Genomic DNA, 55,910 nt, shown 5'->3' on the forward strand with positions numbered 1-55,910 from the left:
ATCCACGGCTCAAATGCGGTAACAGCGTCCTGAACAGTGACGATGTGGTCCATGGGTCGTGTTCTCCCTAGCAGGTGGCAACGGCCCGAACAGCACCCCCGGAGTGACAGCTCCGGGGGTGCGCGCCGTTAGGAGGAAGCCGCTCACAGAGCGGCGGCGCGGTCAGCGAGTGCGACCGCAGTGCCCCGGCAGGGAGTCGAACCCTGCCTTGCGACCATCGGGGCGGTAGAGCAGTCAGTCAGAAGCGCTTGACGCCATCGGGAACGACCGCGGGGTCGACGGTGACCTTGGCGTCGCAGCTGCCGCTGTCGCACGTGTAGTGGTCGCCGTGGTCAGTCATCTGCTGGATGTGGTGGTGAGGCGTGCCCATCAGCTCCTCTGTGTAGGCGGCGTACTTGGCTTCCTCGGCTGTCATTCCGCTGTAGAGGCGCGTACCCATGGCGATCTCCTCTGGGGGATTTGATGGTTGGAGGCGGGCAGCCGTCAGCGCTGTACGACGGCCTTGCTCAGGTCCCGGTGGGAGACGGTCACGGAGTGCCCTGCTGCCGTGAGCTGCGCGGCCAGGGCGCGGGCGAAGGTGGGGGCCCGGTGGCGTCCGCCCGCGCATCCGTCGGCGACGGTGACGGTTCCGGCGCTGGGGCCGGAGGCGAACGCGGCGACCGCCCTGGCGGTGGCCGTCACCAGGTCGGTGATGCCGGGGGTGCCCAGCACGGCGGTACGGACCGGCTCGTCATCGGCCGTCATGTACCGCAGCTCCGGCGAGACGTGCGGGTCGCGGAAGTGCTGGCGCAGGTCGATGGTCAGGTGTGCGGCGGGCGGGGCCTCGTGCAGGTAGCCGAACGAAACGATCTCAACAGCACTCATAAAGGACTCCCAGGAAACGAAGGCGTGTGGTGTTCCGGCTCCCCTCAGCGCCGCTCGTACGAGACGAGCAGCGGAGGCAACCGGCCGCAGCCGTAGGCCGCGAAGCAGTTGGGATGCGCCATTCCACGCACGGGACGGGACCCGTACGCGCCCGCCCACTTGTGGCGAGGTGGGGCGGGTCTCCCTCAAGCACGCTGTTCAGTTCTCAAGGCGCCGCAGGGCGCTGCAGTCGCATGCGATGAGCGTGGTAATCCCCTGGCCGGGGCTCCCGCCTTCACGGGACTCATCGAGCGCGTTCAGTCCAGCCATAGCTCTGTACGGGCCCCCTCTTCCGACTTGTCTGGAGGAGTGGGCCGTGGCAAGAGTTTGCACACCCTGGCCTTGGAAGGTCAAGCCTTCTCGTCTAACTTGTATGGAGGAGTTCGGCCACGGAGAGGAACGCAGGGATGCGACGAGGACTGACGAAGTCTCAAGAAGTAGCTGCTGACCTGCGAGAACAGATCAGTTCCGGAGAGCTCGGGGGAGGCCAGGCGCTTCCGAGTGAATCGAAGATGATGTCCGCCTACGGATACAGCCGAGAGACCATCCGGGCGGGCGTGCGCTTGCTCATCGATGAGGGGCTGGTGGTCACAGGGCAGGGGTCCGGCAAGTACGTGCGGGAGGACTACCCGCCCGTGATCTGGAACTGGTCGACCCTGGAAAGCCGCAGTCGCCACGCCAACGCTGTAGAGGGAAAGACCTCCGGCGACCAATGGGCGACTGCCGTGACTGAGGACGGGAAGACCCCTCGGCAGGACATCAGCGTGAGCATCGTGGAAGCGCCGGAGCACGTTCACGAGGCGCTCGAACTTGCTGACGGCGCGCTGGCCGTCTGTCGGCAGCGCGTGCGCTACATCGACAACCGGCCGTATGCCTTGGCCGACTCGTACTTCCCGCAGGAGCTCGTCACTGGCACACCGCTGATGGAGCCCCGCGACGTGGCGGCGCCCGGCGGGGTACTAGCTTCCGTGGGCCTGATCCAGTCCCGGTACCGCGATGAGATCGCGGTACGTATGCCCACTCGGAAGGAGGCAGAGCTCCTCGCTCTCCCAGCTGCAACACCCGTCGCTGAGCACACCCGGACCGGCTACGACGCGGACGGCAAGCCGCTTCGCTGCATGGTCACCATCCTCCCCGGAGACAGGCACAAGATCCTTTATGAAGTCGACAGTGACTGAGGTACTTCGCCCCGCCGGCCCCGCGGATGTGGACGCGCTAATGGCGCTCCGCACGGAGGCTGAGGCGTGGCTCAAGGACAAGGACACCGACCAGTGGAACGACGCTGAGACGGGTACCCGAGCCATCGCAAAATGGCGGGCGACCATCGACGACGGGCGCACATGGGTGGTCGTGGACACAGGGACGGGCGAGACCCTCGCAACGGTGAGCCGTGGCCCGGCAGACCGTGACTTCTGGACCGACGCTGACGTACTGGAGTCTGGGCTCCACCTGTACAAACTCATCGTGGCCCGGAGCGCTTCCGGACGTCAGCTGGGCGCCCGGGTGGTCGACTGGATGTCACGACTCGCAGCGTTGGAGGGGCGAGATTGGTTGCGCATCGACACTTGGCGAACCAACACAGGACTGCACAGGTACTACGAGCAGCTCGGGTTCAAGCACGTGCGCACTGAGGCTCCCGCGCACCGGCTCTCTGGTTGGATGGCTCAGCGTCCCGCAGGAGAACTTACGTATCCGGAGGCCCTACTGGCGGTCTCCGGAGCTGGTTCGGGGGGCGTTGGTCGCTGACGTACGCCTACGCACAGGTGCCACCCATGGGGCGTCCCCTGGTTCCTCCAGTAATCTCGCGACGGGCGTTCTGCAGGCGGCTACCAACGCCGGGGGCCGGGGTGCTGGCAACCTGGCTAGCGCGGGGGCAGGGCTACTAGCTTGGGCTCAGCGTAGGCCGCTTAAAACCTGCGGTATATGCCGCACATCGGCGCACACAACATCGAAGCCGGTTACTTCTCTTCAAATCCCACTGGGCGCGTCGGGCAGTGAGGGCCGCACTCGTACACCTCGATGGACAAGTCGTGTGCCTCGGCGTGCCCTTCGGCGCGACCGGCCGATCTGGCTCCTTTCCCGAGAAGCTCGCCGCACCAGCAGCAGTGCCAGCCGAGGTACTGCCAGGCGTTGAGTTCCTGGGCGGGTGGCGGCTTCGGCCGCCAGGCCTCAGTCATGGCCGGTCAGCGAAGGGGACCAGGTCGTACTTCACGCGGCAGGGGTCGCAGGCGAACTGCACGCCGCCCGGTCCGGAGCCCTGTTCCTGCACGTTGATGACGCGGGTGTCGGCGCTGTAGCCGAGGTGCCAAGAGCAGTAGCCGTAGCTGACTGGCGCCATCGTGGCCGTGTTCGGGCTGTTGGGGGCGTTCTGGTCCTGCGTACCCTCGTTCACGTCGACTCCATCTCAGTCGTCCACGCCCCTGGGTCGTTCGTGCGATCGCAGGGGTGCTGTGTGTTCACGCAGCGTAATACTAGCTAGCTAGGGTAGCTAGGCCAGTCAGGCAATCTCGTCTCGCCGAGCAGGCTCGCACTGCCTAGCTTCGGATCATGGATTGGAAGCCGGACATCCCGCGGTGGAAGCAGGTGTACGCGCTCTTTGAGCAGCGGATTGCCGATGGTGAGTACCCGCCGGGGAGTCAGTTGCCGGGCGTACTTGCGATCCAGGATGAGTTCGGCATCGCGCAGATGACGGCCCGTCGCGTCCTCACCGAGCTACGGGATGCTGGACTTGCGCAGATGCAACCGGGCATCGGGACCTTCGTTACCGAGCTGCCCAAGCCATAGCGACAGTCACGACCTGAGGTCGATGTTGTGGTGGTGTTTCACCTTGACCAAAAAATCGAACATACGATCTAGTGAATCCATGAACCCCTCGATTCCCGAAGATCTAGTACGCGTGCAACGGGAGTGGAGCGCGACCTACGAACAGCTCGCCCAGCATCCGGGCCGCACTGCACTGCGCCGCCGATTGCTAACGCTCTCCGTGGCTTTGGCACGGCATCCGCTGAGCCCCGCCGAGCGGGCCGCGCTACGGCGGCGTGCTCGCTCGGACGGCGCCGGACAGTGAGTCTCACTGAGCGCCAGGAGCAGATCCTGCGCTGCATCAGGGAGGCGATAGCCGAGACGGGGGAGTGCCCCACCCTCGCAGAGATCGGGGCCAAGGTAGGGCTTACGACTAAGTCAGCCGTGCATTACCAGCTGAAGCGCCTCGAAGCGCTCGGGGTCATCACTCGTGCGGGCCAAGGCGCCCGGAAGTACCGGCTCACCTGAGTCCCGACGCCGTGAGCGTCGCCCGCCTGAAGGGCGTTCCTTCTTGGTCGTCCCCCGGAAAGTCCAAGGCGCAAGCGGGTAGCCCAATCACTTGTTCGTGATCCTTGCATGTCAATGGGTGAACTAGTACGGCCAATTCCGGTTAAGGGCTCCTCAAAGAGAGGAGAGTAGGGACGGGATCCCTCTGGGTTCTGGTGCCCTTCGGAAGGTGTCCCGATGAACGCGTCGTCGCCTGAGCAGGCTGCGGTGATCGAGGAGATCATCGATGCAGTCCGTGCGGTGAGCTACTGGCGGGCTGGCGTCTTGATGGAAATCTTCGTGCGAGATGCAGATCTAGCCGGTCTTATCGCTCTACGCACATCCCTCTCCGAGGAGGCCGCAGCGGTCGGCTGGCCGTCGAAATAGGAACTCCCGCTCGCCACTGTCTCTCACCTTCGCCAGGGGACCCACAACCCTTGGCAAGGTGCTAGGTGAGGTGGCAGGCGGTGAGTGCGGCCACCGCCGTTTGTCGGCGATCGACGGCGGCCGCAGGCGTGGAGACATTGCGGCTCCCCTTCCACAGGTGTCTCCACGCCATTTCGTCCTCCCTGTTGGAGCGAGCGGGAGTCGCCCCAAGGGTGGTTGGGAGGACGGTGTGCCGGGGCCCTTGTGTCCGCTGCAGGGCTCCGGCCGCCTGCCCTGTGCGCGACCCAAGGTCTGGAGGCCGGGAACACAGGAACCATGCGAGTGTCGACACGGGCACCAACATTTGCTTCAGACGGTATCCAGCCCAAGCACGCGTAACCACAGGGCACGTCCTCGGACTGAAGCACGTCCGGCGCACCGACTCACGCCCAGGCGCATGCCACCCAACCGCGTCTCGGCAGCCACAGGAGCAAGATCTAGGGGCGAGCTGCGCGGGGCTCGTAAGGCCGCTGGTCCCGAGCCGGGCCCTGTCGATTCTTCCTGCATCAGGGACGCGATAGCCGAGGACGAGCCGCCGTGCACTTTCAGTTGAAGCGCCTCGAAGCCCCTTGGGGTTCATTGCTCGCGCTGGCAGCGGTGCTCGGGTATATCGGCTCGTCTGAGCCCTGACTCCATGCCGCGTGGCGGCCTGTGTGGGCTCAGTTGTGGTCTCGCTTGGCCCGATATCCGCAGGGGTCCAGCTTCGTCCGACGGTGTCCAATCAGCCGGTTGACCTCGGCTTTCGCGGGCCTGGCGGACGGCTCCGGATGGCTCCGGATCAAGATCGGACAACTCGTAATGCGTAGGTCTCGGGTTCGAATCCCGAAGGCGGCTCTGTGGAAGCCCCAGGACTCACTCGCCGTGACCTGGGGCTTTTGCTTTTGTTCTTGTTTTTGCGGGTGCGGGTGCGGGTGCGGGTGCGGGTGCGGGTGCCGGTTCGGATGTGGGGGAACTCGCCCTGTGCGCCGCGCTGATGTAAGGGAGTCCGCGGCGTCAGGTTCGCGTGTTCATCCCTATCTTCGTGGCTGCGGTGAGCTTCGGGTTCCTGGCGGGGAACTTGGCTTTTCCTCCTGGGAAGAGCAGGAGGCCGTCCGGGGTTTCGGCCACCACGTCCGCATGCCCGTCGCCGTTGATGTCCAGTGGGGGCAGGGTGGCGCTGATCGATTCCTGGCCGTAGGTCGTCGCGTCGAAGGCGGTGGCCCGGGACGGTTCGGGGCCGGAGCCGTCGGGTGCGCCGGGCAGCAGCGTGAAGCGGCCCGCCTTGTCCTCGCCCGGGGTGTTGACCACCAGGTCCGGATGCCCGTCGTCGTTCACGTCGCCGGTGCCGGAGACGGCGCCGAACATGTCCTTGCCCTGCGAATCGCCGGGGATGCCCGGGGTCTCCTGGTCGAAGATCGTGTTGCGACGGCCCGTGCCGGGGCCGCCCGTAGCGCCGTGGACGATGGTGAGCTGTCCCGGGTCGAGGCCCTCGGCCGGCGACGAAACGCCCCCTCCTCCGACGAGGAGGTCGGTGACGCCGTCGCCGTCCACGTCACCGGCCAGCGGTGTCAGGACTCCGTCCTCGGTGCTGTTGTCCAAACCCTCGGGCAGGGTGGCCGGGACAGGCCCGTCAGAGCTGCCGCGGAAGTAGGCGGCTGCCGGGGTCGGGTCCGAGCTCGGCTCCTCGTCGTCCGCATACGGCGGGCTGCCGGTGAAGAGCAGGTCGTCGAAGCCGTCGTCGTCGAAGTCGCCGGCGGTGGCCCCGCCTCCGGCGGCCTGCCAGTCCTGCTCCACCAGCCGGGCCGGGGTGCCGTTCCGGTCGAACGGGCCGTACGCGATCCGCCCTGGTATCCGGGACGGGTCCTTCTCCTGCGCCCCCTTGCCGCGGTCGATCAGGTCGAGGGCGCCGTCACCGTTGACATCAGCCACGGCCATCGCGAGGAACTGGCGCTTGGCGGCCACGGTCACCGGTTTGCCGAGGCCGTTCATGCCGCCGAACATGACCACCGCCCGGTAGGTGGCGCCCGGCTCGGCCTTCCGGCCCGGTCGCGTGGGTTCACGGGTGGCGACCAGATCCGTGAAGCCGTCGCCGTCGAGGTCGCCGCGGAGCAGTGGGCCGCTGTAGACGTCGCTGTATCGAGTGGCGCGGGCCGCGTCCAGTCCGCTCTTCGAGCCCGGGACGACGACTACGTGCCAGGCCCGTGACCCGCCGGAGGCGCGGTTCTCTTCGACGGTGACGAAGTCGTCGTAGCCGTCCTTGTCGAAGTCGCCGGTGCGGGACTCGCTGCGACCGTCGCGATCACGCGGGGCCGGACGGCTCTCCTCCGTACCGCCCGTACCGCCGGCTGTTCCGTCCCGGCTTCCGCCGTTGCCTGCGCAACCCGTGAGCAGGAGGGCTGTGCAGCCCAGCAGGGCGAGTACGGACCGGGGTGCGACCACGAGAGCTCCTGACGCAGGGAGTGTTGTCGGAGCAGTCTGACCTGCCACTTGTCACAGCAGAGCCAAGATCCGGAACCGCGTACGCGCCCGCGAGCTCCCCCACCGCCACCCCTGACGACCAGCACCCCGTGCCACTCAAACTTCGATGGCCCAAACCTAGTGAGCGGCGACCTTCGATGGCAATGATCAGGGCGTGGCGGTCCGTGCGCTCCCCCCGGGCGCACGGACCCGCGGCCAGTTTGGACCATGGAGTCGGGGGATTGGAAGATCTTTCTAGAAGTTAGTTCTGTTTTGGTTGGTGGGTTCCGGGGTCTCAGCGGGCGTAGGAGCCCAGGCCTATCAGGCAGTACACGTACTCGTTGATGGTCGAGCCGTTGAGGGTGTAGCGGTACGAGAAGGCGTACTGCGTTCTGGGGTTGTCGTTGCAGCGGCTCATCTCCGACGTCATGGGGATCGTCTGGATCACCTCGTAGTGAGCGTCGGATGCCGAGCACGACACCTCCTCCACGTCGTTGACCTCCTGTGCCGTCGTGGAATCCGGCAGCGTGCCGTTGAGGCAGGTCCCCGATCTGAAGGGGGTGGGGGCCTGGCTCGTGGGGGCGGTCGTGGGGGTGGGGTCGGTGGGGTTAGTCGTGGCCTCGGGGGTCGGGGCGCTTGTGTACGAAGGCGTGCTTGTGGGTGGGGTGTACGGGGTCTGGCTTGTCGAGGGGGAGGAGGCTGCGCTGTCGGTGCTGTCGTCCTCCCCCTGGTTCAGCAGCAGGATGACGATGAGTACGGCACCGACGGCGCCCAGCGCCGTCAGGCAGCCGCGGGCGGTGGAGCCGGGGCCGGAGTTGCGTGCGGGGCCTGGTCGTGGCGCTGGCGTTGTGGGTTCGGGCACCGGGTCAGTATGGGTCCCCGGGAGCGCCTTGGTGGAGTAGTTTTCTAGAAATGTGTTCTAGAAGTGGTAAGGGCGGGCTCGGGGGGTGGGTGCTCTAGGCTGGGGGCACCATGAGCCCCAAGCAACAACGTGGCGAAGAGACCGCCGACCGACTCCTGGATGCCGCGCTCCGGGTGTATGCCGACTCCGGAGAGCAAGGCGTGACCGTCGGTGCGCTCACCAAGGCCAGTGGTGTCAGCCTCGGGAGTCTCTACCACCACTTCGGCAGCGTCGACGGGCTCATGAGCGCCCTGCTGCAGCGCTGGCTCGGTCGGCTGCTCGTCGAGATGGCCGCTTCCGTGGAGCGGTCCCGTACGGCCAAAACCGGTATCCGGGCCCTCGTGCGCGCCTACATGAAGTTCATCCAGGAGAACCCTGACGCCGCCCGGCTCCTGCACTCCTCGTACGCCGACCGGCTCGGGATGGCTCAGGCCCGGCAGCTTCGTGACGCCCAGGAGGCCAGGCTGTCGCCGTTGACCGCCTGGATGCAGCAGCACGTCGACTCGGGTGAGGTCGCCCCGCTTCCCATGTCCCTGGTCGAGGGGCTGGTCCTGGGGCCCGTCGTCGCCACCGCCCGCCGTTGGCTCGCCGGTTTCGACGACGTGGATCTGGACCAGGCCGCGCGTGTCCTGCCGGAGAGGATCTGGCGCTCGATCGTTCCTTGAGGGAATCAGTGGCGCAGGGCCTTGCTGATTTCCGCCTTGGGGGTGCCGGAGAGGGAGCGGTTGCTGCGGGCCGTGCCTGACTTCGACTTGCCGGGCTCCACGTCGGTGATGTTGAGGACGGCCGTATCCAGGAGATTGCCGTCGCTGCCGCGGAAGTTGACGGAAATGGTGTAGTCCGCCTTCTTGTCCTTGGGGTTGGTGGCCGTGATCTCGGCCGTGGCCCGGTCGCCCTCGGTCTTGGTGGGACCGTCGACCTTTACGTCGCCCTTCGAGTCCACCCCGTCCTTCACCTCGGCCATCTTGGACGCGGCGGCTTCCGTCGCGGACGAGACGGCTTCGCCTGCCTTGGCCGTGGCGGAGGCTGCCCTGTCCTTGGCCTTGTCCACGTCGCTCTCCGAGCAGGCGGTGGTGGAGAGGGCGAGGAGGGCGGTGATGGCTGCGGCGGTGGCGATGCGGGTGGTAGTGGGGCTGGGGGTCTTGGGGCGGTTGTTCTGGGTGCGGTTCATGCGGACCACCTTCGGGGTGGTGGGGGATGGGCGCGAGGTGGGGCGGGCCGTATGGGTGCGGGGGGCGTTTGGTCCCTGCGGTCCACGAGCCGCCCAAGCTCACGTGGCAAAAAGATCCCGCCACCGGCAGGCAATCGGGCAGGGGAGTGGGAAAAGTTCGTCGGGTGGGGCAGTTGTGGGGCGAGCGACGGGGTGGCGGGGCGACCCGGCGGGCGGGCGGGTGGCGGGTGTGTGGTGAGGAAGTTCGTGCTTGCGCTCGCGTCGGGGAGTGCGAGGATGCCGCGATGAGTGATGACGCTGAGTCCTACGTTCGGTTTCAGTCGCCCGCACGACACCAGCGGGGGCATTTCACCGGGGTGTTCGGGCTGGTCAACGGCCTTGCCAAAGCTGGGCAGTTGAGTGCCGATCAGGAGCTGTTTCGGCGTACCAACAATGATTGGTACGACAGTGCCTATCCGGATCCCTCGACCGTTGATCCCACCGTTTACGACCATGAAGTGAACCCTGGCGCCGTCGCCTGGTTCAAGGTCACCGCCACCCATCTCATCGAGCGCGTACCCGGCTATCTGGAGATTCTGGACGCGCACGGCGTCGAGTGCCGGGTGGTGCGGTCTTCGGATCCTGGGCGGGTCGTGTACGAGGATGAGTTCCAGGTCGTGGTCGTGCCTCACGAGGCGTAGGCGGCCCGGCGGGAGTTATGTGGATCCTGTCAGGCCGCTGGCCGATTCCGGTTGGGTCCGTGCGGCCCCGCTTATGCTCGACGCCATGTGCGCTTTTGTCCTGGTCGCGGAGGATGACGAGAAACAGGCCGAGTTGGTCCGCCGCTATCTGGAGCGCGAGGGCCACACGGTCGCCGTCGTCCACGACGGGCGCGCCGCGATCGACGAGGTGCGGCGCAGGCCGCCGGATCTGCTCGTGCTCGACGTGATGATGCCGCGCGTCGACGGGCTCGGCGTCACCCGCGTCCTGCGGGGCGGGACCGGGGCCGGGGGCGGAGCCGGCTTCGGAAACGGGCAGGGAGGCGGAGCCGCCCCAGCCCCCGGGATTCCGATTCTGATGCTGACCGCCCGGTCCACCGAGGACGATCTGCTGCTCGGCCTCGATCTCGGCGCCGACGACTATCTGACGAAGCCGTACAGCCCCCGCGAGTTGATGGCCCGCGTCCGTACGCTGCTCAGGCGCTCCCAGGGCACGCACCATCCCGTCGTCGAGGGCGGTGAATCCGTGCCGCGTGTGCTGCGCGTCGGCGGGCTCACCGTCGATCCGGTGCGGCACGAGGTGACCGTCGACGGGCGGCTCGTCGAGTGCACTCCGGGGGAGTTCGAGCTGCTCGCGGCGCTGGCGGCGGAGCCGGAGCGGGTCTTCACACGGCCCCAGTTGCTCGATCGCATCCATGGGTCGTCCGGATACATATCGGTGCGCACCGTCGACGTACACGTACTGAATCTGCGCAAGAAGATCGAGGTCGATCCGCGCAGGCCGCGCCATCTCGTGACGGTCTTCGGCGTCGGCTACAAGCTCACGGGTGCGGCCTTCGGCGCGGCGCCCGGGGCGCTTCTCGGGGCGGCGGCGCGTCGTGGCGCGTGACATACCGTTCCGCAAGAGCCTGTTGCCTCGGCTGCTCGCCGTATCCGTGCTCGTTTCCGTCGTGTCGATCGCCGCCACCGCCTGGCTCGCCGCGCAGACCACGTCCGGCGCCATCCGGCAGGAGCAGGGGCAGGTGCTCGCCGACGACGCACGTGTCTACGACGAGTTGCTCGGCCTCGCGGCGACGGCGCCCGGGTGGCAGGGCGCCGAGAAGGCCGTGCGGGAGCTGGCCCAGCAGACCGGGCGGCGTATCACCCTGACCACGCAGGACCGTGTCGTCATCGCCGACTCGCGGGGCATGGACGGCAGAGGTGGCGGCGGCGATAGAGATGGCGGAGGCGGCCGCGATCGCGGAGACGGTCGAGGCGCCGGTGCCGGTGCCGAGCTGCCTTCCAAGGCTTCCGCCGTCGTCGATCCGCTCGCCGTCGACGGTGCGCTGACCGCGGGTGCGGGTGCGGGCGCGGGGAGCGGTGAAGACGCGGGTGGGGGAGGCGAGGACGCCGCTGGGGTCGACCGCATCGATCCGCGTGCGGTCGGTCCCTTCCGGCTGTCGGGGCGGGAGCGGGACGAGCTGGCCAAGGTGGCTGCTGACGTCGTCGCCTGCATGCACGACTTCGGGGTCGTGGCCCGGTCCGTCCAGGGGCCCGGAGGGCGTCCGCGTATCGAGGCCGCCAACGACCCGAACCGTTTCCTGGACTTCACCTGCAACGACACACGGCTCGTCGCCCCGACCCGCACGGAGAGCAAGGCCCTCAAGAGGCTCAACGAGCTCACCAACGCGTGTCTGCGTCGCGGGTCGCAGCCGCCGATCGCGGTCGAGCTCGATCTCACCTGGCGGCGGTCGGGCGGAGGGGCGAGTCCCGTCCCGGGAGTGGTGGGCCCGCCGGTTGAATCAGGCATGCGTGCGGAGCCGAAGCCGGAGGCGGAGCCGGAACCGGAGTCGGATCCGAAGCAGAAGCCGGAGCCGGAGTCGGATCCGAAGCAGAAGCCGGAGCCGGAGCCGGAGTCGGATCCGAAGCAGAAGCCGGAGCCGGAGCTTCGTGTAGAGGGGCGCGCCACCCCCGCCCCCACACCCACCCGGACGCCCACGGACAGCTACTCACCCGCCCCCAAGTCCACACCCACCGAGCCGGACCCCCGCAACGCCGCCCGCCGCACCCCCACCGGACCGGCCGCCCCCGCCGACCCCATGGACGGCACCCGGGTGGCCGACGCCAAGGCCGCCGCTTGCCTGGGCAGCGCCCGCCGCGAGCAGCTCGGCCCGTACGTGTCCGCGCCCGCGCTTCTCTTCGTGACGGCCTCCGACGGTTCGCGCACGGCGGCCGCCCGCGCGGGCGAGACCTCGGGGTTCAGCCTCTCCCGGGCCAACACCACCCGGCTCGCGGGCCTCTCCGCGGGCATCCTCGCCGTGACCGTCGCCGTGACCGCCTTCGCCGCGAGCCGCCTGACCCGCCCGCTGCGGGCGCTCACCACCGCGACGCAGCGGATGAAAACCGGCGAGGCGGCCGAGCCCGTCAACGCGCGCTCGGCGGGGTCTGCGGGAGAGATCCGTCAACTCGCCGACGCCTTCAACGACATGGCCGCCCACCGCAAGGCCCTCGAGGACCACCGCAAGGCCCTGGAGGACCAGCGTCAGGCCATGGTGAGCGACGTCGCACATGAGCTGCGTACGCCGTTGTCCAACATCCGCGGCTGGCTGGAGGCGGCCGAGGACGGCGTGGTCGCCACCGACCCGGAGCTGGTCTCCTCGCTCTTGGAAGAGGCCGTGCTGCTCCAGCACATCGTCAACGACCTGCAGGATCTCGCCGCCGCCGACGCCGGTACCCTCCGGCTGCACCGCGAGCCCGTACACGCCTCCGACGTCGTGGACCAGGTCGCGGCGGCGCACCAGGCGGGTGCCGAGGCGGCGGGCGTACGCCTGAGCGCGACGACGGTCGGCGATCCCTGGTTCATCGCAGATCCGCTCCGGCTGCGGCAGGCCATCGGCAACCTGGTCTCCAACGCGATCCGGCACACCCCGGAGGGCGGCAGCGTCACGATCGACTGCCGCGCCACGCTCGACGCGGTGGTGGTGGAGGTCGCCGACACCGGTACCGGCATCGATCCCGACGACCTGCCGTACGTCTTCGACCGCTTCTGGCGCGCGGACAAGTCCCGTACGCGGTCCACGGGCGGCAGCGGGCTCGGCCTGGCGATCGTCCGGCAGCTGGTGGAGGGGCACGGCGGGACGGTGACGGTGCGCAGTACGCCGGGGGATGGGGCGGTGTTCACGGTACGGGTGCCGTCGGAGCCATTGGAGCCATTGGAGCCATTGGAGTCCTCGGAGCCGTTGGAGCCGTCGGAGTGATGGACGGCGCGGCGGCAGGTGGAGGAGGCTGCCCAACGACCCACGTGAGCGAATGCTGCTGAGGGCCCACGTGAGCGAATGGTGGGTGATCCGTGAGCAACTGGTGCCGGAATCCGGCGGCCGGAGCATGAGGCCGAGGTCTGTGCGTCCGTGCTTCCCGCGTGGGTACGGCGGCGCGCCTGCGCCCGCTCCCGTTCCGCGAGCACCTCAACTTCCCCACTCCGTCAGGAAGTTAAGAGTGCCTCGCAGAAACTGAGCGGGCCCGGCCGCAACGGTGACACTCCCCCGAGTTACGCGTTGAGCGCGAGTACCGGCGGGGCCGGGCCCGATGTTCTGATCCCATCAGGGCCCGCCAACCGATCGCTAACATGTGGCCAACGGTTGGCGGGAGATGGCGTGGACGTGCGGTGCGACGGGTTGCGGTTCGGGCTCCTGGGCGCGCCTGCCGTGTACGACGCCAAGGGGGAGCCGCAGCCCGTGCAGAGCGCCAAGGGCCGCGCCCTGCTGGCCGCGCTGCTCCTCGAACCGGGCCGGGTGGTGTCCGTCGACGCCCTCAAGGACGCGCTGTGGGGCGGCGCCCCGCCCGCGTCCGCGCACGCCTCGCTGCAGAACCATGTGACGCGGTTGCGCCGGCTCCTCGACGACCCGGACCGGCTGCGATCGGTGCCCCCGGGCTACCGGTTGCGGGTGGCCGAAGGGGAGTTGGACGTACGGGTCTTCGAGCAGCTGGTCGCACGGGCCCGGGTCGCGCACGCGGAACGCGACTGGGAAGGGTGCGTGGACGCCGCGTCCGGTGCGCTGGGGCTGTGGCGGGGTACTCCGCTGGGCGGGGTGCCCGCGGATGCGGCGGGGCATGCGCTCGTACCGCGGCTTGAGGAGGCGCGGCTCCATGCCCTCGAACTGCGGTACGACGCGGAGCTCGCGTCCGGGGGCGGTGGCGGAGGGCTCGTGCCGGAGCTCGCGGAACTGGTCGCCGAGCATCCACTGCGGGAGGCCTTCCACCGGCAGCTGATGCTGGTGCTGCACCGCACGGGCCGCCAGGCGGAAGCCCTCGCCGTCCACCGCGAGCTGCGGCGCAGGCTGGTGGAGGAACTGGGCGTGGAGCCTGGCGCCTCGGTACGGGCCGCGCACCGCGAGGTACTGCGGGAGTCTGCGTGTGCGGCCGGTGCCGTTGGCGTCACTGGTGCTGTTGCAGGAGTTGCGGGTGCGGCGGGTGTTGGGGGCGGCGCGGGTGCGCCTGGTGCCGTGAGCGTCACTGTTGCAGCGGACGCCGTGGGCGTCTCGCGCGTCGCGGGTGCAGCGAGTGCCACGGGCGTCGCGGGCCCTGCGATCTCTTCGGGTGCCTCGGACGCCCCGGCTGCGGCCGCGCCCGTCTCCGTACCCGCGTCCCACGCTGCCTCCGCCGATGCCAACGCGCCCCAAGCCACCTCCGCCGACGCCCTTCCCGCCACCCCCACCTTTACCTCTACCCCCACTCCCACCCCCGCGTCCCCCTCCGCCCCACGCCCCGCCCCCCACACGCCCCCCGCTCAACTCCCGCTAGCCCCACCGCACTTCACCGGCCGCGAGGAAGTCGTACGTTCCCTGGCGCAGCTCCTCGCAGGACCGGACGGCGGCGACGGCTCCGGCAGCGGCAGCAGCGACGGCGACAGGGGTTCCGATGGCGGCCCCCGCCGACGAAGGCCCGCCGTCACACCAACCGCCGCCCCCACCCCACCCGTAGCCGTCCTCTCCGGCATGGCCGGTGTGGGGAAAAGCGCCCTCGCCCTGCACGTGGCGCACCGGCTGCGTGCGCGCTTTCCCGATGGGCAGCTCTACATCAACCTGCGCGGGGCCACCCCCGGCATGACGCCCCTCACGCCGAGCCAGGCCCTCGCCGCCCTGCTCCGGGACCTCGGGGTCGATGCGAGTCACAGCCCCGAACACCCGGACGCGGCAGCCGCGTTGCTCCGTTCGCTGCTCGCCCCCACCCGCACCCTGGTGGTCCTCGACGACGCGGCGACCGCCGCGCAGGTGCGGCCGCTGCTGCCCGCGGGACCCGGCTGCGCGGTCATCGTCACCAGCCGTTCGCCGCTCACCGCGCTCGACGGAGCGGGGCGTTTCCCGCTGGATCCGCTCTCCGAGGGGGACAGCATCGCCCTGCTGCGCGCGGTCTCCGGGCGTGCGGGGCTCGACGAGGGGCACCACCTGGTCGAACTGGCGGGCCGGTTGCCGCTCGCCCTGCGGATCATCGCGGCCCGGCTCGCCGCCCGCCGCGCGCTCACCCCCGACGCCCTCGCCGAACTCCTCACCGTCAGCGGCGGCCGGCTGCACCACCTGGAGCACGACGACCTGAGCGTCCGGCGCTCGCTTGCCGTGGCCCTGGACGCGCTGCGTACATCGGAGCGCGAGTCCGACCGGGACGCGGCCGCCGCCCTCGCCGCGATCGGCGCGCTCGACCTCCCGGCGTACGGAGTCCCGCTCGTGGCACGCCTGTTGGGTCTGGAGGAGTGGCGCGCGGGGGCCGCACTCGACCGGCTCGTCGACGTCGCGCTCCTCGACGAGACGGCCTATGGCCGCTATGCCCCGCACGACCTCGTACGCGACTTCGCGCGGGAGGCCGCCCACCAGGACGAGGCCGGGTCCGCGGACGTCGTGGACCTGGCCCTGCGGTGGTACGCGGAGTCGGCGCGGCAGACCCTGCTCGCGATCATGCCGGAGGGGCTCGACCGCGACGACCGGCTCGGGGAGCTCCCCGACCGGCTGCTGCCCCGGCACACCGCCGACGGCCGGCCGGTACCGGCCGTGCCGCCGATGTCCACCGACGACGCCTTCGCCTGGGGCGACACCGAGCTCGCCAACGTCATCGCGCTCGCCGACCGTCACGGCCGCGCGTCCGCCCTCCTGCCCGTACTCGTCCGCTGCTTCTTCTCGTACCTCAAACGCCGTGGCCGCCTCGCCGAGGCCGATCTCCTGAACCGCCTCTCGGTGACCGCGGCCCGGCGCGGACAGGACACGGCCGCCGAGGCCCAGGCCCTCACCGACCTCGCGGGGCTCAGCTACGTGTCGGGCCGCAGCGGCACGGCGCTCGACCTGATCGACGAGGCCCTCGACCTGTGGCGGTCGCTCGACCGCATGTCGTGCGTCCACCGCGGCGTCATCAACCGCGGCCTCCTCCTCGAAGCCCTGGGCCGCTACGACGAGTCGGCCGAAGCGCTGCGCCACAGCCTGGAGCTCGCCCAGGCCGTGGACGACCCGCTGAGCGAGGCGTTCGCCCTCAGCACCCTGGGCAACGTCTACGAGCACACCGACGCGCGCGCCGCGATCTCCTACTACGAGCGGAGCCTGGCGATCGGCGAGACTCTCCGGCACGTGGGCCTGCGCCAGGAGCTCCACTGCGACATGGGCAAGGCGCATCTCGTCCTCGGCGAACCGGACGTGGCGCTCGGGCACTTCGAAGAGAGCCTGCGCCTGCACGGGGAGGCCGAGGACTGGCACAACGAGTCCAAGGTGCGCCTCGGCATGGTGCGCGCCCTGCGCGAGATGTCCCGCACGCGGGACGCGGCGCGCGAGTGCGCCGACCTCGTGGAGCGCGCGGAGCAGCGGGCCGACGCCCACATGGCGGGTCTTGCCCGCCATCAGCGGGGGCTGCTGCTGTACGCGGAAGGGTGTGCGGAAGAGGCGTACGCGCAGTGGGAGTCGGCGCTCGCGGCGCTGGACGGCACGGACAGCAGCGAGGTGGTCGGGGATCTGAAGCGGCTGCTGGCGGGCCGTCCGGTGGCCTGAAGCTGCTGGTGGGTCTACCTGGGCTCACCAGGGCTGCTGGGGGCCTTCTCGCTACTGCAGTGCACTGCACGTCACCTCACTTCGCGTCCGCGTAGCACTCCACCACCGCGACGGTGAACGGGAAACGCACCGGCGTCTCGCCGAACGTGATGCGCCCCGCCAGGTCCCCGGCCGCGCGGATCGCCGCCGTGACCGCCTCGGCCTCCTCCTGCGGGCAGTGCACGATGACCTCGTCGTGCTGGAAGAAGACCAGCTCGGCACGGAGGCCGGCCGCGGCGATGGACTGACGCAGCGCGGCCAGCATCAGCAGGGCCCAGTCGGCCGCGCTGCCCTGGACGACGAAGTTACGGGTGAAGCGGCCGCGGGCGCGGGTGTTGCTCGAGGCGTACCCGGGGGTGAACTCGCCGTCCTGGGAAGGGGATTCGGCGGGGGCGTCCTGCGGGATGCCCGCCTCGTCGAAGTCTTCCGCACCGGCCGCCGGCGGGCTCGTGCGTCCCAGCCAGGTCCGTACGAGCCGGCCCTCCTCGCCCGCCTTCGCCGCGTCGTCGACGTACGCGACCGCGGCGGGGAATCTGCGGCGCAGTGCCGCCAGGTTCTTCAGGCCGTCGCCCGACGTCTGTCCGTACACGGCGCCCAGGAGCGCGATCTTGGCGTGGTCGCGGTCGCCGGAGAACGCGCGGTCGGACAGCCGTGTGTAGAGGTCCTCGTGGCTTCCGGCCACTTCCATCAGGCCCCGGTCGCGGGAGATCGCGGCGAGGACACGCGGTTCCATCTGGTCGGCGTCGGCGACGACCAGCCGCCAGCCGGGGTCGGCGACGACCGCGCGACGGATGATCTTGGGGATCTGCAGCGCGCCGCCGCCGTTCGTGGTCCAGCGGCCGCTGACGGTGCCGCCCGGGGTGTACTCGGGCCGGAAGCGGCCGTCGCGCACCCAGTCCTGGAGCCAGCTCCAGCCGTGGGCCGTCCAGATCCGATACAGCTTCTTGTACTCGATGAGGGGCCGCACCGCCGGGTGGTCGACCTCCTCCAGCGCCCAGCGGCGGGTGGACGTGATCCTGATCCCGGCCTGCGCGAAGGCCTTGATGACGTCGTTCGGCAGATCGGGGCGGACGCGTCGGCCGAAGGCGGCGGAGATCTCGTCGGCCAGCTCGGCGAGGCGGCGCGGTTCGGCCGCGCCCGCGTTCCTGCCGCCGCCCGCGTAGCGCTCGCCGAGGAGCTCGGTGAGCAGGGCGTGGTGGACGTCGGCGCGCCAGGGCAGCCCCGCCACGTTCATCTCGGCGGCCACCAGCATGCCGGCCGACTCGGCCGCCGTGAGCAGCCGCATCCTGCCGGGGTGCTCGGCGGCCTCGTGTCTTCGCTGCTGGGCGGCATACACCTCCAGGAGGGCGTCGAAGGGGAGTGGAGTGCTGACGGGGGACGGCTCGAAGAGGGAGTCCTGGGCGCCGGGGGAGGCCGCTCTGGGGGGAGGGTCGGCCGGCACCGGGGCGTTGTGCAGGCGGGCCCAGGCGGCCGCGGCCGAGCGGGGCTCGCCGAGGCGGCCCTCGTGGCCGAGGAGGAGGAGCTCGGCGTCCTCGATGTCGTAACACCGGTCCACCCGGACGCCTGCCGCGAGCAGTGCGGGATAGATCTCGGCGGTGGAGCGCCAGACCCAGCGACTCACGTCGGGTCGGGCGCGGACGGCCGAGGCGAGGTCCCGCTCCTGCCGCACCGGCCCCGCGGGCAGGCCGTCGTCCCCGAGGGGGGCAAGGGTGGCGCCGCCGGCCTCGGTGGCGGCGAGGGCCCACCTTTCGGTCATGCGGCCGAGTGTGTCAGCAGGCACTGACAATGCGGGGGAGGGCGGCGGGGCTGGTGGGGGCAGGTAGGGCAGGTGGGGCTCTCCCGTGGGGGGACGGGTAGCTCTGGGGGACGAGTGGCTCTGGGGTGCGGGGTTCGGGGTTCGGGTGGGGCTCGTTTGCGGGGTTCGGGGGAGGTTCGTCTACGGGGCTCGGTCGCTTGGGGGGCCAGGCCCCGGGCCGGGGGCGCTTCCGTGTCCCGACGCCCCGGCACCCGGCGCCCCCGGCCCAAGTGCCCCACGCCCACCCGGCCCCGCGACCTGCGCGGAACCCGCCCCGCGACCTGCGCGAACCCGCGCCCCCCAAAGGAGGCCCTCACCCCCGTCCTCATGCCCCTCATGCCCCTCGTGCCCCCCGAGCCCCCAGCACCCCAGCCCCCACCCCCACCACCGCGCAGACCCCCGCGGCCACCCCCACCATCTCCCACGGCACCGACATCCCCGCCGGTGCCGACAGGCGCGTGAGGCCCGTGCTCAGCGTGCTCAGGTTGAGCATGGTCACCGCCAGGCCCAGGGTCGCGCCCACCGCCACGGCCAGCAGGGACTCCCCGGCGACGACCAGCCGTACCTGCGTCCGCGTGGCCCCCGCCATCCGCAGCGAGCGCAGTTCAGGGCCCCTTGCCGAAGTCGCCATGAGCAGGGTTCCCGCCAGGGAGATCGCTGTGTAGACCAAGGCGATACCCAGCAGCATCAGCAGCCCGAGACGTGTCTGCGGCTTCGTCGCCGGATGCGTGTCCGCCAGCCATTGGTCCGCCGTGCGGACCCGGAACTCGTCCCCGCCCCGCTCCCGCAACGCCCCCGCCACCGCAGCCGGGTCAGCCCCGTCCCGTAGCCCCACGTCGACGCGGTCCACCGCCGCGCCGGCTCCCGCGTTCGCCGACGTGACGTACGCCCCGTTGTCCCCGGTCCCCCGAGCGAGCACCGCGACGATCCGCAGCCGCGCGGGCCTGCCGTCCCCGAGCCAGACGTCGACCCACTCGCCCACGCGCCGCCGCTCCCACTCCTCGTTGACGACGATCGACCGGTCGTCGAGATCGCGAACGTCCCCCGCCACCACCGGAAGCCGCGAGACCGAGGTGAACGCGGCCGGGTCGCGCACGGCACGTGCCTCCGACCGGATGAGCGCCGTGCCTTCCTCCCGTACGTAGACCGCCGTGGAAGCGGACGACGCTGCCACCTCTACGCCGTCGACCGCCCCCATCCGCTCCGGCGACCCCAAGTCCTCGCCTGTCAGCACCAGTTGGGCCGCGGTACGTTCCCTCGCCTCCGCCGCCCGTGCCTCGCCCGCCGTCTCCGCCGAGCCGAGCAGCGAGCCCGCGAGGGCCACCGTCACCAGGACGGGCGCGGCGACGGCCGCGGTGCGGCGCACGGAGGCCGCGGAGTTCTCGCGGACCAGGAGGCCGATCGCGCCGGGGAGGCGGACGGCGCGCAGGACGGGGCGTACGAGCAGTGGGGTGAGGGTGGCGAGCGCCGTGATCAGGATCATCGGCTGGGTCGTGTACGTCTTCCGCTTCATCAGCGCGGACGGATCGCTCCACAGCGTCCAGCCAAGCAGCCCGAGCCCCGCCGCCAGCAACGCGCTCCCCACGATGCGTCGGCTCCACGGCATGACCCCGGTGTCGACGGACGCGTCCCGCAGCGCCTCGACGGGACCCACCCGACCCGCACGCCGCGAGGCGATCCACGCCCCGGAGAAGGCCACCGTCACCCCGACCCAGAACGCGAGATGGTACGGCCAGACCGCCCCGCCGATCCCGAACCACTCCGGGGCGATCTCCGCGTCCACCAGGGCATCGGCGAGTACCGGCGCGCCCCAGGATCCCAGCACGCACCCGGCCCCGGAGGCCGCGACTCCCACCGCCAGTGCCTCCGCGAGCACCGTCCTGCGCACCTGCCCCGGTGTCGCTCCCGCCATCCGCAGCAGCCCGAACTCCCGCCGCCGCAGCGCCACGACGAAGGAGAAGGTGGACGCCGTGACGAAGACGGACACGAACGCGGCCACTCCGCCCGCCGTCCCGAGGAACGAGTTCACCGCCACCAGGGCCTCCGCGTCCCGCCCCGGCTCCGGATCGGCGAGCCGCCGATCGCCCCCGGTCAGGACGCGCGCCCGGCCCCCGACGACGTCCCGTACCTTCCCTACCGGGGCATTCACCCCCACCGCGTCCCTTTTCGCCCCGTCAAACCGAACCGGTCCGAGGCGTCGAAGGTCGCGCAGCAGTTCGATATCCACAGGGTGTGGATGAGCGAGCGGCTTCGATACGTGGGTGATGTCCGGGCCGCGTCGCACCGGCACGGTCAGGGTGTTCTGACCCATGACCACCACGGGCGATCCGGCGAACCGGACCGGGTCCCGCTCCGGCGCGCCGAACGTCGAGGCCAGGCCGAGCCCCATCGCGGCGGTAAGGGCCACGCCGAGCGCAACCGCGACGAACGCACCCAGGAGGCCGACCCAGCGGCTGCGAAGGGAGGCGAAGAACATCACCGACCACCCACGATCGCGTCACCCGCGGCCGTGACGACGGAACGCGCCACGCCAGCACCAGCGCCAGCGCTTACGCCAGCACCAGCACCAGCACCAGCACCAGCACCAACGCCAGCGCCTACACCCACGCCGCCCGCACCCGCCTCGAGCCCCGCCATCCGTCGCGCCACTTCCCCCGGATCCGGTGCGAGCACCTCGTCGGCCAGTCGCCCGTCCACCAGGAACACCACCCGGTCCGCGTAGGACGCCGCCACCGGATCGTGCGTCACCATCACGGTCGTCTGGCCTTCCCCGTCCACCAACTGCCTTAGCAGCGCGAGCACTTCACGGCTGGTCGTCGTGTCGAGCGCGCCGGTCGGTTCGTCGCCGAACAGGACGGCGGGGCGAGTGACGAGAGCCCGCGCCAGGGCCACCCGCTGCTGCTGTCCGCCCGAAAGCTCTCCCGGGCGATGACGGGCGCGGTCACCGAGGCCCACCCGGCCCAGCGCGTCCGCCACCTCCGTGCGCGAAGGCTTGCGGCCCGCGAGCCGTAGCGGCAGGGCGACGTTCTGCGCGGCGGTCAGCGACGGCAGGAGGTTGAAGGACTGGAAGACGAAGCCGATGCGGTCCCTGCGTAGCAGGGTCAGCCGCCGTTCGCTCAGCCCCGTCAGCTCCGTGCCGCCCACCTCGACCGTCCCGGACGTCGGCCGGTCGAGCCCGGCGGCGCACTGCAGCAGCGTCGACTTGCCGGAGCCGGAAGGGCCCATGATCGCGGTGAAGGTGCCGGCACGTATCGCGAGGTCGACGCCGTCGAGGGCGGTCACGTCACGGTGGTGGCGGCGGACGGCGGTGAGCCGTACGGCAGTTGAGGTCATGCCTCAACCCAACCGCCCACGGGCCCGGCGGGCACGACTACTGGGGGGCGTCCTGGGGGTATGGCCAGCCATACCCTTGACGCATGGATGATCCGGCGACCGAAGTGACAGAGGTGATCGACAAGGCGTTCGCGGCAGCGCTGTACGCGAAAGGGGACGAGGGTCTCGACACCGGCGCGTCCCTCCTCGCGGCCGCCCCAGAGGCCGACGCGGAGTTGTGGCGCAGGGGCGAGGAGCTGGTGCGCCGGGCGTGGGAGCGGGGCTGGCAGCCGGCGGACGTCATACGCATGGTCGGCCGCGCGCAGGACGACGTCGGCCACGCCGCCGACCGCGCGCACCAGGTCCAGCTGGCCGCCGAGCTGATCATCACGGAGACCGGGCGGTACGGCGACATGCTCCCGCCCCGCTGGCACGCACAACTGTCCGAGCTCAGCCTCCAGTACGGCCACGAACCCCGGCCGGAACGGTCATCCGCGACGGGCGCGAAGTCGGACCGCTGTTCCCCGCCGGGCGCGGAGTCGGACCGCTCGTCCAGGTCAGGCGCGGAGTCGGACCGCTCATCCAGGTCAGGCGCGGAGTCGGACCGCTCGTCCTCGGGAGGCCCGAAGCCGGGCCGCTCTGACCGCTCGTCCCGGTCCGGAGCAAAGTCTGACCGCTCGTCCCGGCCCGGAGCGAAGGCTGACCGCTCGTCCTCGGGCGGCCCCGGGTCTGACCGCTCATCCCCGGCCGGCCCGAAGCTGGACCGCTTCTCGCAGGCCACCATCGTCCTCGGCCTCTACCGCCTCCTCCTTCGCCTCCCCGCGATCGAGCCCGTCGGTCCGGCTCCCGGCACCCCGCTCCACGCGCCCCCGCCGCCCGGTCACGAGGAGCCCCGCATCCTCACCCGTATCCGCGCCCTGCTCGCCAAGGCCGAGGCCACGGGGTTTCCCGATGAGGCGGAGGCGCTCACCGCGAAGGCGCAGGAGCTCATGGCCAGGCACACCATCGACGAGGCGCTCCTTGCCTCGCGTACCCATGCCAAGGACACTCCGGGCGCCTGTCGCATCGGGGTGGACGCCCCGTACGAGACGGCGAAGGCGATCCTCCTGGACGCGGTGGCCACGGCGAACCGTTGCCGTGCCGTGTGGAACGAGGCGTACGGTTTCTCGACCGTCGTCGGCTTCGAGCCCGACCTGGAAGTGGTCGAACTCCTCCACACCTCCCTCCTCGTGCAGGGAACGGCGGCGATGACCAAGGCGGAGGCGGGGCAGCGGGCGGGCGGCCGGAAGCGTACGAAGACGTTCCGTCAGGCTTTCCTCCTGGCGTACGCGAACCGCCTCGGCGCGCGGCTGGCGGCGACGGCTAAGGACGTCACCGTGGAGTCCTCGGACGCGGGGGAGCTGCTTCCCGTCCTGGCCGCCAGGGACGTGGCCGTCACGTCTCACACCGAGCGGATGTTCCCCCAGACCACGACCACGCGGGTACGGGGCGCAACGGACAGCGAGGGCTGGGCCCATGGAACAGCAGCGGCGAACGAGGCCCAGATGACCCCGGGCCGACGCCACCTCCCTTAGCGCCTCGGCCCCCCGCGACGTCACCTGGCCGAACAGGATTTTGCGGCTGGCTGCAGCCCGCTTCGCGCCCCGGAGCGCGGCCTGGCTGGGCGGGCCTTTCTCGCCACCGCCCCGGGTCGCGGCGCGGTGCCGGTGGGCTGGGCCCGCACCCACCCCCCACATCGCCCCAAATCCCCCGTATCATCACAGAGTGACCTGGCTTCGAGCGCTGAAGGAGACCAGCCGCTCGGGGCTGACCGTCGAGCGGAAGCGGCTTGAGCCGCTGATCGCGCTCCGTGGCGCGGCCGGTCTCGCCGTCGTCATCGGGCTGAGCCTCACCCTCTTCGGACCGGCCGTGGCCGCGAGCTCGGCCTTCGGTGCCTTCCAGGCCGCCATCGCCACCTTCCAACGCAGCTGGCGCCCCCGCCCGGAACTCGCCCTGGCCTCCGGCACGAGCCTCGCCGTATCCACCTTCCTCGGCTACCTCACCGGCTCCCACCTCCTCCTCTTCCTCGCCCTCCTCTCCCTCTGGACCTTCCTCTCGGGCCTGAGCTGGGCCGCGGGCCCGACCATCGGCATCATCGCCTCGTCCAATGTCGCGATCATGCTGGTCACGGTCACCCTGCCCGGCTCCATCGCCGCCGCGGTCGGCCACGCCGCGATGATGGTGGTGGGCGGCGCCGTACAGGCCGCCCTCGTCGTCCTTTTCCCCGTACGCAGATGGGGCGCCCACCGGGACGCCCTCGCCGACGCGCTCGCGGCCGAGGCCGACTACGCCCGCCGCCTGCGCCACGACCCCCACGCCGACTTCGACCCGGAACCCCTGATGGCGGCCCGCGACGCGGCGACCATCACCCCGCGCCAGGCCCGCACCCGCCCCGCCGAACTCCACGGCGCCCGCGGCGTCGCCGAACGCATCCGCCCGGTGCTCGCCTCGCTGGCCGACCCCGCGGTGGGTGTACCGGAAGAGGGCCCCGAACGCGACCGCGTACGCGAGATCCTGGCCGCGGCGGGCGCGATCCTGGACGCGGCGGCCAGGGCGATCCGGCAGGGCGAGCCGGTGAAGATCCCACCCGAGGCCGTGGCCACCCTGCGGACCCCGGACACCGGAGCGATCCTCACGGGCCCGGCGCAGCGAGCCGCGAAACGCCTGGCCGCACTCCTGCGCGACGTGGTCGAAACCGCGGGCCGACCCCCCGCCGAAACACCCCCGCCACCCTCTCAGCCCTCCCAGCCCTCCCAGGACATTCACCAGGGCGCGACCCCAGCCCCGGAGACCCCGAGCCCGACCCCGACCCCGAGCCAAGCCCCCACCCCCCTCCTCCGCCCCACCTTCCCCGCCCTCCTCCCTGCCGCACTCCGCGCCATGAGGACCGAACTCCGCCGCCGCCACGAATCCCCCGTCACCCGTCACGCGATCCGCGTCACGGCGGTGGCCGCCGCGGGCTATCTCCTCGGCACCTGGCTCCCCCTCGGTCACGGCTACTGGGCCCCCATGGCCTCCGTCATGATCATGCGCCCCGATTTCTCGCAGACGTACTCCCGCGCGGTGGCCCGTTTCGGCGGCACGCTCGTGGGCGTCGCGCTGGCCACCGGCGTGGTGCAGTTGGCGCACCCCGGCACCGGGCTCTCCGCGGCGCTCGCCGTGCTCTGCGCCGGGATGATGTATCTCCTGATGCGCACGGGCCAGGTCGCCGCCCAGGCCTGCGTCGCCGCGTACGTCGTGTTCCTGCTCGGCATGGGCGGCGAGCAGTGGACGCAGACGGTGCCGGAGCGTGTCGTGCTCACGCTCCTCGGCGGCGTCCTCGCGATGATCGCGTACGCCGTGTATCCGGCCTGGGAGACCCCGCGCCTGCGCAATCGCCTCGCCGACTGGCTGATCGCGGACGGCCGCTACGCCGCGGCCGTCGTCAGCCGCTACGCCGACCCCGCCGGCAGCTCGTGCCCGGACGTCCGCGAGGCACTCCTGGCCGCCCGCGACGCCCGTATCGCCTGGCAGGAAGCAGTCGCCCGCGCCAAGAACGAACCGGTACGACACCGCGGCCTCTCCCGCGCCGCGGCCGCCGACGCCGAGGACGCCCTCGCCCAACTCGGCCGCGTCGCCATGCTGATGGAGGCCCATCTCCCCGACCGCGACGCCACCCCCGTCCCCGCGGCCGAACGCCTCGCACAAGCCCTGCGCAAGTCGACCGAGGACGGCGCGAAGGCCGTACGCGAGCGTCGCGTCCCGAAATGGGAAGCCGTGCGCGAGGCCCTCGGCGAGTGGGACGGCGAGGGTGTCCCCGACCGGGTCGTACGCAGGGGAGCCGGCCTCCTCCTCGCCACCCTCGACGAACTGTCGGACGCCCTGAACACGGCACCACCGCCCATGCTGGTGGACGGCTCGGAAACCACCACGCAAGCCGATGCCGCCACGCGAACTGATGCAGCCACCCACACAGACACAGCCACGCAAACCGATGCGGCCGCACCAACGGACAGCGGGCCGCAGGACCCCGAACAAGGTCCCACGGCCCGCTGACCGCGTCACATCAAGCAGCACCGAACCGGAGCACGGCTCAGGAGCAATCCAAAAGTCACTCAGGCCTCAGGACTCAGGAAGTCCCGCCGTCGGCAGCCCCTCCGGCAGCTTCCCGCCCTTGGTCCTGGTGAACTGGTCCTTGCCCGCGCCCTGCCAAGCCACTGTCATGGACGTGCCGTTGACCGACTCGACCGTGCCCTCGGTACGGGCCGAGTCGCCCTTGGCGCACTTGAGCCGGATCGTCTCGGCATCGGCGGTCCCGCTGCACAGGACGTTCTCCCCGAGCAGCGTCGCCTGCTTCCCGGCGATGACCAGCGCAAGCGGATTCCCGTCGGCGGTGGCCACCCAACTGCCCTCGGACCCGCCGTCCTTGGCCCCCGAGTCGGATCCGGCGTCGGCCCCGGCGTCGGCATCACCCTCGTCCGGCGTACTGGACCCGTCGGCCCCCGCGGAGGTCCCCGCCGACCCCTTGTCCTTGCCCTCATCCCCGCCGTCGCCGCCGTCACTGCTGCAACCGGTCAGGAGAAGGGCGGCGACAACGGCGACAAGTCCCGCCGCCGCGATGCCGCTAAGGGAGCCGACACGGGAGCCGATACGTACGTTCCGGACGTGCGTGCGCACTGAGATCCCCCTACATGTTGTGCCGTGCATGACGTACATGCCCCGCATGACGCACATGCCGCGCGAACCGAGCCGATGAACCGCGCGCCAAGCTACCAGGACGACTTGCGCACCCCGGGGAGGAATCCGGCGTGCGCTTGGTCACGCAGCTTCACCCTGGAGAGGCCGAACTTGCCGACGTATCCGCGCGGGCGGCCGTCGACGCTGTCCCTGTTGCGTACGCGTGTCGCGCTCGCGTCCCGCGGCTGCCGCGCCAACTCGGCCTGTGCGGAACGCCGTTCGGCCTCCCCGGTCGATGGGCTGCGGAGGATCTCCTTCAGCTCGGCCCGCCGCACGGCGTACCGCGCGACGATCTCGCGCCGCTTCTCGTTCTTCGCGATCTTGCTCTTCTTGGCCATCAGACCCTCACCCCACGCGCACGGATCCTGGCGACGGCGGCCTCGATGCCGATGGAGTCGACGGTCTTGATGCCCTTGGCGCTGAGTCGCAGCCGCACATGGCGGCCCTCGATCGCCAGCCAGTAGCGCTTGCGCTGGACGTTGACGTCGAAGCGGCGTGACGTGCGCCGGTGCGAATGGGAGATCTGGTTGCCGAAGCCCGGCGTGGCGCCGGTCAGCTGGCAGTGGGCGGACATGGTGACGCACCTCTCGGTCGTGGGGGCATGGTCCCCTGCGGAGCCGTTTTGAAAACGGGATTCATTTTCATACACTACTCACATGGCTCGCAACGAACTCCGCCCGATCATCAAGCTCCGGTCCACGGCCGGGACCGGCTACACGTACGTGACCCGCAAGAACCGCCGTAACGACCCCGACCGCATGACGCTGCGCAAGTACGACCCGGTCGTCGGGCGCCACGTCGATTTCCGAGAGGAGCGCTGACCCCCATGCGCAAGGACATCCACCCGCCGTACGGCCCCGTCGTCTTCCGTGACAAGTCCGCCGGATTCGCCTTCCTGACGTGTTCCACCGCGGTCAGCGAGAAGACGGTCGAGTGGGAGGACGGCCGCACCTACCCCGTCATCGACGTCGAGGTCTCCTCCGCGAGCCACCCCTTCTACACGGGCACGGCCAAGGTCCTGGACACAGCGGGTCGAGTGGAACGCTTCGAGCGCCGTTACGGTGCGCGGTGAACCCGACCGACCCGGGCAACCCCAACAACCCCGGCAACCCCAGCAACCCGGTGAACCCCGCCGACCGGTCAGGCGGAATGGACGTCGCCATCGTCGGAGGGCTTCACTCCGACGCCCGTAAGGCAGCCGTCGAGCGGCTCCTGGCCACCGTCCCCGGAAGCGTCGCGCTCCACCATGACCTGGCGACGGCCGTGCACGGCACCGTCGTACGCACCGTGCGCGACGTCGGCGGAGTGCTCTCCTCCGGCGAGGCGCCGCTGGTCAACGACTGCGCGTGCTGCGCCCTGCGCGAGGACCTGGTGCCCGAGCTCGAACGGCTCGCGGACTCCGGTCTCACGCGGCTTGCGATCGTCGAGCTGTGGGACTCCGTGGAGCCCAAGGCGATGGCCGAGGTGATTACGTCGCACGCGCACGAGGGGCTGCGGCTGACCGGCGTGATCACGGCCGTCGACCCGGCGCTCATGCTGCCCTACCTGGGCAACGGCGACGACCTGATGGAGGCCGGGCTCGCCGCGGCCATCACCGATCAGCGCACGGTCGCCGACACCTGGGCCCGCCAGCTGGAATACGCGCCGGTGCTCGCCGTCGCGGACTCTCCCGAGGCCGATGACGAGGACCGCGCGCTCCTCGCCCAGCTCCACCCGACCGCCCGTCAGGTCCCGATCAGCGGTCATGGGGACCTGGCGGGTGCCGCGCTCGCCGGATTCGACGTCGAGGCGGCGGCCGCGGCCCAGCATCCGTCCTGTGCGCTGCTGCCGACCGACGCCGACGAGGCGGGGGTCGCCACCCTCGTATGGCACCGGGACCGGCCCTTCCATCCGGAGCGGCTCTACCAGGCGCTGGAGGATCTGACCTGTGCGGCGGCCCGCAGCCGTGGCCGGTTCTGGCTCGCCGACCACCCGGACACGCTGCTCGGCTGGGACGCGGCGGGCGGCGCGCTGTGCGTGGAGAGCGCGGGGCCGTGGCTGGCCTCGCTGCCCGATGCCGCGTGGGAGATGGTGCCGCCGGTGCGGCGGGCCGCTGCCGCGCTCGACTGGCATCCCGAGCACGGCGACTGCTGCCAGCACCTGGTCTTCGTCTCGCCCGGCCTGGACCGCGAAGGCCTCGAAACGCTCCTGGAGTCCTGCCTCCTGACGGACGAGGAGTACGCCGCCGGGCGCGCCGCCTGGAAACACCTGCCCCCCGCCTTCGACACTCTCCTGGAGGTCTGAATGTCCCCGCGCAAGCCGTCCGGTCGTGAGCAGAAGCCGCGCCCCAATCCCCTCGACCAGGCGAAGGTCACGTACATCGACTACAAGGACACGGAGTTGCTCCGCACGTTCATCTCGGACCGGGGGAAGATCCGCTCCCGGCGGGTCACCCGGGTCTCCGCCCAGCAGCAGCGGCTCCTTGCCCGCGCGATCAAGAACGCGCGGGAGATGGCCCTGCTGCCCTACGGATCGGCCCGCTGAACCGCACCGCCGTCAGGCTGATGCGTAAACGTTGGAACAGGAAGGGCACGCCGTGCGTCTCTACCTTGGACGGTGTTCGCATGGCCCGCGGGGACCTGGGCAGGTGCTGACGGAACTGTAATCAAGAGAGCACCCCGCGTGCACGTGCATCTGCCCATGCATCAGCATGTGAACACAGCTATGATCCGGGACAGTTGACCACTGCATCTAGAGCGATCTAGAGCCACACCAGGCACTGCACCACCGGGGAGCGACTGTGCATCACGTGTTTAACGGCATGGCCGCCACGGAGCTTCACGGGGTGGTCTGGCAGAAGAGCAGGCACAGCAACTCGCAGGGTGCCTGCGTGGAGTTCGCGAAGTTGCCGGGCGGCGAGGTCGCCGTGCGCAACTCGCGCTTTCCCGAGGGGCCGGCGCTCGTCTACACGCGCGCCGAGATCGAGGCGATGCTGCTCGGGATGAAGGATGGGGAGTTCGACCACCTGATAGGTGGTTAGCCCCGCTCCTGAACGGAGTTCACGCCACTGAATCGCGCGGCGGTCCGCTGACACGTGTGCGTGTCCGCGTCGGCCGGTGTGCGTACGCCGAGCCGGCTGTCGGCCTTCGGATCAGGCCAGTTGGAACAGCGCCCAGACGACCTTGCCCCGCAGCGCGCCCGCGAGCGGGTGCCAGCCCCAGCTGTCGCTGAACGAGTCCACCAGGAACAGGCCGCGGCCCGACTCGGCCGAGAAGTCGTCGTCGGCCTCACGCGCGACCGGACTGTCGTCGCTGGGATCGCGTACCGCGCACACCAGGCGTGAGGTCCAGCGCATCAGATGCAGCCGCACCGGCGGGCCGTGGTCGCGCGGGGTGTCCGAGGGCAGCGCGTGTCTGAGGGCGTTGGTGACGAGTTCGGAGACGACGAGGGCGATGTCGTCGAAGCGCTCTTCCAGTTCCCACTGACACAGCGTCTTGCGGGTGAACTGCCGTGCGCTGCCCACCGCTTCATAGCGGGCGGGCAGCGAGCAGGACGCGGCGCTGGAGACGGCTGAGGGGTCGAGTGGGGGAAGGCCCTGCCGTAACGGCTCGAGCATGGTCGATCCATTCGTCCCCATGCGAGGCACTCCCCGGTTTCGCGGTACATAGCGATGGAGCGGTGGTGCGGTCGGTACAGCGGCGCCGCGACGCATCGGTACAGCTCGGTGCGACGGTGAACAGCAGTGGCGCGCGGACCATGGTTCCGAATGCGTACAGCAGATGCAAGGGCAGATGCACGTGCACGCGCCGGACTTGGTCGATCCCGTGCCACTTCTTGCCCATTTCTTCCTACGACTTCTTGTGGAGGACTTCCGAAGGCTTTCCGTTTCTGTAACCGAACGAGTACGGCCTGAAGCGTTTAATGGCAGACTGCTGGCTTCCAAGTGATGGGGAGGATTGAGCGAAGTGACCGCAGGGGAGTCGAGCGGCTCGGTCGTACGGCGCATGCTCCTTGGCTCGCAACTCAGGCGCCTGAGGGAATCGCGCGGCATCACCCGTGAAGCGGCCGGCTACTCGATCCGAGCCTCCGAATCGAAGATCAGCCGCATGGAGTTGGGACGGGTGAGCTTCAAGTCCAGGGACGTCGAGGACCTGTTGACGCTGTACGGCGTCACCGACGAGGCCGAGCGCGTCGCGCTGCTCTCGCTCGCCAAGGAAGCCAACCTCGCGGGCTGGTGGCACAGTTACTCGGATGTCCTGCCGGGCTGGTTCCAGACGTACGTGGGTCTCGAGGGCGCCGCGTCACTCATCCGCGTCTACGAAGTCCAGTTCGTCAACGGCCTGTTGCAGACCGAGGCGTACGCCCACGCGGTCGTCGCGCGCGGCATGAAGGGCGCGAGCAAGGCCGACATCGAACGCCGCGTCGCCCTGCGCCTCGAACGCCAGAAGCTCCTCATCTCCGAGCGTGCGCCCCGCTTCCACTGCGTACTCGACGAGGCGGCGCTCCGACGCCCGTACGGGGACCGGGAAGTGATGCGGGGTCAGCTCCAGCATCTGATCGACATCTCCGAACGGCCGAATGTCACTCTTCAGGTCATGCCGTTCAGTTTCGGTGGGCACTCGGGCGAGAGCGGAGCGTTCACCATGCTGCGCTTCCCCGAATCGGACCTCTCGGACGTCGTGTACGTGGAACAGCTGACCGGAGCCCTGTACCTCGACAAGCCCGAGGAAGTCGGCCAGTACGAGCGGGTGGTGGGCGAGTTGCAGAGCGACAGCCCTGATCCGGCCGATAGTCGCGATCTTCTGCGAGGTCTGCTCCAACTGACGTGACCGGTCAGTACGATGACGTGAAATCAGGTGTCTGCACGTCCGTCTGCACTGTCTGTCTGCGGCAAGGGGTCTCATGTCCTTCTTCACTGACCTGGCTCACCAGTTCATCGACGGTGAGTGGAAGGCCGGTTCCGGCTCCTGGGACATCATCGACTTCAATCCGTACGACGGGGAGAAGCTGGCGTCGATCACCGTGGCGACGGCCGACGAAGTGGACCAGGCCTACCGAGCGGCCGAACGCGCGCAGAAGGAGTGGGGCGCGACCAACCCCTACGCCCGGCGCGCGGTCTTCGAGCGTGCCCTGCGCATCATCGAGGACCGTGAGGAAGAGATATCCGAGGCGATAGTCGCCGAGCTGGGCGGCACCCGGCTCAAGGCGGCCTTCGAGCTCCACCTCACCAAGGAGTTCCTGCGCGAGTCGGTGAACTTCGCGCTGCTGCCCGAGGGCCGCATCCTGCCGTCGCCCGGCGAGGGCAAGGAGAACCGCCTCTACCGCGAGCCGGTGGGCGTGATCGGAGCCATCAGCCCGTTCAACTTCCCGCTCCTGCTCTCCACCAAGACCGTCGCCCCCGCGCTGGCCCTCGGCAACGCGGTGGTGCTCAAGCCCCACCAGAACGCCCCGGTGACGGGCGGCAGCCTCCTTGCGAAGGTGTTCGAGGACGCGGGTCTGCCGGCCGGCGTGCTGAACGTGGTCATCACCGACATCGCCGAGATCAATGACGCGTTCATCGAGCACCCGGTGCCGAGCGTCATCTCCTTCACCGGTTCGGACCGCGTGGGCCGCCATGTCGCCACGGTCTGCGCCTCGCACTTCAAGCGTTCCATCCTGGAACTCGGCGGCAACAGCGCGCTGGTCGTCCTGGACGACGCGGACATCGACTACGCCGTGGACGCGGCGGTCTTCAGCCGCTTCGTGCACCAGGGGCAGGTCTGCATGGCCGCCAACCGCATCCTCGTGGACCGGTCGGTGGAGGCGGAGTTCACCGAGAAGTTCGTCGCGAAGGTCGCCTCGCTGAACGTCGGCGACCCGGCGGACCCGGCGACCCACATCGGCCCGCTGATCAACTCCTCGCAGGCGGAGGCGGTGACGAAGCTCGTCGACCAGACCGTGGCGGCGGGCGCGAAGGCGCTGCTGCACGGCCGCACCGAGGGCAATCTGGTGTCGCCCACCGTCCTGACGGACCTGCCGGCCGACTCTCCCGCCCTGCGGCAGGAGATCTTCGGCCCGGTGGCGCTGCTCGTGCCCTTCGACGGCGAGGAAGAGGCCGTACGGGTCGCCAACGACTCCCCGTACGGGCTCAGCGGCGCCGTCCACACCGCCGACGTCGAGCGCGGCGTACGGTTCGCGCGGCGGATCAACAGCGGCATGTTCCACGTGAACGACGGCACCGTGCATGACGAGCCGATCGTGCCCTTCGGCGGCGAGAAGGCCTCGGGCGTCGGCCGCCTGAACGGCGACTCGACGGTGGAGGCGTTCACCACGCAGAAGTGGATCTCCGTGCAGCACGGGCGCTCGCAGTTCCCCTTCTGAGCCACCCGAGCACGGCACGAGTACGGCACGCGCGCACGGCACGAATACGGCATGAACTCGCGGACCCTTGCGGACAGAACCTGACCGCAAGGGTCCGTAACGTTCGTGGTGTCGGAAAGCCCGGCAGGCTCCAACTGGCTCTCGGAGAGAGGCGGACCCCATGGTCACCCACGTCAACGCAGAGGCTCCCGGCGACGAGCGCGGCGCGCTGCTCGCCTTCCTCGACGCGGAGCGCGGCGGCATCCGGCGGGCCCTGATCGGCCTGACCGACGAGCAGGCGGCCACGAAGCCGAGCGCCAGTGATCTCTCGCTCTCCGGGCTGCTCAAGCATGTCGCTGAGGTCGAGGAGAGCTGGATCTCGCGGGCCATGGGTGTCGCCCCCGCCGTCGAGCGGACCGAGGCGAACTGGGACGAGTGCTTCCGCCTGATCGAGGGCGAGACGGTCGACTCGGCGCTCGCGTACTGGCGCCGGGTCGCCGAGCGCACCGAGGAGTTCATCCGCTCCCGGCCGACGCTGGACGAGACCTTCGCGCTTCCGGACGAGCCGTGGTTCCCGAAGGAGGACGTGTCGATGCGGTGGGTGCTCCTGCGCCTGATCACCGAGATGTCCCGGCACTCGGGCCACGCCGACATCATCCGCGAGACCCTCGACGGCAAGACCGCCTTCGAGCTGGTGGCCCTGGAGCGCGGCGAGAGCTGGGACTAGAGCCCGGCCGCCAGGGCGAGCGGCTAGCGGCCGTCGAGCTGCGCGGCCATCTCCGCCCGCAGGGCGTGCAGCTCCCGCAGCTGGTCGGGGGTGGGGGTGCCGTCGGCGGCGAGGGCGTGGTCGATGACGCGGAGGGCGGCCGCGTAGTCCTGCTTGGACTCGCCGAGGAGGATGGCCTGGTGCAGGGCGCGCGCGTACCTCTCCCTCGGTACCGGCGTGTGCTCGAAGGACTCGGCGATGGGCTGCCCGATGCGTACGCAGTTGCCTGCCGGGTCCGTCATCAGGAACTGCCGTACGCCGTAGCTCATGTCCCGTACGGTTCCGATCCGGGGCAGGCCGCGGGTCGGTATCCGTCCGAGGGTCTGCTTGAGTCCGGCGCGGAAGGCCTCGTGGAGGGCGTCCACGCGGTCGGTCACGACGTAGCAGGTGCTGTAGGAGGCCTGCGGGTCGTAGCCCTTGAGCCGGAAGAACTGCAGCTCCATGTCGTCGAGCCGCATCGCGGCGAACGCATTGGGCGCCTTTTGGTAGAAGGTCACCTCGAAGCCGACGGCCTTGTAGAAATCCAGGGTCTCGTCGAGCTCGTGGCAGGGGAGGAGAGGGATCATTGTCTCGGCCATGCGGCTACTCTAATCAAAGTTGATTAGAAGGAGGTGGCTTTGATGTCGGCGATCCGACTCCTTGTCCTCGGCGCCGTCCGTCAGCACGGACGGGCCCACGGCTATCAGGTGCGCAACGACCTGGAGTACTGGGGCGCCCACGAGTGGTCCAACGCCAAGCCCGGATCGATCTACCACGCGCTGAAGCAGATGGCCAAGCAAGGCCTGCTGCTCGCCCACGAGATCGCCCCGTCGACGGCCGGTGGGCCCCCGCGCACGGAGTACGAGATCACCGAGGCGGGCACCGAGGAGTTCCTGAACCTGCTCCGGTCGAACCTCGTCTCGTACGACCAGCGGCCGGACATGCTCTCCGCGGCCCTGGGCTTCATCGTCGACCTGCCCCGGGCGGAGGCGGTCGACCTGCTGAAGCGTCGGGTGGCGGGCATCGAGGAGTGGCGCAGGTCCGTGACCGAGTACTACACGCCCGAGGAGGGTCCGGAGCAGCTCGGGCACATCGGCGAGATCATGAACCTCTGGGTCCACACGGCCGACGGCGGCATGGAGTGGACGCGCGGACTGATCGAGCGGATCGAGGGTGGGGCGTACACGTTCGCGGGGGAGGGTGAGCCGTTCGTCGGCGTCCTCGCCGAGGGCGAGGAGAACCCGTTCGCGACCGGGGAGCCGCATGCGGGGGACGACGGCTGAGCAACGGACGTACCGAGTCATTGATCAAGTTTGACTAATCCGAGATTCGGGGTTACCTTCCTTCGCGTTGTGCTTGTAGTCAAGTTTGACTACGAGGTGTGGCAGTGGCTCGGAGGGAGACGGATGACGGACGCGATCGTCGTCGAGGGCGCACGGAAGCGGTACGGGGAGAAGCGGGCGCTCGACGGCCTCGACCTGACGGTCGGGCGCGGCACGGTGCACGGCGTGCTCGGCCCGAACGGCGCCGGCAAGACCACCGCGGTACGGGTGCTCGCCACCCTGCTGCGGGCGGACGAGGGCCGGGTGGAGGTCGCCGGGTACGACGTTCGGCGCCATCCGGACGAGGTGCGCAGGCGCATCGGGCTGCTCGGTCAGCACGCCGCCCTGGACGAGGAGTTGAGCGGCCGGCAGAACCTGGACATGTTCGGGCGGCTCTACCACCTGGGCGCACGCCACGCGCGCGTGCGGGCCGACGAGCTCCTGGAGCGGTTCGGGCTCGGGGACACCGGCCGCAAGGCGGTCAAGCAGTACAGCGGCGGCATGCGGCGCCGCCTGGACCTGGCGGCCTCGCTCATCACGGAGCCCGACGTGCTCTTCCTCGACGAGCCGACGACCGGGCTCGACCCCCGTGGACGCACGGAGGTCTGGGAGGCGGTGCGCTCGCTGGTCGACGGCGGCACGACGGTGCTGCTCACCACCCAGTACCTCGAAGAGGCGGACCAGCTCGCCCACCGCATCTCGGTGATCGACCGGGGCCGGGTCATCGCGGACGGCACGGCGGACGAGCTCAAGTCGAAGACGGGCGGCGACCGCATCGACGTGGTGGTGCGCGACGCGGCCCAACTGGAGCTGGCGGCGCGCCTCCTGCCCGGCGACGCCACCGTGGACGCGGACCGCCGCCTCGTCAGCGCCCCGGTGGCCGACCGTATGGAGGCCCTCACCGGCGTCGTACAGGCCCTGCGCGAGGCCGGTGTCGAGGCCGAGGACATCGCGGTGCGCAGGCCGACCCTGGACGAGGCGTTCCTGCGCCTGACCGGCCCCGCGGATGACCGCACGGGCCGTGCCGATGACCAGGAACGTACGAAGGAGGCCGTGTGAGCACGACGACGATCAGCCGCACTCCGGTGGCGGGCGGCACGCCCGTCCGGTGGGCCGCGCTCGACTCCTGGACCATGACGCGGCGCGAACTCGCGCACTGGGCACGCCAGCCCGTGCAGGTGCTCGTGGGCCTGGCCTTCCCGGTGATGTTCCTGCTGATGTTCAACTTCCTGATCGGCGGCGGCAAGGGCATCGCCGGCGATTACGCCGAGTTCCTGGTGCCCGGCATGTTCGCGCTGACCATGACCTTCGGTCTGGACGCGACCATGGTCGCCGTCACACAGGACCTCAACAAGGGTGTGATCGACCGCTTCCGGTCCATGCCGATGACCAACGGCGCCGTTCTGGTGGGCCGTTCGGTGGCCGACATGCTGCAGTCGCTCGTCTCGCTGATCGTCATGATCGGCGTCGGCCTCGCGATCGGCTGGCGCTGGCACGGTTCGGTCGGCGAGGTGCTCGGCGCGGTCGGTCTGCTGCTCCTGCTGCGGTTCGCGATGCTGTGGATCGGCATCCACCTGGCGATGGTCGCGGGCAAGCCGGAGCTGGTCATGGCCGTGCAGATCCTGGTCTGGCCGGTCGGATTCCTCTCCAACGCCTTCACCGTCCCGCAGAACATGCCGGGCTGGCTCGGCGCGACGGTCGAGTGGAACCCGATGTCGGCGACGGCCACGGCGGTCCGCGACCTGTTCGGCAACGACCCCGGTGTCGTCGGCACTTCATGGGCCGCCGAGCACGCGGGACTGCTCGCGGTGATGTGGCCCGTGGTGCTCGTGGGGATCTTCATGCCGCTCGCGGTGCGCAGGTTCGGGGGCCTCAGCAAGTAACCCCGGGGACGCGGTGCGCGGCTTCTAGTGGTGGAAGCCCGTCGCCGCGTCCCTGTCCTGGGTCAAGGGGTGCGGCTGCCGCCGCAGTTCGGGCACCAGGCTGCTCAGATCCTCCAGGAAGAGCTCCGCGAGGTCGGCCGTGAAGCCGTTGCGGCAGACCACGCGCAGGACCGCCAGATCCTCGCGGTGGGCCGGGAAGGTGTACGCGGGGACCAGCCAGCCGCGCTCGCGGAGCCGCCGGGACACGTCGAAGACGTCGTACGCCTGCACGTCGTCCCGCGTCGTGAAGGCGAACACCGGCAGCTGGTCCCCGCGCGTGATCAGCCGGAAGTCGCCGAGGGCCTCGATGCGGTCCGCGAGGCCGCGGGCGACGTCCCTGGCCGCCTGCTGGACCGCGCGGTAGCCCTCGCGGCCCAGCCGCAGGAACGTGTAGTACTGCGCGACGACCTGCGCGCCCGGCCGGGAGAAGTTCAGCGCGAACGTCGGCATGTCACCGCCGAGGTAGTTCACCCGGAAGACCAGCTCCTCCGGAAGCGCGTCCGCGTCCCGCCACAGCGCCCAGCCGACGCCCGGATAGACAAGACCGTACTTGTGACCCGACGTGTTGATCGAGGCCACCCTCGGCAGCCGGAAGTCCCACTCCAGGTCCTCGTCGAGGAACGGCGCCACCATCGCGCCCGACGCCCCGTCGACGTGCACGGGGATGTCGAGGCCAGTGCGCTCCTGGAGGTCGTCGAGAGCCGCGCAGAGCTCGGCCACCGGCTCGTACGACCCGTCGAAGGTGGAGCCGAGCACGGCCACGACGCCGATCGTGTTCTCGTCGCAGAGCTCGGCGGCGGCCACCGGGTCGAGGTGGTACCGGTCGCCCTCCATGGGGACCTGGCGCGCCTCGACCTCCCAGAAGTTGCAGAACTTGTCCCAGCAGACCTGGACGTTGACGCCCATGACCAGGTTCGGGCGCGCGGTGGGGGAGGGGTAGCGGTCGCTGTTCCGCTTGTCCTTGGCCCAGCGGCGTTTGAGCGCCATCCCGGCCAGCATGCACGCCTCGCTGGACCCGGTCGTCGAGCAGCCGACGGCACCGGCGGGGTCCGGCGCGTGCCACAGGTCGGCGAGCATGGCCACGCAGCGCCGCTCCAGCTCGGCGGTGTGCGGGTACTCGTCCTTGTCGATCATGTTCTTGTCCCGGCACTCCGCCATGAGGACGCCGGCCTGCGGCTCCATCCACGTCGTGACGAAGGTCGCGAGGTTGAGCCGTGAGTTGCCGTCGAGCATCAGCTCGTCGTGCACCAGCTGGTACGCCGTCGTGGGAGGCAGCGGCCCGTCGGGGAGGCGGTGCTTGGGCGGGGCCTCGGTCATGCCGCTGACCGGGTTCGCCTCTCCGTAGAAGGGGTTCACCGCGAGGGTGCGCCCCTTGGAGTCGCCGTTCGGGTCCTCGCTGCGGTGGAGCGGCATGGGCGGTCTCCTCGTGGGCGTGAGGTTGTCTGGCGTGCCTTTCGCGTCCCTTCTGGCGAGGATATGGGCGGCTGCCGGGGTCTGCACTTGCACCTCACGTGACGTGAGGATCCAGGCTGAGGCGTGTACCGAGAGAGGGGCGCAAGCCATGAGCCACGTGAGCTATTCCGTGGGACAGGTCGCCGGTTTCGCCGGAGTGACGGTGCGCACGCTGCACCACTACGACGAGATCGGCCTGCTCGCACCCGGCGAGCGCAGCCACGCAGGCCACCGGCGCTACAACGACGCCGACATGGACCGGCTGCAGCAGATCCTGTTCTACCGGGAGCTCGGCTTCCCCCTCGATGAGGTGGCGGCCCTTCTGGACGACCCGGAAACGGACCTGCGCGGCCACCTGCGCCGCCGGCACGAGCTGCTGACCGCCCGGATCAGCAGGCTCCAGGAGATGGCCGCCGCCGTCGAGCACGCCATGGAGGCGAAGAAGATGGGCATCAACCTCACCCCCGAGGAGAAGTTCGAGGTCTTCGGGGGCGACCCCGACCAGTACGCGGAGGAGGTCGAGCGCCGCTGGGGCGACACCGACGCGTACAAGGAGTCGCAGCGCAAGGCGGCCTCCTACACCAAGGAGGACTGGCAGCGGATCAACGACTCGTTCAACGCGGTGCACGCGCGCATGGCCGACCTGCTCGCGCGGGGCCTGCCCGCGGACTCCGTGGAGGCGATGGACGCGGCGGAGGAGCACCGCGTCCTCATCACGCGCTTCCACTACGCCTGCACGCACGAGTTCCACACCTGCCTCGGCGAGATGTACGTGGCGGACGAGCGGTTCACGGCCACCTATGAGGCGATCCGGCCCGGGCTCGCCGTCTATATGCGGGACGCGATCCTGGCGAACGCGGCGCGCAACGGCTGAGGGCAACCGCCGGCAAGCGCCGGTAAGTGCCGGTAAGGGGCGTTCACCAATGGTGGACGCCCCTTACGGCCGGGAGCGCCCTGCGAGGCCGAAGACCTCACCGATAATCTGTTGTGCGTCTTCGATACCCACGGCACACAGCTTTGCCCCGGAACACGCACAGTGCACCCTGGGAAGAACGCTGGAACCTGGGCACGTCACCTCGCGTTGATAGCTTTGGGCGGCCATCCCCCCGCCGCATCGCCCTCTCACCCACAGGAGCCCCGAACCGTGACGACGCTTGCGCTCGGACCAAGCTGGCTGGATCCGGATTACCTCCTGAACACGTTCGGGGTCTGGGGTCTGCTCGCGATCGTCTTCGCCGAGTCGGGCCTGCTCATCGGCTTCTTCCTGCCGGGTGACTCGCTGCTGTTCACGACGGGTCTGCTGATCACGACGAAGCAGCTCGACTTCCCGCTCTGGCTCTGCATCGTCCTCATCTGCATCGCCGCGATCCTCGGCGACCAGGCGGGCTACCTCTTCGGCAAGAAGGTCGGCCCCGCGCTCTTCAACCGCCCGGACTCCAAGCTGTTCAAGCAGGAGAACGTGGTCAAGGCGCACGAGTTCTTCGAGAAGTACGGCCCGAAGTCGCTGGTCCTGGCCCGCTTCGTGCCCATCGTGCGGACGTTCACGCCGATCATCGCCGGCGTCAGCGGCATGCGGTACCGCTCGTTCATCACGTTCAACATCATCGGCGGCATCCTCTGGGGTGCCGGTGTCACGATGCTCGGCGCCTGGCTCGGCAAGATCGACTTCGTGCACAAGAACATCGAGGCGATCCTCATCCTGATCGTCCTGATCTCGGTGGTGCCGATCGCGATCGAGTTCCTGCGGGCACGCAGCAAGTCCAAGAAGGCCGCGGCGGCCGAGGGCGAGGCCCCCGGGGCGGCCCCGGCGTCACGCGGCCGGCACGCCAAGCGCTAGCCGTCGGTACGGCCGTCCGGACCCGGGGTCAGAAGCCTCGGGTCCGCTTGGCCGCGCGGCGGTTCGCCGCGGTGGTGGCGCCCGGGATCTTGAGGATCATCCGCGAGACCTCGCTGCCCAGGTTCACGCCGATCGCGATGGCCAGTGCCGTCGCCGCCGCCTTGGTGAGCGAGTTGATGCCCGTGTTCATGTCGTTCTGCGCGAGCGCGAGCAGACCGAAGTACGTGGCGCTACCGGGCAGCAGCGGGCCGATGGCCGCGGTGACGTACGGCAGTGAAGAAGCGAAGCGGTAGCGCGAGAAGAGCTGGCCGAACAGGCCCACGAGCCCGGCCGCGACGGCCGTCGCGGCGACCGGCGAGAGCTCCAGCGAGGTCTGGGCGAGGGCGCCGAACATGACCCAGGCGATACCGCCGTTGAGGGTCACGATCAGCACGGTGTGACGTTCCTGCTGGAGCAGTATCGCGAAGGCCAGACTCAGCGCCATCGACGCCAGGATCTGGATCACCGGCCGCGAGTCGGTCGCCACGAACGCGGTCTCCGGCTGCAGGCTCGTCGCGTCCAGCATCACGCCGAGCGACAGCACGAGCAGGACGCCGACGACGATGCCCACGACGAGATAGCAGACCTCCAGGAGACGGGCGGCCGCGGTGATGTAGTAGCCGGTCAGACCGTCCTGTACGCCCGCCACCAGGGCTCTTCCGGGGATCAGCGCGAAGAGACCACCGGTGATCACAGCGGAGGCGTTGACCTCCTGGGAGTGCACGAGGCTGAGCGTGACGCCCATCGCCGCGGGCGGCATCGCGGCCCCCACGAACTGGTAGAACTCCGGAAGACCGCGGCCCGCGCACAGCCAGGCGAGCCGGTCGCCGAGCATCGCTCCGAACGCCGCGACCAGGAAGACCAGCGCGCCACCGCCGACGAGCACGGAGGCCGAACCCGCGAGCAGACCGCTGGCCGCCGTGAGCGCCCACCCGGGGTACGGGTGACGGTTACGCCGGATGGCCGCCAGACGGCGGTAGGCCTCTTCCAGGGTGATGTCGATGTCCGTGTCGCTGATGTCGTCCACCAGCTGGAAGACTGCCGCGAGACGGGTGTAGTCGGTGCCCCGGCGGCGCACCGTCCTGGAGGCGGTGACCGGGTCCTCCACCAGGGACGGCTGGTGCGAGATCGAGAGCAGCGTGAACGTGACGGTCGGCTCGCAGCGGTCGAGGCCGTAACTGCGGCAGACGGCGAACATGGCCGCTTCCACGTCCTCGGCGCCCTCGCCGCCCGCGAGGAGCAGCTCGCCGATACGCAGCGTCAGGTCGAGCACACGCGGCACCGCGGGACCGGTCTCGTCCTCGTGCTTCTGCGTGGCCTCCGGAGTGGGCCGTTCGGCGACCGGCATGCGCAGCATCGTGCGCATCTGGTCCTGCCAGGGCGTCTCCTTGGTGAGCTTCACCAGGGGTATGCCGTGCGGGGGCGTGAACGCGGGCGGCGCGTTGCGGGAGCTGTAGGTGTGCGGCGTGGTGAACGCCGACTTCTCCGTCTCCTGCGTCGTCGACGCGGGACTCGCAAGGCCGTTCGGGATCGCGAACTCGGACGTCGTCTGCGACTCGTCCTCGGGTGGCGGTGGCTGCTGCATCACGCCGGTGGGCTGAGTGAACGCACTCCGGGCCTCGTCCGACTGTGGCTTGCGGTCTTCGGCCTCCTGGTCAGCCACTTTCACTGCCTCGCTCCCACATACGTACCTTGTGCACCTCCAGTACGAACAGTATGCGCACAGATACGCGAACGGGCCGCGCGGTCTTCGTGAAGATCGTCTTCGCGAAGGCCACGCGGCCCGTCAGAGGCGGGCAGGGCTCAGTGACCCTGGGCCTCCGCACGCTTGTACGACTTCTCGATCTCGGCCTCGGCGTCCGCGCGGCCGACCCAGTCGGCGCCCTCGACGGACTTGCCGGGCTCCAGGTCCTTGTAGACCTCGAAGAAGTGCTGGATCTCCAGGCGGTCGAACTCGGAGACGTGGTGGATGTCGCGCAGGTGCTCCACGCGGGGGTCCGACGCCGGGACGCAGAGCAGCTTGTCGTCGCCGCCGGCCTCGTCGGTCATCCGGAACATGCCGATCGCGCGGCACTTGATGAGGCAGCCCGGGAAGGTCGGCTCGTCCAGGATGACGAGGGCGTCCAGCGGGTCACCGTCCTCGCCGAGGGTGTTCTCGACGAAGCCGTAGTCCGCGGGGTAGCTGGTCGACGTGAAGAGGCGACGGTCCAAGCGGATCCGGCCGGTCTCGTGGTCCACCTCGTACTTGTTCCGCGAACCCTTCGGAATCTCGATGGTGACGTCGAACTCCACGGGTGGCTCCTCCATGATCAGCACATACTTCGGGTGGTTAAGTGTCCCTCACGCAGATGTGTGATCGCGAAAGGGGCTGGTCGTCGTGCCCGAGCTCAAGCCTTGGCAGCAGACCCGGCAGCAGGTCGGGAAGCTGTTCGAGCAGCTTCCCAAGCCGTCGGCTCCCAAGATCTCCGCCGCTCTCAAGAATCCTGCGAAGCGCAAGACCTTGCAGCTCACGGCGGGTGCGGCCACTGTCGGACTCGCGATCGCGGCTGGTGCCGTGGCCGCGGCAGGGCCCTGGGACTCCTCCGGTCAGCGTACGGCCGAGCGGGACTGGGCGGCTGCTCAGGAGGCCGGGGGTGGCACAGATCACGGCGGTCGTACGTCCGGACGGGCCCCTGCGGCCGCCCCGAGCGCTCCGTCCGTGCTCAAGGGCCTCGGCGTGCCCGCGGGCTCCGCGCACGGCGGCTCCGCGCCCGCTCCGGACGGCAAGGCGGTGGCGGGGGTCCTCGATCCGCTCCTGAAGGCCAAGGCGCTGGGCCCCGAACGCTCGGCGGTCGTGATCGACGCGGGCACCGGGCGGCGGGTCTACGGCAAGGGCGGCGGCGAGGCACTGACGCCCGCGTCCACCACCAAGATCGCTACGGCGGTCGCGGCGCTGACGGCGGCGGGCGCGGACCACCGCATCACCACGAAGACGGTCATCGAGCCGGATTCCAAGGAGGTCGTCCTCGTCGGAGGCGGCGACCCCACGCTCACCGCACGCAAGGACGGCCCCTTCTCGGAAAGCGCCGCCAGCCTGCGCGAGCTGGCCGAGGACACCGCCCGCGCCCTGAAGAAGCGCGGCACCGACAAGGTGACCCTGACGTACGACACCTCGCTCTACAGCGGGGAGCAGCAGCACCCCATCGGCCCGAACGAGAACCTCACCCTGGTCAGCGCCCTGATGGCCGACGAGGGCCGCCTCGACGACTCGTCGAGCGGCCCCGCCCCGCGCTCGGGCGACCCGGCGGGCGACGCGGCGAAGAAGTTCGCCGGCCTCCTGGAGAAGGAGGGCATCGAGACCGGCATCGGCGGAAAGGACAAGAAGGACCCCGGCCCGTCCAAGGCGGGCGACCGGGCCGAGTCCCTGGCCGAGGTCGAGTCCCCGCCCCTGTCGGCACTCGTCGAACGGATGCTGACGCACAGCGACAACGACATCGCGGAGGCGCTGGCCCGCCAGACGGCGCTCGCCTCGAAGGAGCCGGCGAGCTTCGACGGCGCGGGCAGGGCGATCGACGCGCAGCTCAAGAAGGCGCAGCTGCCGCTCGACGGCACGAAGTTCGCCGACGGCAGCGGCCTGGACCGAGCCGACCGCAGCTCGGCCGAACTGCTCGCCGCGCTGTTGGCCCGCGCCGCCGACCCCGCCCACCCCGAACTGCGCTCCGTGGTGACGGGCCTGCCGGTGGCGGGCTTCACGGGCACTCTGGTGGACCGCTATCCCAAGGACTCCCCGGGCACCGGCGTCGTCCGCGCCAAGACCGGCACCCTGACGGGCGTGAACACCCTGGCGGGCACGGTCGTCGACACGGAGGGCCGCCTCCTGGTCTTCGCCTTCATGACGACGGGCACGACGGACCCCAAGGCGGCCCAGTCGGCACTGGACGACATGGCGTCGGCGGTGGCGAAGTGCGGTTGCCGCTGACCCTCGCCCCGCCTCGTTGACCCCTACGGGCGCGGAGTGGGGCAATCTCGGGGTTCAACCCCCTCCGCGGGCGGAGCCGACCACGTACCGTTGACGCATGACGAGCATCGGTGGTGCGGAGATGGTCGACTGGAATCTCGCGGTGGCGACCGCGACCCGGCTCGTGCGGCCGGGTCCAGAAGTGAGCCGGGACGAGGCGCGGGCCATCGTCGCCGAGCTCCGAAAGCATGCGAAGTCCTCGGAGGAGCACGTCCGGGCCTTCACCCGGATGGGCACGGAGGACATTCACGACACCCCGGTGCTCGTCGTCGACCGCGCCGGATGGATCAAGGCGAACGTCGCCGGTTTCCGGGAGATCCTCAAGCCCCTCCTGGACAAGATGCAGGACCGCCGCTCCGGCGGCCCGGGCGCCGTGCTCGGCGCGGTCGGCGGCAAGGTCACCGGCGTGGAGCTGGGCATGCTGCTCTCCTTCCTCGCCTCCCGGGTCCTCGGGCAGTACGAGACCTTCGCCCCGGCCACCCGCGACCTCCCCGCGGGGGAACACGGCGGCGGCAGGCTCCTCCTCGTGGCCCCGAACATCGTGCACGTCGAGCGCGAACTCGACGTGAACCCCCATGACTTCAGGCTGTGGGTGTGCCTGCACGAGGAGACGCACCGCACACAGTTCTCCGCCGTTCCCTGGCTGCGCGACCACCTCGAGGGCGAGATCCAGTCGTTCCTCTCGGAGACCGAGGTCGACCCGATGACGGTCCTGGAGCGCATCAGGGAAGCGGCCCAGTCCCTCGCGGGCGGCCGGCCCGAGGGCGAGGAGGACGACGGGGGCCGCTCCATCGTGGAGCTGGTCCAGACCCCCGCCCAGCGCGAGATCCTCGCCCGGCTCACGGCGGTCATGTCGCTCTTGGAGGGCCACGCGGACTTCGTGATGGACGGCGTCGGGCCCGACGTGGTGCCCTCCGTCGGCGAGATCCGGGACAAATTCCAGCAGCGCAGGGCACGCGGGGCGAGCCGCCTTGACCAGGCCCTGCGCAAGCTCCTCGGTCTCGACGCGAAATTGCGCCAATACCGGGACGGCGAGCGTTTCGTGCGCGCGGTCGTCGGCGAGGTCGGAATGGACGGCTTCAACCGGGTCTGGACTTCGCCGAACACGCTGCCCACCAAGTCGGAGATCGCCAAACCGGCGGACTGGGTCGCGCGGGTGCACCGTAAGGGAGAGTGAGGGCAGGAGGGGAGCGAGTTGCGGCCGATGGCAGGGGAACGCCCCTGCAATCACCCGTCCGAGGGACCGTGAGCCATGGGTAGGCGTGCAATGCTCGGGGAACGGCTCGGCTCTGTCACCATCGACACACTCTGAGTGACTAACCTCTGGGATCTGTCTGAGGCCCGATCTCCCCGAGTGTGGTCCTGAGTGACAGGTCCGAGGCTCACCCCCGAACTTCATGAAGGGAACCGGACATGGGTCCCCATCCTGCGGTCGCGGCGATACGCCTGGCGGTCCGCCGCGTACTCCACGACGTACTGACCGACGTACAGCGCACCGACGTACAGCGCACCGACACCCAGCGCCGCGACCAGAGGCGCCCTGACGCACAGCGCACCCCCGAGCTCATCCCTCCACGCACCGCTCACCCCCACCCTCCACGCGAGCAGGCCGCGTCGCCACTCGTGCTTGTCGCCTGCTCCGGCGGTGCCGACTCCATGGCGCTCGCCTCCGCCCTCGCCTTCGAGGCCCCCAAACTCGGCATCCGCGCCGGCGGCGTCACCGTCGACCACGGACTGCAGGACGGGTCCGATCTGCGCGCCGCCGAAGTCGTCTCGCGGCTCACCGCCCTCGGCCTCGACCCGATCGAGTCCGTCGCCGTCGACGTCGGCCGGGACGGCGGCCCCGAGGCCGCGGCCCGCGACGCGAGGTACGGCGCGCTCGACGCCGTCGCCGAGCGGCACGGCGCCGCCGCGATCCTGCTCGGCCACACCCGCGACGACCAGGCGGAGACGGTCCTGCTCGGTCTCGCCCGCGGCTCCGGCATCCGTTCCCTGTCCGGGATGGCCGCCGTGTCGGGCGGCCCGGGGGCCGACCGCCGCTACCGCCGCCCCTTCCTGCACATCGACCGGCAGACCGCCCGCAAGGCCTGCATGGTCCAGTCGCTGCCCGTCTGGGACGACCCGCACAACACCGACCCCGCCTACACGCGCTCGCGGCTGCGGCACGAGGGCCTGCCCGCCCTGGAGAAGGCCCTCGGCAAGGGCGTCGTGGAAGCACTCGCCCGTACGGCCCAGTTGTCCCGGGATGACGCCGACGCCTTGGACCACTGGGCCGCACAGGCGGAAGCTTCCGTGCGCGACGCCGCGGGACTCCTGGAGTGCGCCAAGCTCTACGCCCTGCCGCCCGCCGTGCGCCGTCGCATCGTCCGCCGTGCCGCCATCGAGGCGGGCGCCCCGGCCGGTGCGCTGTTCGCCCGGCACCTCGAAGAGGTCGACCGGCTGATCACGGGCTGGCGCGGCCAGGGAGCCATCAATCTCCCGGGCAAAGTCGTCGCCCAGCGCCAGGGTGGCAGACTGGTGATCCGGCAAGGCTGTTGACCGAGGGGCCTTTGGGTCCCGCACAGCCGGTGTGACGGACGACCGAAAGTGATGCGGGTGGACGCGAAAGACATGGGCACCGACCTTCAGTCGGTGCTCATCACCAAGGAAGAGATCGACGCGAAGCTGGCAGAGCTGGCCGCGAAGATCGACGCGGAGTACGCGGGCAAGGACCTGCTGATCGTCGGTGTGCTCAAGGGCGCGGTGATGGTCATGGCGGACCTGGCGCGTGCGCTGTCCACCCCGCTCACCATGGACTGGATGGCCGTGTCGTCGTACGGCGCGGGCACCCAGTCCTCCGGTGTCGTGCGGATCCTCAAGGACCTGGACACCGACATCAAGGGCAAGCACGTCCTGATCGTCGAGGACATCATCGACTCCGGTCTGACGCTGTCCTGGCTGCTCTCCAACCTCGGCTCGCGCGAGCCCGCGTCGCTGAAGGTGTGCACGCTGCTTCGCAAGCCCGAGGCGGCCAAGGTCGCCATCGACGTGGAATGGGTCGGCTTCGACATCCCGAACGAGTTCGTCATCGGGTACGGCCTGGACTACGCGGAGAAGTACCGCAATCTGCCGTTCGTCGGCACCCTCGCACCGCACGTCTACGGCGGCTGATCACCGGGCCTCCCGGCCCTCTCCCGGCCAACTCGTCGGAGGCGGCCGGGAACCCTCACCCGTTTCCCCGCGTTGAAGCATGCGAAGACGGGTTTGTCAGCCGTCCCGTGCGGCTTCGGGTGACAATGCTGGGGTACCGTCCGAAGAACAGTCTTTATCAAACTCACTATGGCAGGAGGGACGGGGCGTCTTCGCTCCGTATGGATGGACGTGAAGCGATACTTCCGTGGGCCAGTCATGTGGATCGTGCTGGCCGTCCTTGCCGTGGTCGTGTTGATGCAGGTCGTCGGTTCGTCCGGCGGCTACAAGACGGTGGACACCGGCCAGGTTGTGCAGGCGATCAACGACGACAAGGTCGAGTCAGCCAAGCTCACGACCGGTGACGAGCGGACCATCAAGGTCGAGCTCAAGGACGGCCAGAAGGTCAAGGACAGCAGCAAGATCCAGGCGAGCTACATCGGCGACCAGGGTGTCGCCATCGCCAACACCTTGCAGGAGAAGTTCGAGGACAAGAAGATTCCGGATGGCTACACCGTCTCGGAGTCGAAGCAGAACCCGTTCGTCGGCATCCTGCTCTCCCTGCTCCCCTTCGTACTCATCGTCGTCGTCTTCCTGTTCCTGATGAATCAGATGCAGGGCGGCGGCTCCCGGGTCATGCAGTTCGGGAAGTCCAAGGCCAAGCTGATCACCAAGGACACCCCGAAGACGACGTTCTCCGACGTCGCAGGCTCGGACGAGGCCGTCGAGGAACTCCACGAGATCAAGGAGTTCCTCCAGGAGCCTGCGAAGTTCCAGGCCGTCGGAGCCAAGATCCCCAAGGGCGTGCTCCTGTACGGGCCGCCCGGTACGGGCAAGACGCTCCTCGCGCGCGCTGTCGCGGGTGAGGCCGGCGTCCCCTTCTACTCGATCTCCGGTTCCGACTTCGTCGAGATGTTCGTCGGTGTCGGTGCGTCGCGTGTGCGTGACCTCTTCGAGCAGGCCAAGGCGAACGCCCCGGCGATCGTCTTCGTCGACGAGATCGACGCCGTCGGCCGGCACCGCGGTGCCGGTATGGGCGGCGGTCACGACGAGCGCGAGCAGACGCTGAACCAGCTGCTCGTCGAGATGGACGGCTTCGACGTGAAGGGCGGCGTCATCCTGATCGCCGCCACGAACCGCCCCGACATCCTCGACCCGGCACTCCTGCGCCCCGGCCGTTTCGACCGTCAGATCGCGGTCGACCGCCCGGACATGCAGGGCCGTCTGGAGATCCTCAAGGTTCACCAGAAGGGCAAGCCGGTCGCCCCGGACGTCGACCTGGGCGCGGTGTCCCGGCGTACGCCGGGCTTCACCGGTGCCGACCTGTCGAACGTGCTGAACGAAGCGGCGCTCCTCACGGCGCGCGGCGACAAGAAGCTGATCGACAACCACGCACTGGACGAGGCGATCGACCGCGTCGTGGCGGGTCCGCAGAAGCGGACGCGGATCATGTCCGACAAGGAGAAGAAGATCACCGCGTACCACGAGGGCGGACACGCCCTGGTCGCGGCGGCGTCTCCGAACTCGGACCCGGTCCACAAGATCACGATCCTGTCGCGCGGCCGGGCCCTGGGTTACACCATGGTCCTGCCCGAAGAGGACAAGTACTCGACCACGCGCAACGAAATGCTCGACCAGCTCGCGTACATGCTGGGCGGGCGCGCGGCCGAGGAGCTCGTCTTCCACGACCCGACGACGGGCGCGGCGAACGACATCGAGAAGGCCACCGCGACCGCACGGGCCATGGTCACGCAGTACGGCATGACCGAGCGGCTCGGCGCGATCAAGTTCGGTGGCGACAACACCGAGCCGTTCCTGGGCCGCGAGATGGGTCACCCGCGCGACTACTCGGAAGAGGTCGCGGCGCTGGTCGACGAAGAGGTCAAGAAGCTCATCGAGACCGCGCACAACGAAGCCTGGGAGATCCTCGTCGAGAACCGCGACGTTCTCGACAACCTGGTTCTGCAGCTCCTCGAGAAGGAGACGCTCAACAAGGAGCAGATCGCCGAGGTCTTCGCGGGCATCGTGAAGCGTCCGGCACGCCCGGCGTGGACCGGTTCCTCGCGGCGTACGCCCTCGACCCGTCCGCCGGTGCTCTCCCCCCGGGAGCTGTCACTGACGAACGGCGCGAACGGCGCCACGCCCGCGGTGACCGCCGGCCCGACGGAGACGCCGATCGACGTGACCAAGGAGGATCGCCCCGAAGGCTGATCCCCCCGGTCGCCTCAACAGGCCCGGAATGGAAGCTGCGCCCCCCTGGTTCTAGCCTGGGGGGCGCAGTTTTTTTCGTACGCGGTAGCGCTTTCGTACGCAGTGACGCATGAAACGCAAGGAACGAGGCACAGATGACCGACCCCGTGACGCTGGACGGCGAGGGCACGATCGGCGTTTTCGACGAGAAGCGGGCCGAGAACGCCGTGCGTGAGCTGCTGATCGCGGTCGGGGAGGACCCGGACCGCGAGGGCCTGAGGGAGACCCCGGGTCGCGTGGCACGCGCGTACAGGGAGATATTCGGCGGTCTGTGGCTCAAGGCCGAGGACGTCCTGACGACGACGTTCGACCTCGGCCACGACGAGATGGTCCTGGTGAAGGACATCGAGGTGCAGAGCTCATGTGAGCATCACCTGGTGCCCTTCCACGGTGTCGCGCACGTCGGCTACATCCCGTCCTCCGACGGCAAGATCACCGGACTGTCGAAGCTCGCCCGCCTCGTGGACGTGTACGCACGCCGTCCGCAGGTGCAGGAGCGGCTGACCACGCAGGTCGCCGACTCGCTGATGGAGATCCTGGAGCCGCGCGGCGTCATCGTGGTCGTCGAGTGCGAGCACATGTGCATGACCATGCGCGGGGTGCGCAAGCCCGGCGCGAAGACGATCACTTCGGCGGTGCGCGGGCAGCTGCGCGACCCCGCGACGCGCAACGAGGCGATGAGCCTGATCATGGCGCGCTGACGAGGCGCGTCAACGAGGCGCGACAGACGAGGCGCGGGATCAGGCGGCCGCGGCCGTTCCGCCGGTCTCGTCGTCGTCCTCCGGGAGCCTGCAGACGCGCTCCAGGAAGAAGGCGGCCGCTATGACCGCGATGCCGGCCACCAGGGAGAGCCCGGCGTAGATCGCCTGGTCGCGGCGGGCCGGGACGTCCAGGTACTCCAGGAGGAAGGCGCCCGTGCCGCCGTACATCCCGGCGACCAGGGCGGCCACCAGGGCGCTCGCCTGGCCGAAGACGACCGCGCGGGCGGCCATCATCGGATCGACGCCCTTGGCTCCGGGGCGTCGCTCGCGCTGTGCGCGCAGCCGGGCGCGCAGGGAGAGGGCCGTGGCAAGGAGCACAACGGCGATCACCGCGAGCACGATGGGCGCGGCCAGCGGGACCCGCGGGAGGGTGCCCACGGAGTCCCACAGCCGGGCGCCCGCCCAGGACAGCACGCCGGCCACCAGGAAGAGGCCGATCAGTGTCCTGATGCGCAGCTGCTTCACGGATGACCCTTCATCGTCGTACGGACCGCTTCTTGTCGAGCTTCTTGTCGATCTCGATCGTGCGGGTCCGATAGACCCTAACGATTACTCGGGCAGGCGGAGTTCCAGGTCGACACGGGGCGTGACGCCTTCGCGGGTGACCTTGGCGAGCAGGTCGGCCACCTCGCCGCGTCCCGCCAGCCGGGCCTCGGGCTCCACGTCGTGCCAGGGGGCCAGGACGAAGGCACGTTCGTGCGCGCGCGGGTGGGGCAGCGTGAGGTCGGGGTCGTCCGATACGACGTCCGCGTACGCCACGATGTCGACGTCGATCGTGCGGGCGGCCCAGCGCTCGTCCCGTACGCGGTGGAAGGCCTCCTCGATGGCGTGCGCCCGCTCCAGGAGCGAGGAGGGCGGCAGGGTCGTCTTCACCACGACGACCGCGTTGAAGTACGACGGCTGGGTGCCGGGATCGACGCCCCAGGGCTCCGTCTCGTACACCGGGGAGACGGCCTTGACGCGCAGGCCCGGGGTGTCCTCCAGGGCGTCGACGGCGCCCTGCAGTGTCTCCAGGCGGTTGCCGAGGTTGCTGCCGAGGGAGATCACGGCGCGTTTGGGGTTGGAGAGGGTGGTGTCGGCGGCGTCGACCTGCTCCACGACGGCGGTGGGCACCGGCTGGACGGTCGGGTCGCTCTGCCCTTGCGTGGAAAACGCGGTCATACTCGGCTCCGGGTGATGGTGACGGTCACGTCGTCGAAGGGGACGGTGATCGGGGCGTCCGGTTTGTGGACGCACACCTCGACCTCCAGGACCCCTTCGTGCTTCAGACACGTCTGTGCAATGCGCTCGGCGAGGGTCTCGATGAGGTCCACCGGGTCGCCTTCGACGGCGGCCACGACCTCCTCGGCCACGACGCCGTAGTGCACGGTCTTCGCCAGGTCGTCGTCGGCGGCGGCCGCACGGGTGTCCAGGCCAAGAACCAGGTCCACGATGAAGGTCTGGCCCTCTTCGCGTTCCCGCGGAAAGACACCGTGGTGTCCACGGGCCTTGAGGCCGCGCAGCGCGACACGATCCACGCGAATCACTCCTGCAATCGTCGTTATCGGCAGGCCTGCACCGAGTGCGGTCGGAACACCGGCCTCGATCGAATCTACCTGCGCGCACTGACAGCCCTCGTCCGCGGGGGCTCCCGGAATCGCCCCTACCCACTCAAGAGGGTGTGTCCTCGCCCTCTTCGTCGTCGGTTTCGGCGAGTACGGGTGAGGCGTGGTGCGACCAGAGCTTCCAGCCGTCGACTGTGCGGCGGAACACATTGGTGGCGACGACGAGCTGGCCGACGAGCGGACCGAGTTCGCCGCCCGCCTCGGGGGGCGGGCCGCCACTGAGGATGTTCTCCGTGCAGGTCACCAGGGCGGTGTCACCGGCCACAGCGACGTGCACGTCGGTCAGGAAGAACTGGATGTACTCGGTGTTCGCCATGATCAGCGCGTACGACCTGAGGACCTCGCCGCGGCCGGTGAGCACCGGCCAGCCGGGGTGGACGCAGGAGATCGCGGCTTCGGCGCCGTCCTGTGCGATGTCCTCGTCGTCCCTGGCGTCGGGGTCGTGCGCCTCGGGGGCCGCGTCCGCGTCCAGCCAGAGGTCGGAGAGCTCGTCGAAGTCGCCGCGCTCCAGTGCTTCGTAGAAGGCCGTGTTGGCCAGCTCGACCTGTTCGACGTCGGTCCTGGCCCCGGTCACCGAGGACCGCCCGCCGCGCTGGTCACGGCGTGTGCGACACGGACGGCGTCGGCGGTGGCCCGCACCTCGTGCACACGGACCGCCCACGCGCCCTGGTGGGCGGCGATGGCGGAGACCGCGGCGGTGGCCGCGTCGCGCTCGCGGGCGGGCGGCGGGGCGCCCTCGGGGCCGGCGAGGACGCGGCCGAGGAAGCGCTTGCGGGAGGCGGCGACCAGGATCGGGTGGCCGAGTTCGCGCAGGCGGTCGATGCGGGCCAGGAGCGCCAGGTCGTGCTCCGCGTTCTTGGAGAAGCCGAGGCCCGGGTCGACGACGATGCGCTCGGGGGCGATGCCGCCCTCGATGGCGGCCGCCACGCGCGCGTGGAGCTCGTCGACGACTTCGGAGACCACGTCCTCGTACACGGGCGTGGCATGGATGTCGGCGAGGAAACCGCGCCAGTGCATCACCACGAACGGCGCGCCCGCGGCGGCGACCGCGGGGACCATGCGCTCGTCGGCGAGACCACCGCTGACGTCGTTGACCAGGACGGCGCCCGCGGCCAGGGCCTGCTCGGCGACGGTGGCGCGCATGGTGTCCACGGAGACCGTCACACCTTCCGCCGCCAGGCCCCGCACGACGGGGACCACACGCCGCAGCTCCTCGTCCTCGTCCACGCGCGTGGCGCCGGGACGGGTGGACTCACCGCCCACGTCGACCAGGTCGGCGCCCTGGGCGACCAGGTCGATGCCGTGCTTGACGGCGGCCGTGGTGTCGAACCAGCGGCCCCCGTCGGAGAAGGAGTCGGGGGTCACGTTCACGACCCCCATGACCGCACAGCGGCCCCACTGGGGCAGCCCCTCGACCGTTCCCCGCCCGCGCAACGTACTCATGCCTCCAGCCTAGGCCCGAGCGGGCGGGCACTACGCCGCCCGGACCTCACGCTCTGCGGTCCGGTGCGGGCAGGGGCGGCGCTGTGTGCCCGGCCGGCGCAGGACGCGGGGCATCGCGAGGGTCACGAAGCCCTCGGCCTGCATGGCCGCGAAGCCGATGCGGGGGAGGTCCTTGGAGGAGCGGTAGACGACGAAGCGGGGCTCCCAGCGGGGGCGGAACTTCGCGTTGAACTTGTACAGGGACTCGATCTGGAACCAGCGGGAGAGGAAGACGAGCAGGCCCCTCCAGGCGCGCAGTACGGGCCCCGCGCCGATCTTCTCCCCGCGGGCGAGGGCCGCGCGGAACATCGCGAAGTTGAGCGAGACGCGGGCGATGCCGAGCTTCGGGGCGGCCTGCAGGGCGGCCACGATGAGCAGCTCGTTCATGCCGGGGTCGGCGGAGCGGTCGCGGCGCATGAGGTCCAGGGAGACGCCGTCCTTGCCCCAGGGGACGAAGTGGAGGACGGCCTTGAGGTCTCCGTAGGGGCCCGGTTCGTCGTCGGCCTTGTGGGCGGTGGCGATCAGACAGTCGCCGTCGTCCGGGTCGCCGATGCGGCCGAGCGCCATGGAGAAGCCGCGTTCGGTGTCGGTGCCGCGCCAGTCGTCGGCCGCGCGCTGTATCCGCTCCAGTTCCCGCTCCCCGAGGTCACGCACGCGCCGTACGCGCGTCTCGTAGCCATTGCGCTCGATCCGCTTGACCATCTGGCGTACGTTGCGCATCGCACGCCCGGCCAGGGAGAAATCCACCACGTCGACCACCGCCTCGTCGCCCAGTTCGAGGGCGTCGAGGCCGGTCTCGCGGGTCCAGACCTCGCCGCCGGTCTCGGAGCAGCCCATCACGGCGGGCGTCCAGGAGTGGGCCTTGGCCTCGTCCATGAAGCGTTCGATGGCGCCGGGCCAGGCCTCCACGTCACCGATGGGGTCGCCGCTCGCGAGCATCACCCCGGAGACGACGCGGTAGGTGACCGCGGCCTTGCCGCTGGGGGAGAAGACGGCGCCCTTGTCGCGGCGGAGCGCGAAGTGGCCCAGGGAGTCGCGGGCGCCGTGCTTGTCGAGCAGGGTGCGCAGCTTGGCCTCGTCGTCCTCGGTGAGGCGCGCTGCGGGGTGCTCGGGGCGGAAGGCCAGGTAGATGGTGGTGATGGCGGTGAGCAGGCCCAGGGCGCCCAGCGAGCAGGCGACCGTCCAGGAGGTCCGTCCGTAGTAGTCGACGGGCCCCTCGAAGCCGAACAGGCCGTACAGGACGTGGGCGAGGCGGTCCGTGATGCTCGGGTCCCCGATGACCTTGCCCGGGTGGGCACTGACGATCACCAGGCCGAGGACGATGGAACCGGCCCCGAGGAGCACGAAGTTGGCCAGCGCGCGCCAGCGGCTGCGCGGGTCGGGCAGCGCGGCGAACTCCCCCCGGTGGCGAAGGAGCAGCGTCAGGAGGGCGAGCGAGATCAGTACGCCGATGACCGAGTGCCGGTAGGCGAACTGCGCGACGGCACCGGCCGGGAGCAGCACCACGGCGGCCCGCCACGCCCGCCGCTTGTGGCGGCGCAGGCCGTGCGCGAGAAGCAGCAGGAGGACGCCGGAGCTGAGCGCGAGCGCGGCGGCGAAGGGGCCGAGCGCGCCGGGCAGGACCTCGGCGATGGCGTGCATGCGGCTGTGCCGGAAGCGCGGGAAGACGCCGGCGGCTATGTTCAGCAGGCCCACGAGGGTGCAGGCGCGGGCGACGAGGGTCGGCACGGACTCGGGGCGGGGGCCGCGGAACAGCCGACTGAAACCGCTGTGGATGCCGTCACGGAGCCCGCCGGTACGGCGCCGTCCCTCGGGGCGGCTGCCCTCACTGTCCGGAACCCCACCCGACATTTCCGCATCTATCCTGACAGACATCGCATCCCGTGGTTCTGCGAGAGACCTTGATTCCGGCACCAAAACGGCATCCGGCGACATTGCGCCCTCTAGGACGGTCCTTCCGGGAGTCGGGTTCACTCCCGACCGGAAAACCGCCGGAAAAGAACTTCGGAACAGGCAGAAAGCGCAGGCAGAACGTTCCATGGGTCTGACGAGCAACAAGCTCCTCGTGTTGGCGGTTCTCCTCGCCGTCCTGCTGTTCATCGGCACGGTCTGGTTCTGGCCGCGCCTGGCCCGCCAGTCCTGGCGGACCGTCATCGGGCGCGTTGGGCTGCTCATCGCCACCCAGTTGGCGATCTTCGCCTCGGTCGGCCTCGCCGCCAACCAGGCGTTCGGCTTCTATGCCACGTGGGCGGACCTCTTCGGCCAGGAGACGAGCCCCGGTGTCGTCG

The 55,910-nt window shown here is 70.1% G+C and carries 56 protein-coding genes (2 of these 56 cut by a window edge); 32 read left to right on the forward strand and 24 right to left on the reverse strand.

What is annotated here, in order from left to right; all coding sequences use genetic code 11:
• The 3 genes from ACWGIH_RS22040 to ACWGIH_RS22050 all read right to left on the reverse strand — a co-directional run.
• On the reverse strand, positions 1–53 hold the 5' end (the start) of the coding sequence (locus ACWGIH_RS22040) for a DUF6284 family protein (RefSeq protein WP_453444614.1). The gene continues 211 nt to the left of window position 1, outside the view; 53 of the gene's 264 nt are visible here — the first part of the coding sequence; it begins with the start codon at positions 51–53; the stop codon falls past the left edge of the window.
• Between the two features lie 185 nt (positions 54–238).
• The gene (locus ACWGIH_RS22045; protein WP_453444616.1) at positions 239–439 is read right to left on the reverse strand and encodes a hypothetical protein; all 201 of its coding nucleotides are present in this window, start codon (positions 437–439) and stop codon (positions 239–241) included.
• 44 nt (positions 440–483) lie between these two features.
• Complete coding sequence (locus ACWGIH_RS22050; RefSeq protein WP_453444618.1) at positions 484–864, reverse strand: RapZ C-terminal domain-containing protein; 381 nt, start codon at positions 862–864, stop codon at positions 484–486.
• Positions 865–1,310: 446 nt separating this feature from the next.
• Here ACWGIH_RS22050 and ACWGIH_RS22055 point away from each other — a divergent pair, with 446 nt between their 5' ends.
• Positions 1,311–2,081, forward strand: coding sequence for a GntR family transcriptional regulator (locus ACWGIH_RS22055; RefSeq protein WP_453444620.1), 771 nt, complete (start codon positions 1,311–1,313; stop codon positions 2,079–2,081).
• On the forward strand, positions 2,062–2,649 hold the full coding sequence (locus tag ACWGIH_RS22060; protein WP_453444622.1) for a GNAT family N-acetyltransferase: 588 nt from the start codon (positions 2,062–2,064) through the stop codon (positions 2,647–2,649). The genes ACWGIH_RS22055 and ACWGIH_RS22060 overlap by 20 nt, the downstream gene beginning before the upstream one ends.
• 427 nt (positions 2,650–3,076) lie before the next feature.
• Here the strand turns inward: ACWGIH_RS22060 and ACWGIH_RS22065 are convergent, their stop codons facing one another.
• The gene (locus ACWGIH_RS22065) at positions 3,077–3,295 is read right to left on the reverse strand and encodes a hypothetical protein (protein ID WP_453444623.1); all 219 of its coding nucleotides are present in this window, start codon (positions 3,293–3,295) and stop codon (positions 3,077–3,079) included.
• 155 nt (positions 3,296–3,450) lie between these two features.
• Between ACWGIH_RS22065 and ACWGIH_RS22070 the strand changes: the two genes are divergently transcribed.
• The 3 genes from ACWGIH_RS22070 (at position 3,451) to ACWGIH_RS22080 (ending at position 4,578) form a co-directional block, all read left to right on the forward strand.
• Complete coding sequence (locus ACWGIH_RS22070; RefSeq protein ID WP_453444625.1) at positions 3,451–3,687, forward strand: GntR family transcriptional regulator; 237 nt, start codon at positions 3,451–3,453, stop codon at positions 3,685–3,687.
• 279 nt (positions 3,688–3,966) lie between these two features.
• Positions 3,967–4,173, forward strand: a complete 207-nt coding sequence (locus ACWGIH_RS22075) for a LexA family protein (protein WP_453444627.1) — start codon at positions 3,967–3,969, stop codon at positions 4,171–4,173.
• 216 nt (positions 4,174–4,389) lie between these two features.
• Positions 4,390–4,578 carry a hypothetical protein gene (locus ACWGIH_RS22080; RefSeq protein ID WP_453444628.1) on the forward strand — a complete coding sequence of 63 codons (189 nt, stop codon included), beginning with the start codon at positions 4,390–4,392 and terminating at the stop codon, positions 4,576–4,578.
• 1,032 nt (positions 4,579–5,610) lie between these two features.
• Here ACWGIH_RS22080 and ACWGIH_RS22085 read toward each other — a convergent pair.
• Complete coding sequence (locus ACWGIH_RS22085) at positions 5,611–7,035, reverse strand: FG-GAP repeat domain-containing protein (RefSeq protein ID WP_453444630.1); 1,425 nt, start codon at positions 7,033–7,035, stop codon at positions 5,611–5,613.
• A 313-nt stretch (positions 7,036–7,348) separates the two neighbouring features.
• On the reverse strand, positions 7,349–7,915 hold the full coding sequence (locus tag ACWGIH_RS22090) for an LppU/SCO3897 family protein (RefSeq protein WP_453444631.1): 567 nt from the start codon (positions 7,913–7,915) through the stop codon (positions 7,349–7,351).
• A 110-nt stretch (positions 7,916–8,025) separates the two neighbouring features.
• Between ACWGIH_RS22090 and ACWGIH_RS22095 the strand changes: the two genes are divergently transcribed.
• Positions 8,026–8,619 carry a TetR/AcrR family transcriptional regulator gene (locus ACWGIH_RS22095; RefSeq protein ID WP_453444633.1) on the forward strand — a complete coding sequence of 198 codons (594 nt, stop codon included), beginning with the start codon at positions 8,026–8,028 and terminating at the stop codon, positions 8,617–8,619.
• 5 nt (positions 8,620–8,624) lie between these two features.
• On the opposite strand, the gene ACWGIH_RS22100 is transcribed toward ACWGIH_RS22095, so the two are convergent.
• Positions 8,625–9,125, reverse strand: coding sequence for a hypothetical protein (locus tag ACWGIH_RS22100; protein WP_453444634.1), 501 nt, complete (start codon positions 9,123–9,125; stop codon positions 8,625–8,627).
• Between the two features lie 284 nt (positions 9,126–9,409).
• On the opposite strand from ACWGIH_RS22100, the gene ACWGIH_RS22105 reads away from it, so the two are divergent.
• From ACWGIH_RS22105 to ACWGIH_RS22120, 4 genes are all read left to right on the forward strand, one after another.
• Entirely contained in the window at positions 9,410–9,805 is a 396-nt protein-coding gene (locus ACWGIH_RS22105; RefSeq protein ID WP_453444636.1) for a hypothetical protein, read from the forward strand.
• Positions 9,806–9,890: 85 nt separating this feature from the next.
• Positions 9,891–10,712 carry a response regulator transcription factor gene (locus ACWGIH_RS22110; RefSeq protein ID WP_453444638.1) on the forward strand — a complete coding sequence of 274 codons (822 nt, stop codon included), beginning with the start codon at positions 9,891–9,893 and terminating at the stop codon, positions 10,710–10,712.
• A complete protein-coding gene (locus ACWGIH_RS22115; protein ID WP_453444640.1) occupies positions 10,702–13,059 on the forward strand; it encodes an ATP-binding protein in 2,358 nt (785 codons plus the stop codon). The genes ACWGIH_RS22110 and ACWGIH_RS22115 overlap by 11 nt, the downstream gene beginning before the upstream one ends.
• Positions 13,060–13,461: 402 nt before the next feature.
• Positions 13,462–16,824: a BTAD domain-containing putative transcriptional regulator gene (locus ACWGIH_RS22120; protein WP_453444751.1), complete on the forward strand. Its 3,363-nt coding sequence runs from the start codon at positions 13,462–13,464 to the stop codon at positions 16,822–16,824.
• 76 nt (positions 16,825–16,900) lie between these two features.
• On the opposite strand, the gene ACWGIH_RS22125 is transcribed toward ACWGIH_RS22120, so the two are convergent.
• The 3 genes from ACWGIH_RS22125 to ACWGIH_RS22135 form a co-directional block, all read right to left on the reverse strand.
• Entirely contained in the window at positions 16,901–18,619 is a 1,719-nt protein-coding gene (locus tag ACWGIH_RS22125; protein ID WP_453444641.1) for a bifunctional 3'-5' exonuclease/DNA polymerase, read from the reverse strand.
• 373 nt (positions 18,620–18,992) lie between these two features.
• Positions 18,993–21,134 (reverse strand): FtsX-like permease family protein, encoded by a 2,142-nt coding sequence (locus ACWGIH_RS22130; protein ID WP_453444643.1) that lies wholly within the window; start codon positions 21,132–21,134, stop codon positions 18,993–18,995.
• Complete coding sequence (locus ACWGIH_RS22135) at positions 21,134–21,991, reverse strand: ABC transporter ATP-binding protein (RefSeq protein WP_453444645.1); 858 nt, start codon at positions 21,989–21,991, stop codon at positions 21,134–21,136. Before ACWGIH_RS22135 ends, ACWGIH_RS22130 begins: the two co-directional genes overlap by 1 nt.
• Positions 21,992–22,074: 83 nt before the next feature.
• Between ACWGIH_RS22135 and ACWGIH_RS22140 the strand changes: the two genes are divergently transcribed.
• Entirely contained in the window at positions 22,075–23,544 is a 1,470-nt protein-coding gene (locus tag ACWGIH_RS22140; protein ID WP_453444647.1) for a DUF2786 domain-containing protein, read from the forward strand.
• Between the two features lie 190 nt (positions 23,545–23,734).
• A complete protein-coding gene (locus tag ACWGIH_RS22145) occupies positions 23,735–26,044 on the forward strand; it encodes an FUSC family protein (protein WP_453444649.1) in 2,310 nt (769 codons plus the stop codon).
• A 66-nt stretch (positions 26,045–26,110) separates the two neighbouring features.
• Here the strand turns inward: ACWGIH_RS22145 and ACWGIH_RS22150 are convergent, their stop codons facing one another.
• The 3 genes from ACWGIH_RS22150 to rpmB form a co-directional block, all read right to left on the reverse strand.
• The gene (locus tag ACWGIH_RS22150) at positions 26,111–26,665 is read right to left on the reverse strand and encodes a hypothetical protein (RefSeq protein ID WP_453444650.1); all 555 of its coding nucleotides are present in this window, start codon (positions 26,663–26,665) and stop codon (positions 26,111–26,113) included.
• Positions 26,666–26,757: 92 nt separating this feature from the next.
• Positions 26,758–27,063 carry a 30S ribosomal protein S14 gene (gene rpsN, locus ACWGIH_RS22155; RefSeq protein WP_451215229.1) on the reverse strand — a complete coding sequence of 102 codons (306 nt, stop codon included), beginning with the start codon at positions 27,061–27,063 and terminating at the stop codon, positions 26,758–26,760.
• Positions 27,063–27,299 carry a 50S ribosomal protein L28 gene (gene rpmB, locus ACWGIH_RS22160; RefSeq protein ID WP_453444652.1) on the reverse strand — a complete coding sequence of 79 codons (237 nt, stop codon included), beginning with the start codon at positions 27,297–27,299 and terminating at the stop codon, positions 27,063–27,065. The genes rpsN and rpmB overlap by 1 nt, the downstream gene beginning before the upstream one ends.
• Before the next feature lie 82 nt (positions 27,300–27,381).
• Here rpmB and rpmG point away from each other — a divergent pair, with 82 nt between their 5' ends.
• The 5 genes from rpmG to ACWGIH_RS22185 all read left to right on the forward strand — a co-directional run bounded on the left by rpmG (position 27,382) and on the right by ACWGIH_RS22185 (position 29,744).
• Positions 27,382–27,546 carry a 50S ribosomal protein L33 gene (gene rpmG / locus ACWGIH_RS22165; RefSeq protein ID WP_009719228.1) on the forward strand — a complete coding sequence of 55 codons (165 nt, stop codon included), beginning with the start codon at positions 27,382–27,384 and terminating at the stop codon, positions 27,544–27,546.
• Positions 27,547–27,551: 5 nt separating this feature from the next.
• The gene (locus tag ACWGIH_RS22170; protein WP_453444655.1) at positions 27,552–27,797 is read left to right on the forward strand and encodes a type B 50S ribosomal protein L31; all 246 of its coding nucleotides are present in this window, start codon (positions 27,552–27,554) and stop codon (positions 27,795–27,797) included.
• A 77-nt stretch (positions 27,798–27,874) separates the two neighbouring features.
• The gene (locus tag ACWGIH_RS22175) at positions 27,875–29,008 is read left to right on the forward strand and encodes a CobW family GTP-binding protein (RefSeq protein WP_453444753.1); all 1,134 of its coding nucleotides are present in this window, start codon (positions 27,875–27,877) and stop codon (positions 29,006–29,008) included.
• Positions 29,009–29,248 carry a 30S ribosomal protein S18 gene (rpsR, locus tag ACWGIH_RS22180; protein ID WP_453444657.1) on the forward strand — a complete coding sequence of 80 codons (240 nt, stop codon included), beginning with the start codon at positions 29,009–29,011 and terminating at the stop codon, positions 29,246–29,248. It abuts the gene before it with no gap.
• Between the two features lie 256 nt (positions 29,249–29,504).
• Entirely contained in the window at positions 29,505–29,744 is a 240-nt protein-coding gene (locus tag ACWGIH_RS22185; RefSeq protein ID WP_453444658.1) for a DUF397 domain-containing protein, read from the forward strand.
• Between the two features lie 111 nt (positions 29,745–29,855).
• Here ACWGIH_RS22185 and ACWGIH_RS22190 read toward each other — a convergent pair whose 3' ends face one another.
• Positions 29,856–30,341 (reverse strand): ATP-binding protein, encoded by a 486-nt coding sequence (locus ACWGIH_RS22190; protein WP_365826055.1) that lies wholly within the window; start codon positions 30,339–30,341, stop codon positions 29,856–29,858.
• Positions 30,342–30,669: 328 nt separating this feature from the next.
• On the opposite strand from ACWGIH_RS22190, the gene ACWGIH_RS22195 reads away from it, so the two are divergent.
• The 3 genes from ACWGIH_RS22195 (at position 30,670) to ACWGIH_RS22205 (ending at position 33,770) form a co-directional block, all read left to right on the forward strand.
• Positions 30,670–31,533 (forward strand): helix-turn-helix domain-containing protein, encoded by an 864-nt coding sequence (locus ACWGIH_RS22195; RefSeq protein ID WP_453444660.1) that lies wholly within the window; start codon positions 30,670–30,672, stop codon positions 31,531–31,533.
• 73 nt (positions 31,534–31,606) lie between these two features.
• Complete coding sequence (locus ACWGIH_RS22200; protein WP_453444661.1) at positions 31,607–33,064, forward strand: aldehyde dehydrogenase family protein; 1,458 nt, start codon at positions 31,607–31,609, stop codon at positions 33,062–33,064.
• 160 nt (positions 33,065–33,224) lie between these two features.
• Positions 33,225–33,770 carry a DinB family protein gene (locus ACWGIH_RS22205; protein ID WP_453444662.1) on the forward strand — a complete coding sequence of 182 codons (546 nt, stop codon included), beginning with the start codon at positions 33,225–33,227 and terminating at the stop codon, positions 33,768–33,770.
• A 23-nt stretch (positions 33,771–33,793) separates the two neighbouring features.
• On the opposite strand, the gene ACWGIH_RS22210 is transcribed toward ACWGIH_RS22205, so the two are convergent.
• Positions 33,794–34,387: a bleomycin resistance protein gene (locus tag ACWGIH_RS22210; RefSeq protein ID WP_453444663.1), complete on the reverse strand. Its 594-nt coding sequence runs from the start codon at positions 34,385–34,387 to the stop codon at positions 33,794–33,796.
• 42 nt (positions 34,388–34,429) lie between these two features.
• Between ACWGIH_RS22210 and ACWGIH_RS22215 the strand changes: the two genes are divergently transcribed.
• The 3 genes from ACWGIH_RS22215 to ACWGIH_RS22225 all read left to right on the forward strand — a co-directional run bounded on the left by ACWGIH_RS22215 (position 34,430) and on the right by ACWGIH_RS22225 (position 36,993).
• Entirely contained in the window at positions 34,430–35,071 is a 642-nt protein-coding gene (locus ACWGIH_RS22215) for a PadR family transcriptional regulator (protein WP_453444665.1), read from the forward strand.
• Between the two features lie 123 nt (positions 35,072–35,194).
• A complete protein-coding gene (locus ACWGIH_RS22220; protein ID WP_453444666.1) occupies positions 35,195–36,169 on the forward strand; it encodes an ATP-binding cassette domain-containing protein in 975 nt (324 codons plus the stop codon).
• A gap of 74 nt (positions 36,170–36,243) precedes the next feature.
• Positions 36,244–36,993: an ABC transporter permease gene (locus ACWGIH_RS22225; RefSeq protein WP_453444754.1), complete on the forward strand. Its 750-nt coding sequence runs from the start codon at positions 36,244–36,246 to the stop codon at positions 36,991–36,993.
• A gap of 24 nt (positions 36,994–37,017) precedes the next feature.
• Here ACWGIH_RS22225 and ACWGIH_RS22230 read toward each other — a convergent pair whose 3' ends face one another.
• A complete protein-coding gene (locus tag ACWGIH_RS22230) occupies positions 37,018–38,445 on the reverse strand; it encodes a glutamate decarboxylase (RefSeq protein WP_453444667.1) in 1,428 nt (475 codons plus the stop codon).
• A 157-nt stretch (positions 38,446–38,602) separates the two neighbouring features.
• Here ACWGIH_RS22230 and ACWGIH_RS22235 point away from each other — a divergent pair, with 157 nt between their 5' ends.
• The gene (locus ACWGIH_RS22235) at positions 38,603–39,358 is read left to right on the forward strand and encodes a MerR family transcriptional regulator (protein ID WP_453444756.1); all 756 of its coding nucleotides are present in this window, start codon (positions 38,603–38,605) and stop codon (positions 39,356–39,358) included.
• Positions 39,359–39,628: 270 nt separating this feature from the next.
• Entirely contained in the window at positions 39,629–40,321 is a 693-nt protein-coding gene (locus ACWGIH_RS22240) for a DedA family protein (RefSeq protein ID WP_399397147.1), read from the forward strand.
• Between the two features lie 28 nt (positions 40,322–40,349).
• Here the strand turns inward: ACWGIH_RS22240 and ACWGIH_RS22245 are convergent, their stop codons facing one another.
• Positions 40,350–42,023, reverse strand: a complete 1,674-nt coding sequence (locus ACWGIH_RS22245; protein WP_453444668.1) for a threonine/serine ThrE exporter family protein — start codon at positions 42,021–42,023, stop codon at positions 40,350–40,352.
• Between the two features lie 140 nt (positions 42,024–42,163).
• Complete coding sequence (locus tag ACWGIH_RS22250) at positions 42,164–42,652, reverse strand: inorganic diphosphatase (protein ID WP_135330561.1); 489 nt, start codon at positions 42,650–42,652, stop codon at positions 42,164–42,166.
• Positions 42,653–42,737: 85 nt separating this feature from the next.
• On the opposite strand from ACWGIH_RS22250, the gene dacB reads away from it, so the two are divergent.
• The 6 genes from dacB (at position 42,738) to folE (ending at position 50,476) form a co-directional block, all read left to right on the forward strand.
• Positions 42,738–44,318 carry a D-alanyl-D-alanine carboxypeptidase/D-alanyl-D-alanine endopeptidase gene (gene dacB, locus ACWGIH_RS22255; RefSeq protein WP_453444669.1) on the forward strand — a complete coding sequence of 527 codons (1,581 nt, stop codon included), beginning with the start codon at positions 42,738–42,740 and terminating at the stop codon, positions 44,316–44,318.
• A gap of 97 nt (positions 44,319–44,415) precedes the next feature.
• Complete coding sequence (locus ACWGIH_RS22260) at positions 44,416–45,534, forward strand: zinc-dependent metalloprotease (RefSeq protein WP_453444671.1); 1,119 nt, start codon at positions 44,416–44,418, stop codon at positions 45,532–45,534.
• A gap of 236 nt (positions 45,535–45,770) precedes the next feature.
• Positions 45,771–46,895 carry a tRNA lysidine(34) synthetase TilS gene (gene tilS, locus ACWGIH_RS22265; RefSeq protein WP_453444672.1) on the forward strand — a complete coding sequence of 375 codons (1,125 nt, stop codon included), beginning with the start codon at positions 45,771–45,773 and terminating at the stop codon, positions 46,893–46,895.
• A gap of 51 nt (positions 46,896–46,946) precedes the next feature.
• Positions 46,947–47,507 (forward strand): hypoxanthine phosphoribosyltransferase, encoded by a 561-nt coding sequence (hpt, locus tag ACWGIH_RS22270; RefSeq protein ID WP_135330538.1) that lies wholly within the window; start codon positions 46,947–46,949, stop codon positions 47,505–47,507.
• Positions 47,508–47,711: 204 nt separating this feature from the next.
• Positions 47,712–49,736 (forward strand): ATP-dependent zinc metalloprotease FtsH, encoded by a 2,025-nt coding sequence (gene ftsH / locus ACWGIH_RS22275; RefSeq protein ID WP_453444673.1) that lies wholly within the window; start codon positions 47,712–47,714, stop codon positions 49,734–49,736.
• A gap of 134 nt (positions 49,737–49,870) precedes the next feature.
• Positions 49,871–50,476: a GTP cyclohydrolase I FolE gene (gene folE, locus ACWGIH_RS22280; protein WP_363310308.1), complete on the forward strand. Its 606-nt coding sequence runs from the start codon at positions 49,871–49,873 to the stop codon at positions 50,474–50,476.
• Positions 50,477–50,515: 39 nt separating this feature from the next.
• On the opposite strand, the gene ACWGIH_RS22285 is transcribed toward folE, so the two are convergent.
• The 6 genes from ACWGIH_RS22285 to ACWGIH_RS22310 form a co-directional block, all read right to left on the reverse strand.
• Entirely contained in the window at positions 50,516–51,001 is a 486-nt protein-coding gene (locus tag ACWGIH_RS22285; RefSeq protein ID WP_453444674.1) for a DUF3180 domain-containing protein, read from the reverse strand.
• Between the two features lie 84 nt (positions 51,002–51,085).
• Positions 51,086–51,697 (reverse strand): 2-amino-4-hydroxy-6-hydroxymethyldihydropteridine diphosphokinase, encoded by a 612-nt coding sequence (gene folK / locus ACWGIH_RS22290; RefSeq protein ID WP_453444675.1) that lies wholly within the window; start codon positions 51,695–51,697, stop codon positions 51,086–51,088.
• Positions 51,694–52,053 (reverse strand): dihydroneopterin aldolase, encoded by a 360-nt coding sequence (gene folB, locus ACWGIH_RS22295; RefSeq protein ID WP_160506392.1) that lies wholly within the window; start codon positions 52,051–52,053, stop codon positions 51,694–51,696. The genes folK and folB overlap by 4 nt, the downstream gene beginning before the upstream one ends.
• Before the next feature lie 133 nt (positions 52,054–52,186).
• Positions 52,187–52,714 carry a nuclear transport factor 2 family protein gene (locus ACWGIH_RS22300; RefSeq protein WP_453444677.1) on the reverse strand — a complete coding sequence of 176 codons (528 nt, stop codon included), beginning with the start codon at positions 52,712–52,714 and terminating at the stop codon, positions 52,187–52,189.
• A complete protein-coding gene (gene folP / locus ACWGIH_RS22305) occupies positions 52,711–53,583 on the reverse strand; it encodes a dihydropteroate synthase (RefSeq protein WP_453444678.1) in 873 nt (290 codons plus the stop codon). Before folP ends, ACWGIH_RS22300 begins: the two co-directional genes overlap by 4 nt.
• 30 nt (positions 53,584–53,613) lie before the next feature.
• Positions 53,614–55,473, reverse strand: a complete 1,860-nt coding sequence (locus ACWGIH_RS22310) for a phosphatidylglycerol lysyltransferase domain-containing protein (protein ID WP_453444680.1) — start codon at positions 55,471–55,473, stop codon at positions 53,614–53,616.
• Between the two features lie 187 nt (positions 55,474–55,660).
• Between ACWGIH_RS22310 and ACWGIH_RS22315 the strand changes: the two genes are divergently transcribed.
• Positions 55,661–55,910, forward strand: partial view of an alpha/beta hydrolase gene (locus ACWGIH_RS22315; RefSeq protein ID WP_453444682.1) — the 5' end (the start) only. The gene runs 869 nt beyond the window's last position; only the first 250 of its 1,119 coding nucleotides appear in the window; its start codon is at positions 55,661–55,663; its stop codon lies beyond the right edge, outside the window.

The sequence above is a fragment of the Streptomyces sp. NPDC054872 genome (assembly GCF_053610705.1).

Coding starts and splice junctions, on each gene's coding strand:
- ACWGIH_RS22210 (WP_453444663.1), bottom strand. CDS start 34,387: ATGGCCGAGACAATGATCCCTCTCCTCCCCTGCCACGAGCTCGACGAG.
- rpsR (WP_453444657.1), top strand. CDS start 29,009: ATGTCCCCGCGCAAGCCGTCCGGTCGTGAGCAGAAGCCGCGCCCCAAT.
- ACWGIH_RS22095 (WP_453444633.1), top strand. CDS start 8,026: ATGAGCCCCAAGCAACAACGTGGCGAAGAGACCGCCGACCGACTCCTG.
- folE (WP_363310308.1), top strand. CDS start 49,871: ATGACCGACCCCGTGACGCTGGACGGCGAGGGCACGATCGGCGTTTTC.
- ACWGIH_RS22190 (WP_365826055.1), bottom strand. CDS start 30,341: ATGGGGACGAATGGATCGACCATGCTCGAGCCGTTACGGCAGGGCCTT.
- ACWGIH_RS22310 (WP_453444680.1), bottom strand. CDS start 55,473: ATGTCGGGTGGGGTTCCGGACAGTGAGGGCAGCCGCCCCGAGGGACGG.
- ACWGIH_RS22100 (WP_453444634.1), bottom strand. CDS start 9,125: ATGAACCGCACCCAGAACAACCGCCCCAAGACCCCCAGCCCCACTACC.
- ACWGIH_RS22260 (WP_453444671.1), top strand. CDS start 44,416: ATGACGAGCATCGGTGGTGCGGAGATGGTCGACTGGAATCTCGCGGTG.
- rpsN (WP_451215229.1), bottom strand. CDS start 27,063: ATGGCCAAGAAGAGCAAGATCGCGAAGAACGAGAAGCGGCGCGAGATC.
- ACWGIH_RS22110 (WP_453444638.1), top strand. CDS start 9,891: ATGTGCGCTTTTGTCCTGGTCGCGGAGGATGACGAGAAACAGGCCGAG.
- ACWGIH_RS22050 (WP_453444618.1), bottom strand. CDS start 864: ATGAGTGCTGTTGAGATCGTTTCGTTCGGCTACCTGCACGAGGCCCCG.
- ACWGIH_RS22205 (WP_453444662.1), top strand. CDS start 33,225: ATGGTCACCCACGTCAACGCAGAGGCTCCCGGCGACGAGCGCGGCGCG.
- ACWGIH_RS22125 (WP_453444641.1), bottom strand. CDS start 18,619: ATGACCGAAAGGTGGGCCCTCGCCGCCACCGAGGCCGGCGGCGCCACC.
- rpmG (WP_009719228.1), top strand. CDS start 27,382: ATGGCTCGCAACGAACTCCGCCCGATCATCAAGCTCCGGTCCACGGCC.
- ACWGIH_RS22200 (WP_453444661.1), top strand. CDS start 31,607: ATGTCCTTCTTCACTGACCTGGCTCACCAGTTCATCGACGGTGAGTGG.
- ACWGIH_RS22170 (WP_453444655.1), top strand. CDS start 27,552: ATGCGCAAGGACATCCACCCGCCGTACGGCCCCGTCGTCTTCCGTGAC.
- ACWGIH_RS22055 (WP_453444620.1), top strand. CDS start 1,311: ATGCGACGAGGACTGACGAAGTCTCAAGAAGTAGCTGCTGACCTGCGA.
- ACWGIH_RS22045 (WP_453444616.1), bottom strand. CDS start 439: ATGGGTACGCGCCTCTACAGCGGAATGACAGCCGAGGAAGCCAAGTAC.
- ACWGIH_RS22215 (WP_453444665.1), top strand. CDS start 34,430: ATGTCGGCGATCCGACTCCTTGTCCTCGGCGCCGTCCGTCAGCACGGA.
- ACWGIH_RS22070 (WP_453444625.1), top strand. CDS start 3,451: ATGGATTGGAAGCCGGACATCCCGCGGTGGAAGCAGGTGTACGCGCTC.
- ACWGIH_RS22130 (WP_453444643.1), bottom strand. CDS start 21,134: ATGTTCTTCGCCTCCCTTCGCAGCCGCTGGGTCGGCCTCCTGGGTGCG.
- ACWGIH_RS22220 (WP_453444666.1), top strand. CDS start 35,195: ATGACGGACGCGATCGTCGTCGAGGGCGCACGGAAGCGGTACGGGGAG.
- ACWGIH_RS22135 (WP_453444645.1), bottom strand. CDS start 21,991: ATGACCTCAACTGCCGTACGGCTCACCGCCGTCCGCCGCCACCACCGT.
- rpmB (WP_453444652.1), bottom strand. CDS start 27,299: ATGTCCGCCCACTGCCAGCTGACCGGCGCCACGCCGGGCTTCGGCAAC.
- ACWGIH_RS22175 (WP_453444753.1), top strand. CDS start 27,875: ATGGACGTCGCCATCGTCGGAGGGCTTCACTCCGACGCCCGTAAGGCA.
- folP (WP_453444678.1), bottom strand. CDS start 53,583: ATGAGTACGTTGCGCGGGCGGGGAACGGTCGAGGGGCTGCCCCAGTGG.
- ACWGIH_RS22230 (WP_453444667.1), bottom strand. CDS start 38,445: ATGCCGCTCCACCGCAGCGAGGACCCGAACGGCGACTCCAAGGGGCGC.
- ACWGIH_RS22060 (WP_453444622.1), top strand. CDS start 2,062: ATGAAGTCGACAGTGACTGAGGTACTTCGCCCCGCCGGCCCCGCGGAT.
- ACWGIH_RS22105 (WP_453444636.1), top strand. CDS start 9,410: ATGAGTGATGACGCTGAGTCCTACGTTCGGTTTCAGTCGCCCGCACGA.
- ACWGIH_RS22140 (WP_453444647.1), top strand. CDS start 22,075: ATGGATGATCCGGCGACCGAAGTGACAGAGGTGATCGACAAGGCGTTC.
- ftsH (WP_453444673.1), top strand. CDS start 47,712: ATGGACGTGAAGCGATACTTCCGTGGGCCAGTCATGTGGATCGTGCTG.
- tilS (WP_453444672.1), top strand. CDS start 45,771: ATGGGTCCCCATCCTGCGGTCGCGGCGATACGCCTGGCGGTCCGCCGC.
- ACWGIH_RS22225 (WP_453444754.1), top strand. CDS start 36,244: ATGACGCGGCGCGAACTCGCGCACTGGGCACGCCAGCCCGTGCAGGTG.
- folK (WP_453444675.1), bottom strand. CDS start 51,697: ATGACCGCGTTTTCCACGCAAGGGCAGAGCGACCCGACCGTCCAGCCG.
- ACWGIH_RS22080 (WP_453444628.1), top strand. CDS start 4,390: ATGAACGCGTCGTCGCCTGAGCAGGCTGCGGTGATCGAGGAGATCATC.
- hpt (WP_135330538.1), top strand. CDS start 46,947: ATGCGGGTGGACGCGAAAGACATGGGCACCGACCTTCAGTCGGTGCTC.